At 68.1% G+C, this 54879-nt stretch carries 58 protein-coding genes and 3 pseudogenes (2 of these 61 cut by a window edge); 25 read left to right on the top strand and 36 right to left on the bottom strand.

Annotation, left to right across the window (positions count from 1 at the left end; translation table 11 throughout):
* Positions 1-140: the 5' end (the start) of a phosphoenolpyruvate carboxylase gene (gene ppc, locus DMO17_RS04835; RefSeq protein ID WP_110681214.1), read on the bottom strand. 2497 nt of this gene lie to the left of the window's left edge; 140 of the gene's 2637 nt are visible here — the first part of the coding sequence; the start codon lies at positions 138-140; its stop codon lies off the left edge, out of view.
* A 195-nt stretch (positions 141-335) separates the two neighbouring features.
* Here ppc and DMO17_RS04830 point away from each other — a divergent pair, with 195 nt between their 5' ends.
* Positions 336-680, top strand: a complete 345-nt coding sequence (locus DMO17_RS04830; RefSeq protein WP_110681212.1) for a pilin assembly protein — start codon at positions 336-338, stop codon at positions 678-680.
* On the opposite strand, the gene DMO17_RS04825 is transcribed toward DMO17_RS04830, so the two are convergent.
* The 9 genes from DMO17_RS04825 to DMO17_RS04785 all read right to left on the bottom strand — a co-directional run bounded on the left by DMO17_RS04825 (position 677) and on the right by DMO17_RS04785 (position 8996).
* On the bottom strand, positions 677-1180 hold the full coding sequence (locus tag DMO17_RS04825) for an O-acetyl-ADP-ribose deacetylase (protein ID WP_110681210.1): 504 nt from the start codon (positions 1178-1180) through the stop codon (positions 677-679). The genes DMO17_RS04830 and DMO17_RS04825 overlap by 4 nt on opposite strands.
* Positions 1181-1195: 15 nt before the next feature.
* On the bottom strand, positions 1196-1525 hold the full coding sequence (locus DMO17_RS04820; protein WP_110681208.1) for a hypothetical protein: 330 nt from the start codon (positions 1523-1525) through the stop codon (positions 1196-1198).
* A 75-nt stretch (positions 1526-1600) separates the two neighbouring features.
* On the bottom strand, positions 1601-2347 hold the full coding sequence (locus DMO17_RS04815; RefSeq protein WP_110681206.1) for a TIGR00266 family protein: 747 nt from the start codon (positions 2345-2347) through the stop codon (positions 1601-1603).
* Between the two features lie 108 nt (positions 2348-2455).
* On the bottom strand, positions 2456-3745 hold the full coding sequence (locus DMO17_RS04810) for a flavohemoglobin expression-modulating QEGLA motif protein (protein WP_110681204.1): 1290 nt from the start codon (positions 3743-3745) through the stop codon (positions 2456-2458).
* An 8-nt stretch (positions 3746-3753) separates the two neighbouring features.
* Positions 3754-4305, bottom strand: coding sequence for an aldo-keto reductase family protein (locus DMO17_RS04805; protein WP_110681202.1), 552 nt, complete (start codon positions 4303-4305; stop codon positions 3754-3756).
* A gap of 67 nt (positions 4306-4372) precedes the next feature.
* On the bottom strand, positions 4373-5086 hold the full coding sequence (locus DMO17_RS04800; protein WP_110681201.1) for a TetR/AcrR family transcriptional regulator: 714 nt from the start codon (positions 5084-5086) through the stop codon (positions 4373-4375).
* A gap of 131 nt (positions 5087-5217) precedes the next feature.
* Positions 5218-6735 carry a lysine--tRNA ligase gene (gene lysS / locus DMO17_RS04795; protein WP_110681198.1) on the bottom strand — a complete coding sequence of 506 codons (1518 nt, stop codon included), beginning with the start codon at positions 6733-6735 and terminating at the stop codon, positions 5218-5220.
* A 52-nt stretch (positions 6736-6787) separates the two neighbouring features.
* A protein-coding gene (gene prfB, locus DMO17_RS04790) for a peptide chain release factor 2 (protein WP_110681196.1) occupies positions 6788-7883 on the bottom strand; the annotation gives its coding sequence in 2 pieces (ribosomal slippage) (positions 6788-7810 and positions 7812-7883; 1095 coding nt in all).
* 177 nt (positions 7884-8060) lie between these two features.
* Complete coding sequence (locus DMO17_RS04785) at positions 8061-8996, bottom strand: autotransporter outer membrane beta-barrel domain-containing protein (RefSeq protein ID WP_110681195.1); 936 nt, start codon at positions 8994-8996, stop codon at positions 8061-8063.
* 200 nt (positions 8997-9196) lie between these two features.
* Here DMO17_RS04785 and DMO17_RS04780 point away from each other — a divergent pair, with 200 nt between their 5' ends.
* On the top strand, positions 9197-10840 hold the full coding sequence (locus DMO17_RS04780) for a diguanylate cyclase domain-containing protein (protein ID WP_110681193.1): 1644 nt from the start codon (positions 9197-9199) through the stop codon (positions 10838-10840).
* Position 10841: 1 nt separating this feature from the next.
* Here DMO17_RS04780 and DMO17_RS04775 read toward each other — a convergent pair whose 3' ends face one another.
* Positions 10842-11582: a tellurite resistance TerB family protein gene (locus DMO17_RS04775; protein WP_110681192.1), complete on the bottom strand. Its 741-nt coding sequence runs from the start codon at positions 11580-11582 to the stop codon at positions 10842-10844.
* 198 nt (positions 11583-11780) lie between these two features.
* Here DMO17_RS04775 and DMO17_RS04770 point away from each other — a divergent pair, with 198 nt between their 5' ends.
* From DMO17_RS04770 to DMO17_RS04735, 8 genes are all read left to right on the top strand, one after another.
* Positions 11781-12692, top strand: a complete 912-nt coding sequence (locus DMO17_RS04770; protein ID WP_110681190.1) for a LysR family transcriptional regulator — start codon at positions 11781-11783, stop codon at positions 12690-12692.
* Positions 12693-12828: 136 nt separating this feature from the next.
* Positions 12829-14283 (top strand): gamma-aminobutyraldehyde dehydrogenase, encoded by a 1455-nt coding sequence (locus tag DMO17_RS04765; protein ID WP_110681189.1) that lies wholly within the window; start codon positions 12829-12831, stop codon positions 14281-14283.
* A gap of 81 nt (positions 14284-14364) precedes the next feature.
* Entirely contained in the window at positions 14365-15516 is a 1152-nt protein-coding gene (gene ydcS / locus DMO17_RS04760) for a putative ABC transporter substrate-binding protein YdcS (protein WP_110681187.1), read from the top strand.
* A gap of 311 nt (positions 15517-15827) precedes the next feature.
* Complete coding sequence (locus tag DMO17_RS04755) at positions 15828-16862, top strand: ABC transporter ATP-binding protein (protein WP_110681184.1); 1035 nt, start codon at positions 15828-15830, stop codon at positions 16860-16862.
* 1 nt (position 16863) lies between these two features.
* Entirely contained in the window at positions 16864-17808 is a 945-nt protein-coding gene (locus tag DMO17_RS04750) for an ABC transporter permease (RefSeq protein ID WP_110681182.1), read from the top strand.
* On the top strand, positions 17798-18604 hold the full coding sequence (locus DMO17_RS04745) for an ABC transporter permease (protein WP_021443129.1): 807 nt from the start codon (positions 17798-17800) through the stop codon (positions 18602-18604). The genes DMO17_RS04750 and DMO17_RS04745 overlap by 11 nt, the downstream gene beginning before the upstream one ends.
* A gap of 99 nt (positions 18605-18703) precedes the next feature.
* Complete coding sequence (locus DMO17_RS04740; protein ID WP_110681180.1) at positions 18704-20128, top strand: gamma-aminobutyraldehyde dehydrogenase; 1425 nt, start codon at positions 18704-18706, stop codon at positions 20126-20128.
* A 178-nt stretch (positions 20129-20306) separates the two neighbouring features.
* On the top strand, positions 20307-20783 hold the full coding sequence (locus tag DMO17_RS04735; protein ID WP_110681178.1) for an ester cyclase: 477 nt from the start codon (positions 20307-20309) through the stop codon (positions 20781-20783).
* 40 nt (positions 20784-20823) lie between these two features.
* Here DMO17_RS04735 and DMO17_RS04730 read toward each other — a convergent pair whose 3' ends face one another.
* The 4 genes from DMO17_RS04730 to DMO17_RS04715 form a co-directional block, all read right to left on the bottom strand.
* Positions 20824-21261, bottom strand: coding sequence for a nucleoside deaminase (locus DMO17_RS04730; RefSeq protein WP_110681176.1), 438 nt, complete (start codon positions 21259-21261; stop codon positions 20824-20826).
* A gap of 46 nt (positions 21262-21307) precedes the next feature.
* Positions 21308-23023 (bottom strand): single-stranded-DNA-specific exonuclease RecJ, encoded by a 1716-nt coding sequence (recJ, locus tag DMO17_RS04725; RefSeq protein WP_110681174.1) that lies wholly within the window; start codon positions 23021-23023, stop codon positions 21308-21310.
* 100 nt (positions 23024-23123) lie between these two features.
* Positions 23124-23663: a YaeQ family protein gene (locus DMO17_RS04720; protein WP_110681172.1), complete on the bottom strand. Its 540-nt coding sequence runs from the start codon at positions 23661-23663 to the stop codon at positions 23124-23126.
* A gap of 35 nt (positions 23664-23698) precedes the next feature.
* On the bottom strand, positions 23699-24856 hold the full coding sequence (locus tag DMO17_RS04715) for a GGDEF domain-containing protein (RefSeq protein ID WP_110681170.1): 1158 nt from the start codon (positions 24854-24856) through the stop codon (positions 23699-23701).
* A 152-nt stretch (positions 24857-25008) separates the two neighbouring features.
* On the opposite strand from DMO17_RS04715, the gene DMO17_RS04710 reads away from it, so the two are divergent.
* The 4 genes from DMO17_RS04710 (at position 25009) to DMO17_RS04695 (ending at position 29088) form a co-directional block, all read left to right on the top strand.
* The gene (locus DMO17_RS04710; RefSeq protein ID WP_110681168.1) at positions 25009-26205 is read left to right on the top strand and encodes a CaiB/BaiF CoA transferase family protein; all 1197 of its coding nucleotides are present in this window, start codon (positions 25009-25011) and stop codon (positions 26203-26205) included.
* 104 nt (positions 26206-26309) lie between these two features.
* On the top strand, positions 26310-27251 hold the full coding sequence (locus tag DMO17_RS04705; RefSeq protein ID WP_258371310.1) for an ornithine cyclodeaminase family protein: 942 nt from the start codon (positions 26310-26312) through the stop codon (positions 27249-27251).
* Positions 27248-28384: an NAD(P)/FAD-dependent oxidoreductase gene (locus DMO17_RS04700; protein WP_375538002.1), complete on the top strand. Its 1137-nt coding sequence runs from the start codon at positions 27248-27250 to the stop codon at positions 28382-28384. Before DMO17_RS04705 ends, DMO17_RS04700 begins: the two co-directional genes overlap by 4 nt.
* Before the next feature lie 74 nt (positions 28385-28458).
* Positions 28459-29088 carry a helix-turn-helix transcriptional regulator gene (locus DMO17_RS04695; RefSeq protein ID WP_110681164.1) on the top strand — a complete coding sequence of 210 codons (630 nt, stop codon included), beginning with the start codon at positions 28459-28461 and terminating at the stop codon, positions 29086-29088.
* A 1-nt stretch (position 29089) separates the two neighbouring features.
* Here DMO17_RS04695 and DMO17_RS04690 read toward each other — a convergent pair whose 3' ends face one another.
* Positions 29090-29596 carry a winged helix-turn-helix transcriptional regulator gene (locus DMO17_RS04690; RefSeq protein WP_110681162.1) on the bottom strand — a complete coding sequence of 169 codons (507 nt, stop codon included), beginning with the start codon at positions 29594-29596 and terminating at the stop codon, positions 29090-29092.
* Between the two features lie 137 nt (positions 29597-29733).
* Between DMO17_RS04690 and DMO17_RS04685 the strand changes: the two genes are divergently transcribed.
* From DMO17_RS04685 to DMO17_RS04675, 3 genes are read left to right on the top strand one after another with little or no spacing between them, the layout of a single operon-like run.
* The gene (locus DMO17_RS04685; protein ID WP_110681161.1) at positions 29734-30027 is read left to right on the top strand and encodes a hypothetical protein; all 294 of its coding nucleotides are present in this window, start codon (positions 29734-29736) and stop codon (positions 30025-30027) included.
* Between the two features lie 2 nt (positions 30028-30029).
* Positions 30030-31352 (top strand): DUF1329 domain-containing protein, encoded by a 1323-nt coding sequence (locus DMO17_RS04680; protein ID WP_110681159.1) that lies wholly within the window; start codon positions 30030-30032, stop codon positions 31350-31352.
* A 13-nt stretch (positions 31353-31365) separates the two neighbouring features.
* Positions 31366-31701, top strand: a complete 336-nt coding sequence (locus tag DMO17_RS04675) for a cupin domain-containing protein (protein ID WP_110681157.1) — start codon at positions 31366-31368, stop codon at positions 31699-31701.
* A 35-nt stretch (positions 31702-31736) separates the two neighbouring features.
* Here DMO17_RS04675 and DMO17_RS04670 read toward each other — a convergent pair whose 3' ends face one another.
* From DMO17_RS04670 to DMO17_RS19820, 5 genes and pseudogenes are all read right to left on the bottom strand, one after another.
* Positions 31737-32627, bottom strand: a complete 891-nt coding sequence (locus DMO17_RS04670) for an amino acid ABC transporter substrate-binding protein (protein ID WP_110681155.1) — start codon at positions 32625-32627, stop codon at positions 31737-31739.
* The gene (potE, locus tag DMO17_RS04665) at positions 32627-33967 is read right to left on the bottom strand and encodes a putrescine-ornithine antiporter (RefSeq protein ID WP_110681153.1); all 1341 of its coding nucleotides are present in this window, start codon (positions 33965-33967) and stop codon (positions 32627-32629) included. The genes DMO17_RS04670 and potE overlap by 1 nt, the downstream gene beginning before the upstream one ends.
* An 80-nt stretch (positions 33968-34047) precedes the next feature.
* A complete protein-coding gene (locus DMO17_RS20010) occupies positions 34048-34212 on the bottom strand; it encodes an antibiotic biosynthesis monooxygenase (protein ID WP_110681151.1) in 165 nt (54 codons plus the stop codon).
* A gap of 15 nt (positions 34213-34227) precedes the next feature.
* A pseudogene (locus tag DMO17_RS20005) lies at positions 34228-34343 on the bottom strand (hypothetical protein); the annotation flags it as partial.
* 195 nt (positions 34344-34538) lie between these two features.
* A pseudogene (locus DMO17_RS19820) lies at positions 34539-34718 on the bottom strand (NIPSNAP family protein); the annotation flags it as partial.
* A 75-nt stretch (positions 34719-34793) separates the two neighbouring features.
* On the opposite strand from DMO17_RS19820, the gene DMO17_RS04650 reads away from it, so the two are divergent.
* A complete protein-coding gene (locus tag DMO17_RS04650) occupies positions 34794-35471 on the top strand; it encodes an ArsR/SmtB family transcription factor (RefSeq protein WP_110681149.1) in 678 nt (225 codons plus the stop codon).
* Position 35472: 1 nt separating this feature from the next.
* Here the strand turns inward: DMO17_RS04650 and DMO17_RS04645 are convergent, their stop codons facing one another.
* The 8 genes from DMO17_RS04645 to DMO17_RS04610 form a co-directional block, all read right to left on the bottom strand.
* Positions 35473-36249 carry an ABC transporter substrate-binding protein gene (locus DMO17_RS04645; protein WP_110681147.1) on the bottom strand — a complete coding sequence of 259 codons (777 nt, stop codon included), beginning with the start codon at positions 36247-36249 and terminating at the stop codon, positions 35473-35475.
* A 242-nt stretch (positions 36250-36491) separates the two neighbouring features.
* Positions 36492-36947 carry a molybdopterin synthase catalytic subunit MoaE gene (moaE, locus tag DMO17_RS04640; RefSeq protein WP_110681144.1) on the bottom strand — a complete coding sequence of 152 codons (456 nt, stop codon included), beginning with the start codon at positions 36945-36947 and terminating at the stop codon, positions 36492-36494.
* A 1-nt stretch (position 36948) separates the two neighbouring features.
* A complete protein-coding gene (locus DMO17_RS04635; protein WP_110681143.1) occupies positions 36949-37194 on the bottom strand; it encodes a MoaD/ThiS family protein in 246 nt (81 codons plus the stop codon).
* The gene (gene moaC, locus DMO17_RS04630) at positions 37191-37682 is read right to left on the bottom strand and encodes a cyclic pyranopterin monophosphate synthase MoaC (protein ID WP_110681142.1); all 492 of its coding nucleotides are present in this window, start codon (positions 37680-37682) and stop codon (positions 37191-37193) included. Before moaC ends, DMO17_RS04635 begins: the two co-directional genes overlap by 4 nt.
* A 99-nt stretch (positions 37683-37781) precedes the next feature.
* Positions 37782-39173, bottom strand: a complete 1392-nt coding sequence (locus DMO17_RS04625; RefSeq protein WP_110681139.1) for a PhoH family protein — start codon at positions 39171-39173, stop codon at positions 37782-37784.
* A 280-nt stretch (positions 39174-39453) separates the two neighbouring features.
* Positions 39454-40431, bottom strand: a complete 978-nt coding sequence (dmeF, locus tag DMO17_RS04620; RefSeq protein ID WP_110681137.1) for a CDF family Co(II)/Ni(II) efflux transporter DmeF — start codon at positions 40429-40431, stop codon at positions 39454-39456.
* Between the two features lie 66 nt (positions 40432-40497).
* A complete protein-coding gene (locus tag DMO17_RS04615) occupies positions 40498-41625 on the bottom strand; it encodes a polysaccharide deacetylase family protein (protein ID WP_110681136.1) in 1128 nt (375 codons plus the stop codon).
* Positions 41626-41686: 61 nt separating this feature from the next.
* The gene (locus DMO17_RS04610; protein WP_110681378.1) at positions 41687-42817 is read right to left on the bottom strand and encodes a tetratricopeptide repeat protein; all 1131 of its coding nucleotides are present in this window, start codon (positions 42815-42817) and stop codon (positions 41687-41689) included.
* A gap of 210 nt (positions 42818-43027) precedes the next feature.
* Here DMO17_RS04610 and yaaA point away from each other — a divergent pair, with 210 nt between their 5' ends.
* The 4 genes from yaaA to DMO17_RS04590 all read left to right on the top strand — a co-directional run bounded on the left by yaaA (position 43028) and on the right by DMO17_RS04590 (position 45725).
* Positions 43028-43807 (top strand): peroxide stress protein YaaA, encoded by a 780-nt coding sequence (gene yaaA / locus DMO17_RS04605; protein WP_110681134.1) that lies wholly within the window; start codon positions 43028-43030, stop codon positions 43805-43807.
* A gap of 71 nt (positions 43808-43878) precedes the next feature.
* Entirely contained in the window at positions 43879-44712 is an 834-nt protein-coding gene (locus tag DMO17_RS04600; protein ID WP_110681132.1) for an SDR family oxidoreductase, read from the top strand.
* A 6-nt stretch (positions 44713-44718) separates the two neighbouring features.
* Positions 44719-45087, top strand: a complete 369-nt coding sequence (locus DMO17_RS04595; RefSeq protein ID WP_110681130.1) for a hypothetical protein — start codon at positions 44719-44721, stop codon at positions 45085-45087.
* A gap of 2 nt (positions 45088-45089) precedes the next feature.
* Positions 45090-45725 (top strand): 2'-5' RNA ligase family protein, encoded by a 636-nt coding sequence (locus tag DMO17_RS04590; RefSeq protein WP_110681128.1) that lies wholly within the window; start codon positions 45090-45092, stop codon positions 45723-45725.
* On the opposite strand, the gene DMO17_RS04585 is transcribed toward DMO17_RS04590, so the two are convergent.
* Complete coding sequence (locus DMO17_RS04585) at positions 45722-46621, bottom strand: DMT family transporter (protein ID WP_110681126.1); 900 nt, start codon at positions 46619-46621, stop codon at positions 45722-45724. The two genes, DMO17_RS04590 and DMO17_RS04585, sit on opposite strands and share 4 nt — an antisense overlap.
* 144 nt (positions 46622-46765) lie before the next feature.
* Between DMO17_RS04585 and DMO17_RS04580 the strand changes: the two genes are divergently transcribed.
* From DMO17_RS04580 to DMO17_RS04570, 3 genes are all read left to right on the top strand, one after another.
* Complete coding sequence (locus tag DMO17_RS04580; RefSeq protein WP_110681125.1) at positions 46766-47635, top strand: helix-turn-helix domain-containing protein; 870 nt, start codon at positions 46766-46768, stop codon at positions 47633-47635.
* 158 nt (positions 47636-47793) lie between these two features.
* Positions 47794-48054: a YebG family protein gene (locus DMO17_RS04575; RefSeq protein ID WP_110681124.1), complete on the top strand. Its 261-nt coding sequence runs from the start codon at positions 47794-47796 to the stop codon at positions 48052-48054.
* A gap of 297 nt (positions 48055-48351) precedes the next feature.
* Entirely contained in the window at positions 48352-49254 is a 903-nt protein-coding gene (locus tag DMO17_RS04570; protein WP_110681123.1) for a DMT family transporter, read from the top strand.
* Here the strand turns inward: DMO17_RS04570 and DMO17_RS04565 are convergent.
* From DMO17_RS04565 to DMO17_RS04540, 6 genes and pseudogenes are all read right to left on the bottom strand, one after another.
* Positions 49251-49643, bottom strand: a complete 393-nt coding sequence (locus DMO17_RS04565) for a GFA family protein (protein ID WP_110681376.1) — start codon at positions 49641-49643, stop codon at positions 49251-49253. The two genes, DMO17_RS04570 and DMO17_RS04565, sit on opposite strands and share 4 nt — an antisense overlap.
* A gap of 11 nt (positions 49644-49654) precedes the next feature.
* The gene (locus tag DMO17_RS04560; RefSeq protein WP_110681122.1) at positions 49655-50761 is read right to left on the bottom strand and encodes a dihydrolipoamide acetyltransferase family protein; all 1107 of its coding nucleotides are present in this window, start codon (positions 50759-50761) and stop codon (positions 49655-49657) included.
* A 15-nt stretch (positions 50762-50776) separates the two neighbouring features.
* Complete coding sequence (locus DMO17_RS04555; RefSeq protein WP_110681121.1) at positions 50777-51766, bottom strand: alpha-ketoacid dehydrogenase subunit beta; 990 nt, start codon at positions 51764-51766, stop codon at positions 50777-50779.
* A 148-nt stretch (positions 51767-51914) separates the two neighbouring features.
* Positions 51915-52994 (bottom strand): annotated as a pseudogene (gene pdhA / locus DMO17_RS04550) (pyruvate dehydrogenase (acetyl-transferring) E1 component subunit alpha); the annotation flags it as partial.
* Between the two features lie 66 nt (positions 52995-53060).
* Positions 53061-54083 (bottom strand): Leu/Phe/Val dehydrogenase, encoded by a 1023-nt coding sequence (locus DMO17_RS04545; RefSeq protein ID WP_110681119.1) that lies wholly within the window; start codon positions 54081-54083, stop codon positions 53061-53063.
* Between the two features lie 85 nt (positions 54084-54168).
* On the bottom strand, positions 54169-54879 hold the 3' portion of the coding sequence (locus DMO17_RS04540; RefSeq protein ID WP_110681118.1) for an NAD-dependent epimerase/dehydratase family protein. It continues 279 nt past the right edge of the window; the window shows 711 of its 990 coding nt (coding positions 280-990); the start codon falls outside the window, past its right edge; the stop codon is at positions 54169-54171.

Here is a 54879-nt window from a genome sequence, read left to right as displayed (position 1 = left end):
TGGCGACCGGCCTTGGAACCCTGGCGGATCAGCTCGATCTTGGCCAGGAAGGCCTCGCCGCGCTGGTTGCGGATGCAGTCGCCGAGCAACTCGCCGAACAGGTGAACCTCTTCGCGCAGGCGCGCATCGATTTCCGCCATGGCCGTCCTCTCCGCCTCGGGATAGAGCCTTCAGCTTGCACAGGGCGACCGCTTCTTACAAGCACGCGACGAATGGCCATGGGCCCGGCGCAGGCGAGCTAGGCTGAACAGAGCGGGGGCAAAAGCCCCGCGGGTTGGGCCCGGCAGTCCCCGACCAGACCACCGCCCACCACGAATGGGCATACCGAGGTGTGTATGAAGATCCGTGAACTCACCCGCCATTGGGAGCAGAACGCCAAGGGTCGCCTGACCCGCAGTCAGTACCACATCCATCTCGACCTGGAAGCCGCTGCGCGCCTGGCGGCGCTGTGCGAGATGTATCCCAAGCGCAGCGCCGAGGAACTGCTCGGCGAACTGATCGGCGCGGCCCTGGAGGAACTGGAGGCCAGCCTGCCCTACGTCAAGGGCAGCAAGGTGGTGGCCACCGACGAGCAGGGCGACCCGCTGTACGAGGACATCGGCCCCACGCCGCGCTTCCTCGCCCTGTCGCGCCGCTACCTGCGGGAAATGACCGCGCAGCAGGATGGCGCCAAGCACTAGGGCGCCAGCAGACGCCGGTAGAGCTCGGCCATCTCGGCGGAGAAGGCCACCAGCAGCGCGCGGCGCAGGCTGCTATCGACCTGGCGCCCACGCCTCAGCTCGGCGATGGCGATCCGCGCCGCCGCTTCCAGCGGATAGCCGTAGACCCCGCAACTGATGGCGGGAAAGGCAATCTCGGCCAACCCGTATGCCTCGGCCAGAGCCAGGCTGTTGCGGTAGCAGGCGGCCAGCAGATCGGCCTCGCCCTGCCCGCCACCGCGCCAGAACGGGCCTACCGTGTGGATCACGTGCCGGGCCGGCAGAGCAAAGCCCGGTGTGATGCGCGCTTCGCCGGTGGGGCAGCCGCCCAGCGCGCGACAGCAGGCCAGCAGCTCGGGGCCGGCGGCGCGGTGGATGGCGCCATCGACCCCGCCACCGCCGAGCAGCGAGCTGTTGGCGGCGTTGACTATGGCGTCCAGCGCCAGGGCGGTGATGTCGCCGTGCAGGACCTCGATCCGCATCGCCCGGCGCTCGGGTTAAGGCTGCGGCGCCTGCGGGGTTTCCTGGCCCATGCAGCGCACCGCCTGCTTCTTGCTGTCCACCAGCACGCCGGTCAGGCCCTTCTGCTGGGTATCGAACAGCACCAGCACGCCATCGAAGCACTGCGCCACCTGGCTGGCCGGCTTGAGCGAGACCTTGTAGTCCTCGCCGGGCACCGTCTTGAGCATCGTGAAGTCGGCCAGCAGCAGGGCGTCCTCCTCCTTGGCGAAATGCAGATAGCCGTAGTACCAGAGCACGCCGACGGTGGCGATGACGCTGGCGATGCCGGTGAGAATCAGGGGAATGGCGTTGCGTTCTTCACTCATGGGACAAGCTCGCGATTCGAAAGGCCGCTAGTTTACCCGCAGCCCGGCCGCACGGCATGGCCGGGATGTCGCAGGTCATTTGCCGCCGGCGCGCACTTCCTCGCGGGCCCTGAAGGTGGCGTCGTAGATGCGCTCGGCCAGGCGCGAGAACGGCAGGCTCTGCACCCACACGGTACCTGTGCCCTTGAGGGTGGCCAAAAGGATGCCCTCGCCACCGAACAGCATGCTCTTGAGGCCGCCGGCCAGGCCGATGTCGTAGTCGATGCCGCTGGTGAAGGCCACCAGGCAGCCGGTGTCCAGGCGCAGGGTCTCGTTGTTCAGCTCCTTGCGGATCACCGTGCCGCCGGCATGCACGAAAGCCAGGCCGTCGCCTTCCAGCTTCTGCAGGATGAAGCCCTCGCCGCCGAAGAAGCCGGCGCCGATGCGCTTGTTGAAGCTGATGCCGATCTCGGTACCGTAGGCGGCGCAGAGGAAGGCGTCCTTCTGGCAGATCAGCCGGCCGCCGACCTGGCCCAGGTCGATGGGCACCACGGTGCCCGGGTAGGGAGCGGCGAAGCCGACCCGCTGCTGGCCTTGGCCCTGGTTGCTGAAGTGGGTCATGAACAGCGACTCGCCGGTGAGCAGGCGCTTGCCGGCGCCCCACAGTTTGCCCAGCACGCCGCTGGCCGAGCCGTCGCCCATGCGCGTCTCGAAGCGGATGCCTTCGGTCATGTAGTTCATCACCCCGGCTTCGGCGATTACCGTCTCGCCCGGGTCGAGGATGATTTCCACGGTCTGCGCCGAGGCGCCGAGGATTTCGTAGTCGAGTTTGTGGCTGGGCATAGGAAGGATTCCTTGATCGGTAGCCCGGATGCAATCCGGGATGGGCGCTCCCCGGATTGCATCCGGGCTACGAAGCCATGGCCCTGCGATAGCAGCGATACGTCGGGCCTAGAGAATATTGGCGTAGTCCGCTTCGATGCGATCCAGGCTCAGATGGTTGAGGAAGTTGGAGAAACACATCCAGGCCGCCAGTGCATTGAGGTCGCGGAACTGCGGCGGCAGGTACTTGGGTGGCGCCACCAGCCCCTCATCGACCAACTGGCGCAGGGTGCGCATGTCTTCCAGGGTGGTCTTGCCGCAGAACAGCAGCGGGATCTGCTCCAGCTTGCCCTTGCGCACGGCCAGCTGGATGTAGTTGTAGATCAGGATGAAGCCCTTGAGGTAGGACAGGTCCTTGGTGAACGGCAGGCCGTCCGGGGTGGAGCCGCGGAACACCCGGCTGGCGTTGCCGTAGCTCTCTTCCAGGCCGTAGCCCTGCTCCTGGTAGAACTCGAACACCTGCAGGAAGTCGGCACCCTCCTCCGCCATGTGGATGGCGCGGGTACGGTTGGTCAGCTTGCGCAGGCGGTACGGGTAAGAGGCGAAGGCGATCACCTCCATGAGGATGGCCAGGCCCTCCTGGGTCACGGTCGACGAGGGCGGCCCCTTGGCCAGGAAGGTGCAGACCGGCTGGTTGAGGCCGTTGAGGGTGGTGCCGACATGCACCATGCCCTCGTGCACTTCCAGCGCGCGCACGTCGCGCTCGTTGAACAGAGCATCGCTGCGGATCTTGATGTAGTCGGCGCCGGCGGCGGCGTCGGCGACTATGCCGTCGGACTCCAGCACGCGGATGGTGTCGTCGCCGAACACCTTGGCCAGGCGCTCCTGGAGGATGGCCACGGCGTCCTTGGCGGTGAGGTTCTTCGGCTCGTCCTGCAGGTCGCCACGGGCGGCGATATTGTTCAGGTAGTCGGAGAGCATCAGGCCGAGGTCGGCCAGGGTCGGGTCGCCGGCGTGGAAGGCGTCCGAGGCGGCGCCGTAGAGCTCCTGGGAGATCAGACCGAAATCGGCGGTGCCGCGCGCCTCGAGCATGCGGATGACCATGCGGTATTCCTTGCACATGCGTCGCATGATCTGCCCGACCGGGTTGAACTGGCCGAGCTGGCGGGTGATGTCGCGCTCGATGTTCTGGAATTCCAGCTTCTTCGCCACCGGGTCGAAGGCCAGCGGGCGATTGTCGTAGTAGGTGCGATCGACCCCCGGCAGCGCGCGCCCCTTGGCCTTGAGGAAGCCCTGGCGCACGCCATCGTCCCACTTGATGGCATCGAGCACGCGGATCGGCGTCTGCGCCTCGACCAGGCGCCCGGACAGGGCACGGATCGTGTCGTGGTAGTCGTCCTGGGACTTGCGCCGGCTCATGTGCACCCTTACTCGACGCTGCGCTGGTAGCGCGCCACTTCGACGAAGACGTCGGCGTTGGCCTGATCGTCGAGGTAGCCGAACACCTGCTCCAGCGGGCTGGTCACCAGCACCGCCTCGCCTTCCGGGGTTTCCACCGGCTGGCCCTGCAGCACGCCGCCTTCCATCTCCTGGAGGATGCGCTCGACATCCAGGTTGTAGATCACCAGTTCGTTGCCGGCGGTCAGCTCGAAGCCGGCGATGGCGAAGTTGGCGCCCAGGCGCTTGGGCAGGCCGGCGGAGATATACCAGCGGCGGCCGTGGTGGGCCACGGTGAAGCCGTATTCCTCGGCCACGCCATCCTCGGCATTATCGCTCCAGGCCTTGGCGCGATAGAGGTTGGAGCCGGCGCGGGCGATGGACAGGTACTGCCGCTCGCCCCACTCGTCCTTGCGCTCCCAGTCGCCGAGCAGCGGCATGGGCGCCGCCTCGTTGGCCGGGATGGGGTCCTTGAAGGTCACCAGGCAACCGCTCAACAGCAGGCAACTCAGGGCGGCTAGGGCCACGCGCCAGGCTTTCATCATGCACTCCTTGTGAGGTTCGGTCGGCTGCCAGAAACGAAAAGCCCCGCCGGGGCGGGGCTGGGACTCAAAGCCCGATCAGCAGGTCCAGGAAGCGCTGCAATACGGCGCGCTGAGCCTCTAGATCGAAGTCTTCCACCCCATCGACGATGGCATGATATTCCATCCGCAAAATAAGCGTAGTCAACACCTGTGCATCCTCGAAGGGTGCGGTGGAGCCCATGGCCCTCACCGCGCGCTCGGCGAAACGCATGCGCAGGCTCTGGTGGGCGAGGAACAGCGGGCGCAGTTCGGCATTGGTCAGCGCCTCCTGGCGAAAGGCCAGCTCCACCAGCAGCTCGTCGTCGTGGGCACGCATCTTGGCCTGCACATGGGCGACGGCCAGGTCGATGACATGGGCGACCATCTCGCGGCGGGCATTGGGATCATCCGCAATGGCCGCGGCGATGCGCCGGAAGTCCTCGTCCACCCCGGCCCAGAGCGCCGCCAGGCTGGCCGAGCTGCGCTGCACGAACAGCGCGAAGCTGTCGGCGATCAGGTCCTGGATGTCCTTGAAATAGTAGGTGGTGGCCGACAGCGGCACCCCGGCCTCGGCGGCCACCGCGCGGTGGCGCACCCCGCGCAGGCCCTCGCGCACGATGATGCGCAATGCCGCCTCGAGGATGCTCAGGCGGCGCTGTTCGCTGCCCTGGCGACTGGCCTTGCGGCCACGATACTGCACGGAATCGGCTAACTCGCCGGCCAAGCGGACCGGACACTTCGCGGCGGAGCTGGAGTTCACTGCTGGACCTTCCTCGCACTGGCTGAAGACAAAAAACAGGGGCCTGCCATGACGGCAGACCCCTGACTTTCAAACAGCGGGATGGCCAATTGCCACCCTGAACCCAACGGTGCCCTTTCCGAGCCCCGCGATCAAGCCTGCGGGCGCATATGCGGGAACAGGATCACATCGCGGATGGATGGCGAATTGGTCAGAAGCATTACCAGGCGGTCAATCCCGATACCCTCGCCGGCGGTCGGCGGCATGCCGTACTCCAGGGCGCGGACGAAATCGGCGTCGAAGTGCATGGCCTCGTCGTCGCCGGCGTCCTTGTCGGCCACCTGCTGCATAAAGCGCGCGGCCTGGTCTTCGGCGTCGTTGAGCTCGGAGTAGGCGTTGGCGATCTCGCGGCCACCGATGAACAGCTCGAAGCGGTCGGTGACGCTCGGATCGTCGTCGCTACGCCGGGCCAGCGGCGAGACCTCGAAGGGGTAGCGGGTGATGAAGTGCGGCTGCTCCAGCTTGTGCTCGACCAGCTCCTCGAAAATCATCACCTGCAGCTTGCCCAGGCCCTCGTGGCCGAGCAGCTTGGCGCCGGCCTTCTTGGCGATCTCGCGGGCACGGTCGATGTCGTTGAGGTCGGCCGCGCTGATCTCCGGGTTGTACTTGAGGATGGCGTCGAACACCGACAGGCGGGCGAACGGCTCGCCGAAGTGGAACACCTTGTCGCCGTAGGGCACGTCGGTGGTACCCAGCACCGCCATGGCCAGCTCGCGGAACAGCTCCTCGGTCAGGTCCATGTTGTCTTCATAGTCGGCGTAGGCCTGGTAGAACTCGAGCATGGTGAACTCGGGGTTGTGCCGGGTGGAGACGCCTTCGTTACGGAAGTTGCGGTTGATCTCGAAGACCTTCTCGAAGCCGCCGACCACCAGGCGCTTGAGGTACAGCTCCGGCGCGATGCGCAGGAACATCTGCATGTCCAGGGCATTGTGGTGGGTCTCGAAGGGCTTGGCCGCGGCGCCGCCGGGGATGGTCTGCAGCATCGGGGTTTCCACTTCGAGGAAACCACGCTCGTTGAGGAAGCGGCGGATGTGCGCGATCACCTGGGAACGCACGCGGAAGGTGTCGCGCACCTCCTCGTTGACGATCAGGTCGACGTAGCGCTGGCGGTAGCGCTGCTCGGTGTCGGTCAGGCCGTGGTGCTTGTCCGGCAGCGGGCGCAGCGACTTGGTCAGCAGGCGCACATTGAGCATGTCGACGTACAGGTCGCCCTTGCCGGAGCGGGCCAGGGTGCCCTCGGCGGCGATGATGTCGCCCAGGTCGAAGTGCTTGACCGCTTCCAGCTGCTCGGCCGGCAGGGTCTTGCGGTTGACGTAGACCTGCAGGCGCCCGGAGGTGTCCTGGATGACCATGAAGGCGCCACGGTTGAGCATGATGCGCCCGGCGACCTTGACCGGGATGGCGGCCGCTTCCAGCTCTTCCTTGGTCTTCTCCGCGTACTGTTTCTGCAGGTCGGCGCACAGGCTGTCGCGGCGGAAGTCGTTGGGGAAGGCATTGCCCTGCTCACGGACGGCGGCAAGCTTTTCCTTGCGCTGGGCAATCAGCTTGTTTTCTTCGTGCTGCCGCTCTTCGTGGGAGAGGGTTTGCGGGTCGAGTTGTTGGTCGCTCATGGTCGTTCTATCTGCCTGGCGTCTATGTCGATTGGGTTCGTGGGCGTGAGGATCAGAGACCCTGTTTGAGGCTGGCCTCGAGGTACTGGTCGAGGTCGCCATCGAGGACCTTCTGGCAGTCGCTACGCTCGACGCCGGTCCGCAGATCCTTGATGCGCGAGTCATCGAGCACGTAGGAGCGGATCTGGTGGCCCCAGCCGATGTCGGACTTGGAGTCTTCCAGGGCCTGGGACGCGGCGTTGCGCTTCATCATTTCCAGCTCGTACAACTTGGCCCGCAGCATCTTCATCGCGGTGTCCTTGTTGGCGTGCTGGGAACGTTCGTTCTGGCAGGCCACCACGGTGTTGGTCGGCACGTGGGTGATACGCACCGCCGAGTCGGTGGTGTTGACGTGCTGACCACCGGCGCCGGAGGAGCGGTAGGTGTCGATACGCAGGTCGGCCGGGTTGATCTCGATCTCGACCTTGTCGTCGATCTCGGGGGACACGAACACCGCCGAGAACGAGGTGTGGCGACGGGCGCCGGAGTCGAACGGGCTCTTGCGCACCAGGCGGTGCACGCCGATCTCGGTGCGCAGCCAGCCGAAGGCGTACTCGCCCTTGATGTGCACGGTGGCGCCCTTGATGCCGGCGACTTCGCCTTCGGACAGTTCGATGATGGTGGCGTCGAAACCGCGCTTGTCGGCCCAGCGCAGGTACATGCGCAGCAGGATGTTGGCCCAGTCCTGCGCTTCGGTACCGCCGGAGCCGGCCTGGATGTCCAGGTAGCAGTTGTTCGGGTCCATCTCGCCGCTGAACATGCGGCGGAACTCCAGCTTCTCGAGGATTGCGCGCAGGCGCTCGACTTCGGCGACGATGTCGTTGACCGCGCCCTCGTCGTTCTCTTCGGCGGCCATTTCCAGCAAGTCTTTGGAGTCGGCCAGGCTGCCGGTGAGGTCGTCGATGGTTTCGACGATCTGCGCCAGCATGGCGCGCTCGCGACCCAGGCCCTGGGCGTACTCGGGCTTGTTCCAGACGCTGGCGTCTTCCAGCTCGCGGTTTACTTCGATCAGGCGGTCATGCTTCTGATCGTAGTCAAAGATACCCCCGAATCGACAGGGTCCGCTCGGACAGGTCCTTGATGCTGTTGAGGATCGGATTGATTTCCATGATGGGCAGCACTCTCGGGCAAAGGCGCAGGGCAACCGGCCAGGCCCCGTCGCAGCGGCATGACGCCAGGCTGGACCGGACAGGCAACGGATCGCGACCGCAAAGTTTCGGAAAAGCCGACGAGTATACCCGACTCGATGCGCCCTGGCAGCCCGCAGCCTGACCGGCGGAGCGCCCTCAGAACTTGGCGCTCAGGCGCAGCGCCAGGGCATTGTCGCGGGCGTCCTCGGCATAGTGGCCGGAGTAGGTCAGGCCGAGATAGAGGCTGCGGCTGAGCTCGTGGTCCAGGCCCAGGTCGAGGCGCAGGCTGCTGCGCTCGAACTCGCGGCTCTGCAGGCGCAGGCTCTGCCCATCTGCGGTCATCGCCTCGGCATTCAGACGATCGCTGCCCAGATCCTGGCGCAGGGCCAGGCTGGCGCGCCCCACCCATTTGCGCTGCTGCCAGTACCAGGGCGCGGCCAGGCGCCAGCCGAGGGTCAGGTAGCCGCCCTCCTCGTCCGCCCCGCGCAGGCGCAGATCGCCCCGGCGCTGAGCCTCGGCATCGAGATGGACCAGGGCCAGGCCGGCGAAGGGCTCCAGGGTGAAGTCACGAAAATCCAGGGCCAAGCTGCTCTCGCCGAACAGCTGCGCGCTGCGCGCCCGGCCGCCGTGCTGCAGGTCGTGCCACCCGTGCAGGGCGCCCAGGCGAAAGCCCAGCTGGTTGTACACGCGGGTGGCGGCATACAGGCCTATATGGCTGCTGTCGCTGCTGGCATGGCCCTGCTGGTGATCGAGCCGGCTGCGCGCCACGCCGGCCAGCACGCCGCCGACCCACTGCCCTCCGAGCGGCCGATCCAGGCCCAGCAGCAGGCCTTCGCCGTGGCGCTCCAGGCCGTCGCCGTCCCAGCTGCCCTGGATGCCATAGCCACGCGCCCACAGCGGCCATTCACCGGCCTCGGGCGCCGCCTCGCGGAAGGCGAAGCGCACCCGCTGCAGGCGATCCAGCGCCGCCTCGCGCGGCAGGCGGCTGTCCTCCAGCAACAGCGCACGCTGATCCAGCAACAGTGCGCCGGCCTGCGCCGCGCCGCAGCACCAGGCCAACACCAGTCCGATGGTCGTCAGACGCCAGTTCATACCCACCTCCCGAGCCTGCCGAGCAGTCTAACCGACTCTCGCCAGCGGCGAGCTATGCAGCCCGGGTTTGCAGATTGCCCGGAGTTTGTGTGCAATGCCGGCACGGACAGCGCTGGGCTAGACTCAAACCGTGCCCCACCACCGCAGCCCACGGCAACCCGGGCGAACTCTTACCGTCACGCATTCGGAGTCGCCGCACCATGCGCACACCCCAGAGCCTGCGCAGCCGTTTCGCCCTTCTCATCGCTCTGCTGGTCGGCGCCCTCAGCTGGCTGCTCGGCAGCCTGATCGGCCATGACGCCAGCATGCGCATCCGCGAGGAGGTCGGCCGCGACCTCACCGAGGTCTCGGCACAGATGATCGACCGCTTGGACCGCGACATGGCCAGCCGCGCCGCCTACCTGCAGGTGCTCGGCGGGCTGCGGGCGCTGCGCGAACCGGATGACATCGGCGAGATCCGCCTGCTGCTCGACCGCCTGCAGCAGCAGATTCCCAGCATCGCCTGGATCGGCTTCACCGATGCCGCAGGCCAGGTGCAGGCCTCCAGCGATGGCGTGCTGGAAGGCACCAGCATCGCCCAGCGCCCGGTCTACCTCGAGGGCCGCCAGGGCCTGTTCATCGGCGACGTGCACGAAGCGGTGCTGCTGGCCAAACTGCTGCCCAACCCCAGCGGCGAGGCGATGAAGTTCGTCGATATCAGCCTGCCGGTACGCAACGACCTGGGCCAGCTCAGCGGCGTGCTGGCCTCGCACCTGTCCTGGGGCTGGGCCGAAGAGGTGCGCCTGGCCCTGCTCGAACCGATCCAGGAACGGCGCCAGGTGGAGTTTCTCGTGCTGGGCAAGGACCACAGCGTGCTGCTGGGCCCCAAGGCCATGATCGGCCAGGTGCTCGCCCTGCCGGCCCTGCGCGAGCAGCAGGGCCGGGACAGCTACTGGGCGGTGCAGGACTGGCCGGACGGCCAGGCCTACCTCACCGGCTTCGCCCACAGCCAGGGCTACCAGGACTACGCCGGCCTGGGCTGGGTAGTGGTGGCGCGCCAGGCCCTCGACCAGGCCTACGCTCCGGCCCGCGAGACCAGGCGCAACATCCTGCTCTGGGGCAGCGGCCTGGCCCTGCTGTTCGCCATCCTGGGCTGGGCGCTGACCGGTTACTTCACCCGCCCGCTGCGGCAGATCGCCCGTGCCGCCGACCGCCTCAGCGCCGGCGAGATCACCGCCATCCCCGAGCTGCGCAGCCCCAGCGAGATCGCCGTGCTGAGCCAGTCGATCCGCCACCTGGTGGAGAGCCTCACCCACCAGCAGACGGCCCTCAACCTGATGGAGGATCGCGCCCACAGCGACCCGCTGACCGGCCTGCCCAACCGCGCGGCCCTGGAGCGCTTCCTGCCCATGGCACAGCAGCGCAGCCAGGCCGGGCAAGGCTGCCTGGCCCTGCTCTACCTCGACCTGGACGGTTTCAAACCGGTCAACGACCGCTTCGGCCATGCCGCCGGCGACCTGCTGCTCAAGGAAGTGGCCGCCCGCCTGCGCGCCTGCCTGCGCGACGGCGACCTGGTGGCGCGTCTGGGTGGAGACGAATTCCTCATGGTGCTGCAGGTGCCTGCGGCCCAGGCCCTGACTCAGGCCCGGCAGATCGCCGAGCGGGCGCTGCAGTCGCTGGCCCAGCCGGTGCGCCTGGGCGAGCAGGAAACCACCATCGGCTGCAGCATCGGCGGCGCACTGTGGCCGCTGGACCATGCCGACCTCGGCGAGGCGCTGGAGCTGGCCGACCAGGCGCTGTACCGCGCCAAGCACGGCGGCAAGAACCGCGCGGAATTCCAGGCCGGCCGGGCGCCGGCAGCCTGACTCAGCCGGCCGCCAGCTCCTGACGCACCTGGGCCTCCAGCTCGGCCTTGAGCGAGGGCTCCAGCTTGAGCTGGCGCGCCAGCTCCTCGAGGTAGGCGCGCTCCATGAAGTGCTCCTCGTCGACCATCAGCACGCTGGCGATGTACATCTCCGCGGCCATCTCCGGGGTGCTGGCGGCGCGCGCCACCTCGGCCGGGTCGAGCGGCTTGTTCAGCTCGGCGTCGAGCCAGCGCACCAGTTCGGGATCATTGGCCAGCGCGCCGATCTGCTCCTCGATCAGTTGGCGTTCCCTGGCGTCCACATGGCCGTCGGCCTTGGCCGCCGCCACCAGCGCCTTGAGGATCGCCTGGCTGTGCAGCTCGGCCTGCGGCGCCGGCAGGCGATCCACCGTCTGCGGCTCGGTCACCGGTCGCGCATTGGCCACGCGCTGCTGCTCCTGCCAGTTGCCGTAGGCCTTGTAGGCGATCACCCCGAGGGCGGCCAGGCCGCCGTAGGTGATGACCTTGCTGCCGACCTTGCGCGCGCTCTTGTTACCCAGCAGCAGGCCCAGCGCGCCGGCCGCCAGGGCACCACCGCCGGCGCCCTTGAGCAGGGTGCCGAGGTCGCCGCCAGCGCCCTTGCCGCCACCGGCCACGCTGCCGAGCAGGCCACCCAGGCCGCCGGACGATGAGCCACCGGACTTCTGCTGCAGCAGGTCCTGGCCGGATTTGAGCAACTGGTCGAGCAGTCCACGAGTGTTCATCTGAGCCCTCCTTCAGGGTAAACCGATCCATGGAAGTGACCCGATTCTAGCCCCGCCGTTTGCCGGGCGAGGCGCGGGCTGTGCTTCCGGATATTGCAGGCGCCGGGAAAAAGCCCTTTTCTTTCGATTAAAAAGAACGGCTTTATCTTTATTCGATAAACCATAATCCCGACAGCCCGCCACCCCGGATTGCCCGTCATGATGACCCTGCGCCAGATCCGCCACTTCATCGCCGTCGCCGAGACCGGCTCGATCTCCGCCGCCGCCCAGGCGGTGTTCATCTCCCAGTCGACCCTGACCCTGGCCATCCAGCAGCTGGAGGAGGAGATCGGCGTCAGCCTGTTCAACCGCCACGCCAAGGGCATGAGCCTGACCCACCAGGGCCACCAGTTCCTGCGTCAGGCACACCTGATACTGGCCACCGTGGACAACGCCAAGCGCAGCCTGCAGCAGAGCACCGATCAGGTCGCCGGCAGCCTGACCATCGGCGTGACCAGCCTGGTCGCCGGCTACTACCTGGCCGACCTGATCACCCGCTTCCAGCGCGCCTACCCCAACGTACAGACCCGCGTGGTGGAGGACGAACGCCCCTACATCGAACACCTGCTGGTGAGCGGCGAGATCGACGTCGGCGTGCTGATCCTCTCCAACCTGGAAGACCGCCACGCCCTGCAGACCGAGGTGCTGACCCACTCGCCGCACCGCCTGTGGTTGCCGGCCCGGCATCCGCTGCTGGAGCGCGACAGCATTGGCCTGGCCGACGTGGCCAAGGAGCCGCTGATCCAGCTCAATGCCGACGAAATGGGCCTGCACACCCAGCGCATCTGGAGCCGCGCCGGCCTGACCCCACACGTGACCCTGCGCACCGCCTCGGTGGAGGCCGTGCGCAGCCTGGTGGCAGCCGGCCTCGGCCTGTCGATCCAGCCGGACATGACCTACCGGCCCTGGTCGCTGGAGGGCGACATCATCGAGGCGCGCCCGCTGGTCGACCTCGGCGAGCCGCTCGACGTCGGCCTGGCCTGGCGCCGCGGTACGGCGCGACCGGCGCTGGTCGACCCGTTCCTGACCCTGGCCCGCGAGCAGCCGCACGGGCGCAAGGTTTCGATTTAATCGAACGCCACTTTCAATATTTAGAATTTGTCGACCTCAAGCCCGGACTCTAGTCTCGCTTCCTCATGGACGCGGGCGTTCCGGGCCAACCGGAGCCGCCATGCCAGCCGCAACCAATAACAGAAGAAATGCGAAGATGAACACGCCCACCCTGCACAGCGCATTGCTGATCGACGGCCAGCTGGTCGGCGGGGAAGGTGTCGCCGAAGCCATCCTCAACCCGGCCAGCGGCGAGGTGCTGTGCAGCATCGCCGAGGCCTCGCTGGAGCAGCTGGAGGCCGCCGTGCAGGCCGCCCACCGCGCCTTCCCCGCCTGGTCGCGGACCACCCCGGCGCAACGCGCCGGCGCCCTGCTCGCCATCGCCGATGCCGTCGACGCCCAGGCCGAGCAGCTGGCGGCGCTGGAGGCGCTGAACTGCGGCAAGCCGCTGCACCTGGCGCGCCAGGACGACCTGCCGGCCACGGCCGATGTGTTCCGCTTCTTCGCCGGTGCCGTGCGCTGCCAGCAGGGCCAGCTGGCCGGCGAATACGTGGCCGGCCACACCAGCCTGGTGCGCCGCGACCCGGTCGGCGTGGTCGCCTCCATCGCGCCGTGGAACTACCCGCTGATGATGGCCGCGTGGAAGATCGCCCCGGCCCTGGCTGCCGGCAACTGCCTGGTGTTCAAGCCCTCGGAGCACACGCCGCTGTCGATCCTGGCGCTGGCCCCGGCACTGCGCGAGATCCTCCCGGCCGGCGTGCTGAACATCGTCTGCGGCGGTGGCGAAGGCATCGGCAGCAGCCTGGTCGGCCACCCGAAAGTGCGCATGGTGTCGCTGACCGGCGACATCGTCACCGGGCAGAAGATCCTGCAGAGCGCCGCGCGCACCCTCAAGCGCACGCACCTGGAGCTGGGCGGCAAGGCGCCGGTGATCGTCTGCGACGACGCCGACCTCGAGGCGGTGGTCCAGGGCATCCGCACCCATGGCTACTACAACGCCGGCCAGGACTGCACCGCCGCCTGCCGCATCTACGCCCAGGCCGGCATCCACGACCGCCTGGTGGCCGAGCTGGGCGATGCCGTGGCGAGCATCCGCTTCGCCCGCAAGAAGGACGCCGACAACGAGATCGGCCCGCTGATCAGCGCACGCCAGCGCGACCGCGTGGCCAGCTTCGTCGAACGCGCCCTGGGCCAGCCGCACATCGAGCGGGTCACCGGCGCCGCCGTGCACTCCGGCCCCGGCTTCCACTACCAGCCGACCCTGCTGGCCGGCTGCCGGCAGAACGACGAGATCGTCCAGCGCGAGGTGTTCGGCCCGGTGGTCACCGTCACCCGCTTCGACCAGCTGAGCCAGGCGCTGGACTGGGCCAACGACTCCGAGTACGGCCTGGCCAGCTCGGTGTGGACGCAGAACCTGGACAAGGCCCTGCAGCTGGCCAACCGCCTGCAGTACGGCTGCACCTGGATCAACACCCACTTCATGCTGGCCAGCGAGATGCCCCACGGCGGGCTCAAGCGTTCCGGCTACGGCAAGGACCTGTCCAGCGACTCGTTGCAGGACTACAGCGTGGTGCGCCACATCATGGCGCGCCACGGACAACAACTAGACTGAAACCAACCGCCGGCTCGGCAGCGGTCTTGCCGAACGACATTCAACTGCCCCGACAACAGGTCACAACAAGAGGGAATCACGATGTCCGCGCCAAGAACCGCTCTGCTCAGCGCTCTCGCCACCGCCCTGCTCGCCGCAGGCGCCGTGCAGGCCGCCGAACCGCTCAAGACCCTGGGCCAGGCCGAAGGCCAGCTCAACATCATCGCCTGGCCCGGCTACATCGAGCGCGGCGAGACCGACAAGAACTACGACTGGGTGACCCAGTTCGAGAAGGCCAGTGGCTGCAAGGTCAACGTCAAGACCGCCGCCACCTCCGACGAGATGGTCAGCCTGATGGCCAAGGGCGGCTACGACCTGGTCACCGCCTCGGGCGACGCCTCCCTGCGCCTGATCGCCGGCAAGCGCGTGCAGCCGGTGAACATCGACCTGATCCCCAACTGGAAGAATGTCGACGAGCGCCTGAAGAACGCCCCCTGGCACGTGGTGGACGGGCAGCACTACGGCACCCCCTACCAGTGGGGCCCGAACGTGCTGATGTACAGCACCCAGGCGTTCAAGGAGGCGCCGACCAGCTGGAAGGTGGTGTTCGAGGAAATGACCCTGGCCGACGGCAAATCCAACAAGGGCCGCGTGCAGGCCTACGACGGCCCCATCTACATCGCCGACGCCGCCCTCTACCTGAAGGCGCACAAGCCGGAGCTGGGCATCAGCGACCCCTACCTGCTCAACGAGGAGCAGTACGCCGCCGCGCTGCAGCTGCTGCGCCAGCAGCACGCCCTGACGCACCGCTACTGGCACGACGTCACCGTGCAGATGAACGACTTCAAGAACGAGGGCGTGGTCGCCTCCAGCGCCTGGGGCTATCAGGTCAACGCCCTGCAGATGGAAAAGCAGCCGATTGCCTCGACCGTGCCGGCCGAGGGTGCCACCGGCTGGGCCGACACCACCATGCTGCATGCCGAGGCCAAGAACCCCAACTGCGCCTATGCCTGGATGAACTGGTCACTGGAACCCAAGCTGCAGGGCGACCTGGCCGCCTGGTTCGGCTCCAACCCGGCAGTGCCGGCAGCCTGCAAGGGCAACGCCCTGCTGACCGACGAAGGCTGCAAGACCAACGGCTTCGACAACTTCGACAAGATCGCCTTCTGGAAGACCCCGCAGGCCGAGGGCGGCAAGTACGTGCCCTACAGCCGCTGGACCCAGGACTACATCGCCATCATGGGCGGTAGATAAGGGTTCCGCGCTGGCTGCGCGATCCGTGGGCGGCGTTGTGTCCTCGCACGAAGCTCGCCTACCCGGCGGTATGTCTCGCTTCGTGCTGCGGGACGCCTTGCCCACGAACCGCTCGCTCAGCGCTGCCTCGACGTTGCCCAGGAAGAAGCCTCTCCCTGGGCCGATCTGAACGGCGGCTGGATAACAGCTTCTCCAGCCATCCATTCCAAGCCATTGGTTTCACCGCTGTACACCCACCACCGACTCTCCCGTCTCGTGTCGGCAAACCGAACGGGGCGGAGGTGGGTGGCTTTCCTCCTGGAGTGTTCGAGATGACCCTTGCAGTGCAATTCACCGATGTGTCCCGCGTGTTCGGCGAGGTCAAGGCCGTCGACCGGGTGTCCATCGACATCCGGGACGGCGAATTCTTTTCCATGCTCGGCCCCTCCGGCTCGGGCAAGACCACCTGCCTGCGCCTGATCGCCGGCTTCGAGCAGCCCAGCGCCGGCTCCATCCGCATCCACGGCGCCGAGGCCGCCGGGCTGCCGCCCTACCAGCGCGACGTCAACACGGTGTTCCAGGACTACGCCCTGTTCCCGCACATGAACGTGCTGGAGAACGTCGCCTACGGCCTCAAGGTCAAGGGCGTGGCCAAGGCCGAACGCCTGGCGCGCGCCGAGGAGGCCCTGGCACTGGTCGCCCTCGGTGGCTACGGTGGGCGCAAGCCGGCGCAGCTGTCCGGCGGCCAGCGCCAGCGCGTGGCCCTGGCCCGCGCGCTGGTCAATCGCCCGCGCGTGCTGCTGCTCGACGAGCCGCTGGGCGCGCTGGACCTCAAGCTGCGCGAGCAGATGCAGAGCGAGCTGAAGAAGCTGCAGCGCCAGCTCGGCATCACCTTCATCTTCGTCACCCACGACCAGGGCGAGGCGCTGTCCATGTCCGACCGCGTGGCAGTGTTCAACAGGGGCCGCATCGAGCAGGTCGACACCCCGCGCAACCTGTACATGAACCCGGCCAGCGCCTTTGTCGCCGAGTTCGTCGGCACCAGCAACGTGCTCAAGGGCGAGCTGGCCGCGCGCATCGGCGGCTCGGCGCGCCCCCTGTCGATCCGCCCGGAGCATGTGCGCCTGGTGGCCACTGGCAGCAGCCTGCCGGCCAGCGACGAGGTGGAGATCAGCGGCCTGCTGCACGACATCCAGTACCTGGGCGCCGCCACCCGCTACGAGCTGCAACTGGACAACGGCCAGAACTTCGCCGTCAGCCAGGCCAACAACCAGTGGGGCGTCGGTGACGCGCCCTGCCAGCCGGGCCAGCGCGTCACCGCGCGCTGGGCCCGCGCGGCCATGGTCGCCCTGCGTGAGGAGGCCTGAGATGAACCAGGCCCTCGCCCTGCAGGCGGACGGCGGCGGACCGCTGCGCCGCCTGTCCAGCCTGCTCTACCGCAAGCCGACGCTGTACCTGGCGCTACTGCTGATCCCGCCACTGCTGTGGTTCGGCGCGATCTACCTGGGCTCGCTGCTGACCCTGCTGTGGCAGGGTTTCTACACCTTCGACGACTTCAGCATGACGGTCACCCCCGACCTCACGCTGGCCAACTTCAAGGCGCTGTTCCAGGCCGCCAACTTCGACATCATCCTGCGCACCCTGACCATGGCCGTGGCGGTGTCGCTGGCCGCCGGCCTGCTGGCCTTCCCCATCGCCTACTACATGGCGCGCTACACCGACGGCAAGACCAAGGCCTTCTTCTACATCGCGGTGATGCTGCCGATGTGGGCCAGCTACATCGTCAAGGCCTACGCCTGGACCCTGCTGCTGGCCAAGGGCGGCGTGGCCATGTGGTTCGTCCAGGCGCTGCACCTGCAGCCCGTGCTGGAGTTCATCCTCGGCATCCCCGGTGTCGGCGGTAACACCCTGTCCACCTCGCACCTGGGGCGCTTCCTGGTGTTCGTCTACATCTGGCTGCCGTTCATGATCCTGCCCATTCAAGCGTCACTGGAGCGCCTGCCGCCGTCGCTGCTGCAGGCCTCGGCAGACCTCGGCGCCAGGCCGCGGCAGACCTTCCTGCAGGTGATCCTGCCGCTGTCGATCCCGGGCATCGCCGCCGGCTCGATCTTCACCTTCAGCCTGACCCTCGGCGACTACATAGTGCCGCAACTGGTGGGGCCACCCGGCTACTTCATCGGCAGCATGGTCTACGCCCAGCAGGGCGCGATCGGCAACATGCCGATGGCCGCCGCCTTCACCCTGGTGCCGATCGTGCTGATCGCCGTCTACCTGTCCATCGTCAAGCGTCTGGGGGCCTTCGATGCACTCTGAGCAAGCTTCCCTCGGCCTGAAGCTGGCCGCCTGGGGCGGGCTGGTGTTCCTGCACTTCCCGATCCTGATCATCTTCCTCTACGCCTTCAACACCGAGAGCGCCGGCTTCAGCTTCCCGCCCAAGGGCCTGACCCTGGACTGGTTCAGCGTGGCCTTCGCCCGCGCCGACGTGCTCGAAGCCATAGTGCTGTCGCTCAAGGTGGCGGCCATCGCCACGCTGATCGCCATGCTCCTCGGCACCCTGGCCGCGGCGGCGCTGTGGCGGCGCGACTTCTTCGGCAAGGAGAGCGTATCGCTGCTGCTGATCCTGCCGATCGCCCTGCCCGGCATCGTCACCGGCATCGCCCTGCTCTCGGCGTTCAAGACCTTCGGCATCGAGCCGGGCCTGCTGACCATCGTCATCGGCCACGCCACCTTCTGCGTGGTGATCGTCTACAACAACGTCATCGCCCGCTTCCGCCGCACCAGCTACAGCCTGATCGAGGCCAGCATGGACCTCGGCGCCGACGGCTGGCAGACCTTCCGCTACATCGTCCTGCCCAACCTCGGCTCGGCCCTGCTGGCCGGCGGCATGCTGGCCTTCGCCCTGTCCTTCGACGAGATCATCGTCACCACCTTCACCGCCGGCCACGAGAAGACCCTGCCGATCTGGCTGCTCAACCAGCTGTCGCGCCCGCGCGACGTACCGGTGACCAACGTGGTCGCCATGCTGGTGATGCTGGTGACCATGCTGCCGATCCTTGCCGCCTACTACCTGACCAAGGGTGGCGAGGGCGTGGCCGGCAGCGGCAAGTAAGACGTTCCTCCCCTCGCCCGCTTGCGGGAGAGGGGCCGGGGGAGAGGGCCAGACGCCCTCCCCGCTCATTCATGCAAACCCGATAGCGAGGTTCTAGCGATGCAAACCAAACTGCTGATCAACGGCGAACTGGTCGCCGGCATGGGCGCCGCCCAACCCGTGCTCAACCCCTCGCTGGGCAGCACCCTGGTGGACATCCCCGAGGCCACCGCCGAACAGATCGACGCCGCCGTGCGCGCCGCCGACGCCGCCTTCGACGCCTGGTCGCAGACCACCCCCGGCCAGCGCTCCGCCCTGCTCCTGGCCCTGGCCGATGCCATCGACGCCAACGCCGACGAACTGGCCCGCCTGGAGTCGCAGAACTGCGGCAAGCCCTACGCCGCCGCGCGCAACGACGAGCTGCCGGCCATCGCCGACGTGTTCCGCTTCTTCGCCGGGGCCGCGCGCTGCCTGCAGGGTTCCGCCGCCGGCGAATACCTACCCGGCCACACCTCGATGATCCGCCGCGACCCGATCGGCGTGGTCGCCTCCATCGCGCCGTGGAACTACCCGCTGATGATGGCCGCCTGGAAGCTGGCCCCGGCCTTGGCCGCCGGCAACTGTGTGGTGCTCAAGCCTTCCGAGCAGACGCCGCTGACCGCCCTGCGCCTGGGCCAGCTGATCGCCGCCATCTTCCCCGCCGGGGTGGTCAACATCGTGTTCGGCCGCGGCGCCGCCGTCGGCGAGCCACTGGTCAACCACGAGAAGGTGCGCATGGTGTCGCTGACCGGCTCGATCCCCACCGGTTCGAAGATCATCGCCGGCACCGCAGCTTCGGTTAAGCGCATGCACATGGAGCTGGGCGGCAAGGCACCGGTGATCATCTTCGACGACGCCGACATCGACGCCGCCGTCGAGGGCATCCGCACCTTCGGCTTCTACAACGCCGGGCAGGACTGCACCGCCGCCTGCCGCATCTACGCGCAGAAGGGCATCTACGAGAAGTTCGTGGCCAAGCTCGGCGAAGCGGTCGGCTCGATCAAGCATGGCCTGCAGGACGACGCCGGCACCGAGCTCGGTCCGCTGATCACCGAGGTGCACCGCCAGCGCGTGGCCGGCTTCGTCGAGCGCGCCACGGCGCAGTCACACATCGAGGTGGTCACCGGCGGCAAGGCTCCGGCCGGCAACGGCTTCTTCTTCCTGCCCACGGTGCTGGCCGGCGCCCGGCAGAGCGACGAAATCGTCTGCCGCGAGGTGTTCGGCCCGGTGGTCTCGGTCACCCCGTTCGACGACGAGGCGCAGGCCCTGGCCTGGGCCAACGCCTCCGACTACGGCCTGGCCAGTTCGGTGTGGACCCGCGACGTCGGCCGCGCCCATCGCCTGTCGGCGCGCCTGCAGTACGGCTGCACCTGGGTCAACACCCACTTCATGCTGGTCAGCGAGATGCCCCACGGCGGCCTCAAGCTCTCCGGCTACGGCAAGGACATGTCCATGTACGGGCTGGAGGACTACACCGCCATCCGCCACGTGATGATCAAGCACTGAGCTGAGCGCCGCGCGCTGGTCCGGGCGTTGTTGGCCAGAACCTCGAAATGCTCATGTACTCCAGTACATTGCGCTTTCTCGGCTCTGGCCGCCTAGCCCGCCCGGCGCGCGCGACGCCCAGATCGCTCCGATGTTTCTCAACCGGTTTCGTTACAACAACACAGCTGGAGCGACAACAATGAAAACCGCACTGCGCAGCATCGCTTTCCTCGCCCTCGGCACCCTCGCCGGCCTGGCCCAGGCGGCCGACGACGCCAAGGCCCTGGTCGACGGCTACATGGCCGCCTGGAACGCCCACGACGCCGATAAGGCCGCAACCTTCCTGGCCGAAGACGCGGTGTACTTCGACGCCACCGTCGGCACCCCGCAGAACGGCAAGACCGCTGCTCGCGACAACGTGATCAAGGTGTTCATCGGCGCCGTGCCGGACCTCAAATGGGAAATGACCAGCGCGCCCATCGTCAGCGCCGACGGCATCGCCTTCCAGTGGAAGTTCAGCGGCACCAACAGCGGCGCCTGGAGCGCCGAGACCCCGGCCACCGGCAAGCCGCTGTCGTTCGAGGGCGTCAGTTTCATCCGCATCAAGGACGGCAAGATTGTCTATCAGGGCGACTACTACGATGCCCTGGGTTTCAACAAGCAATTGGGTTGGTAACACCGCTGCGGCGCCCGGCCGGCGGGCGCCGTCTCACCCACTACTCGCCGATATCCTCGTGCCACAGCTCGGGACGGGTGGCGATGAAGTCCTCCATCAGCCGGATGCACTCGGCATCCTGCAGCACGTCCAGCTGCACGCCGCGCTCGCGCAGCAGCGCCTCTTCGCCAAGGAAGGTGCGGTTCTCGCCGATCACCACCCGCGGTATGCCGTACAGCAGGATGGCGCCGCTGCACATCGCGCAGGGCGACAGGGTGGTGTAGAGCACCGCCTCGCGGTAGACGCGGGCCGGCTGCCGGCCGGCATTCTCGAAGGCATCCATCTCGCCGTGGCGGATGGCGCTGCCCTGCTGCACCCGGCGATTGTGGCCACGGCCGATGATGCGGCCGTCATGCACTATCACCGAGCCGATGGGAATGCCGCCCTCGGCGAGGCCCAGGCGGGCCTCGCCGAGGGCAGCTTGCATGAAGGGGTCCATTGGGGTTCCTCGTGGCGTCGAAGTCCCCCTAACCCTAGGCGGCGCCTCAGCGTGGCGCCAGGTGCGCGACCAGCAGCTGCACGCTCTCGCGGCCCTGATACTCGTTGACGTCCAGCTTGTAGGCCAGCTCCACCCAGCGCACGTTGGGGTTGGGCCAGGTGTCGCGGTCGACGTTGAAGGCGATGCCATCCAGGGTCTGGCTGCCGCACTCGGTCTTGACCACCAGCTTGAGGTGCTTCTCGCCCACCACCCGCTGGGTGACGATCTGGAACAGGCCGTGGAACAATGGCTCGGGGAAGTGCTGGCCCCAGGGCCCGGCATGACGCAGGGCCTTGGCCAGCTCCAGATGGAACTCCTCGGCTCCCAGCTGGCCGTCGGACAGCAGGCGGCCGGTGAGATCGTCCGCGCTCAGCTGGCGACGCACCTCGGCATCGAAGGCGGCGGCGAAGGCCGCATAGTTCTCCTGCGGCAGGGACAGGCCGGCGGCCATGGCATGCCCGCCGAACTTGCTGATCAGCCCCGGGTGACGCGCCGCCACGGCATCCAGCGCATCGCGGATATGCAGGCCCGGCACCGAGCGCGCCGAGCCCTTGAGCAGGCCGTCGCCGGCATCGGCGAAGGCGATGGCCGGGCGGTGGTAGCGCTCCTTGAGGCGCGAGGCGAGGATGCCGATCACCCCCTGGTGCCAGTCCGGCTCGAACAGGCACAGGCCGAAAGGCAGGTCCTCGACGTTCAGCTCGCGCAGCTGGGCCAGGGCCTCGCGCTGCATGCCCTGCTCGATGGCCTTGCGGTCCTTGTTCAGCTCGTCGAGCTGCTGGGCCATGTCGCGGACCAGCGCCTCGTCGTCGCACAGCAGGCACTCGATGCCCAGGCTCATGTCGTCCAGCCTGCCGGCGGCGTTCAGGCGCGGGCCGAGGATGAAGCCGAGGTCGGTGGAGCTGATGCGCGCCGCCTGCCGCCCGGCCACCTCGAGGATCGCCTTGAGCCCCGGTCGCGCGCGGCCGGCGCGGATGCGCGCCAGGCCCTGGTGGACCAGGATGCGGTTGTTGGCATCCAGCGGCACGACGTCGGCGACGCTGCCGAGGGCCACCAGGTCGAGCAGCTCGCCCAGGTTCGGTTCCGGCTGCCCGGCCCGGGCGAACCAGTCCAGCTCGCGCAGCCTGGCGCGCAGCGCCAGCAGCACATAGAAGATCACCCCGACCCCGGCCAGCGCCTTGCTGGGGAAGTCGCAACCCGGCTGGTTGGGATTGACGATGGCGTCCGCCGCCGGCAGCTCCGGGCCCGGCAGGTGATGGTCGGTGACCAGCACCCTGAGGCCGGCGGCCTTCGCCGCCGCCACGCCCTCGACGCTGGAGATGCCGTTGTCCACCGTCACCAGCAGATCGGGCCGGCGCTGCAGGGCCACGGCAACGATCTCCGGCGTCAGGCCGTAGCCGTACTCGAAGCGGTTGGGCACCAGGTAGTCGACGTGGGCGGCGCCAAGCATGCGCAGGCCGAGCACGCCGACCGCGCTGGCGGTGGCGCCATCGGCGTCGAAGTCGCCGACGAAGAGGATGCGCTGGCGCTGCTCCAGGGCCTCGACCAGCAGCTGCACCGCACCGTCGATGCCCTTCAGCCGCTGGTAAGGCAGCAGGCGCGCCAGGCCCTTGTCCAGCTCGGCGGCGGACTGCACGCCACGGGCGGCGTACAGGCGGGTCAGCAGCGGCGGCAGCTGGCCCAGATCGGGCAGGGTTGCGGGCAGGGGGCGAAGATCGATGCGCATGGGGTATTCCGAAGCAGGCATGGGTAACCCGGATGCAATCCGGGAACATCGCGGCGCAGCGGCCCCGGATGACCTCCGGAGCCGCGCGCCAGGATTGCGGTCAGCGTTCGCCGGCCAGCCACTCCAGGGGAATCTCGTGCTGGCCGCGCTCGTCGGTGACGTACAGGTGGCCGTCGCTGATCATCACGCTCCAGCTCACCGAGCGCGGCAGGTCGCGAGCCAGCTCTTCCAGGGCGGCCTGATCGACACCGACCACGTTGAGGTTCTTCAGCCCGCGCACGCCGTCGAGCACCTTGCTCTGCCACACCCGCAGGTTGCCGTAGGCCAGCACGCTGAAGCGCTCGGTGCGCCGCGAGCACCAGGTCATGCGTTCAGCGTCCGGCTGGCCGACCTCGATCCAGTGCAGCACACGGTCGTCCAGGCTCTTCTCCCACAAGGCGGGTTCGTCGACATCGGACAGGCCGCGGCCGAAGGCCAGCTGCTCGCCGTACCACAGGGCATAGGCGATCAGCCGTACGCACAGGCGCTCCTCGGTCTCCGAGGGGTGCCTGGCCACGGTGAAGCGCAGGTTTTCGTAGACGTTGCGGTCGATATCGGTGAGGTTCAGTTCGACTTTGTAGGGCGTGGCTTGCAGGGCCATGGGCGGGCTTCTTGGCTGGCGGAAAGGCGGCAAGTCTACCGCGAATAGGCCGCCAGGGGTTCGCCGTCCGCCCCGAACGCCAGCACCTGGTTGCGCCCGGAACGCTTGGCCGCATAGAGCGCCTGGTCGGCGAGGGACAACAGACGCGGCAGGTCATAGCCACCCACGGTGCTGCTGGCAACGCCGATGCTGACACTCTGCGCGCAACTGCCGGAGGCCTCGGCAAACTCCCTGCGAATGCGCTCGGCCAGCGCCAACGCCTCGGCCTGCGACCCCGCTACCAGGCAGGCGAACTCCTCGCCACCGATGCGCCCGAACACGTCGGTCTTGCGCAGGCGATCGACCACCCCGGCACTGAAGGCCTGCAGCACGCGGTCCCCCTCGGCATGGCCGAGTCGGTCGTTGATTGCCTTGAAATGATCGAGGTCGCAAAGCAGCAGCGCCACCGGCTGGCGCTGCTCGGCGCACAGCCGCAACAGGTGCTCGCCGGCACTGAGGAAGGCGCGGCGGTTACCGATGCCGGTCAGCGGGTCGGAGTATGCCGCCACTCGATACTGCTGCTCGGCCCGTTCCTTGACCATGGACAGCACCAGAAAGGCCATGCCCACGGCGTAGAGCACACTCTCGATCAGCAGCGCGACGAACATCGGACTGTAAGGTGCGCTGCCATTGTTGCCCCACGTGCCAAACAGCATACGCAGGATATGGAACAGCACGTGCCCGCCCATCAGCAGCTGGGCGGCAAGGATGGATACCTGCTGTCCGCGCGCGCGCCAGAGCTCATGCATGGCGGCCAGCATGTAGGCGACCAGCAGCAGGGTGAAGGCCGTGACCCGCCAGCGGATATCACCATAAAAGGCCGGCCACAGGCACAGCAACAGCCAGCCCCAGGCCCCCAGGGTGACCAGCCACCAGCGCGGCTCGCGCCCGCAGAAGGTCCGCATGGCAGCCCAGGTCATGCCGATGCAGAGCAGCAGGACCACATTGCCGACGACTATCGGCACCCAGTCGAAGCCCAGGCCGCGCAGGGCGTTGAGTATCAGCCCCGCCCCTTCGAGGAACAGCATCACGCTGGCCCACAACAGAGTGCGTTCGTGGCGACCGCGCCACCAACTGTAGAGCATCAGTGCGGCGCAGAAAAACACGACGCTGACATTGGCCAGCAGCAGAGACGGGATATGCAGTTGCGACATCGGGTAGGGCTCGGTTCCCTGAGCACGAACGGACGGCTCTTTGCCCGCACTCTAGCAAAAGGCCACTGCCGGCGGGTGAAGTGCCTGTGGCTGGCATCGCCCGCCGGCCGAGGATAGGCTGGCCGGCATTCGTGAACTCGCAGGGACAACCCATGATCGCCAACAAACCCCTCGCCGGCCTGAAAGTGGTCGAACTCGGCACCCTGATCGCCGGGCCCTTCGCCTCGCGCATCTGCGCCGAGTTCGGCGCCGAGGTGATCAAGGTGGAGTCGCCCGACGGCGGCGACCCGCTGCGCAAGTGGCGCAAGCTGTACCAGGGCACCTCGCTGTGGTGGTTCGTGCAGGCGCGCAACAAGCGCTGCATCACCCTCAACCTGAAGCACGAGGACGGTCGCGAGGTCCTCAGGAAGCTCCTGGCCGAGGCGGACATCCTGATCGAGAACTTCCGCCCCGGCGTGCTGGAGAAGCTCGGCCTGGGCTGGGACGTGCTGCACGCGCTGAACCCCAGGCTGGTGATGGTGCGCCTGTCCGGCTTCGGCCAGAGCGGCCCCATGAAGGACCAGCCGGGCTTCGGCGCGGTGGGCGAGTCGATGGGCGGGCTGCGCTACATCACCGGCTTCGAGGACCGCCCGCCGGTGCGCACCGGCATCAGCATCGGCGATTCCATCGCCGCCCTCTGGGGCGTGATCGGCGCCTTGATGGCGCTGCGCCAGCGCGAAGTCAACGGCGGCAGCGGCCAGGTGGTGGACGTGGCGCTCTACGAGGCGGTATTCGCCATGATGGAGTCGATGGTGCCGGAGTTCGACGTGTTCGGATTCGTGCGGGAGAGGACCGGCAACATCATGCCCGGCATCACCCCCTCCTCCATCCATACCTGCGCCGACGGCAAGCACATCCAGATCGGCGCCAACGGCGACGCCATCTTCCAGCGCTTCATGCGCGCCATCGGCCGCGAGGATCTGGCCGATGCGCCGGACCTGGCCGACAACGCCGGCCGCGATGCGCGGCGCGACGAGCTGTACGGGGTGATCGACCGCTGGGCCGCCAGCCTGCCGCTCGCCGAAGTCGAGGCCGTGCTGGTGCGCGCGGAAGTGCCGGCCAGCCGCATCTATTCCGCCGAGGACATGTTCGCCGACACGCAATTCCTCGCCCGCGAGATGTTCCTCTCGGCCAGGCTGCCCGACGGCAAGCCGTTCAGGATGCCGGGCATAGTGCCCAAGCTGTCCGCCACCCCCGGCGACGTGCAGTGGACCGGGCCCGCGCTGGGCGAGCACAACGCCCAGGTACTCGGTGAGCTGGGCTATGGCGCCGAGCAGATCGCCGCGCTGAAGGCGGCGGGAACCATCTGAAGCGACAGCAAGATTCATCCAGGCGCCAGAGCGCGGCGTCATGGTTGCCGGAATAAACTTTAAAATCCATTATGGACAAATTAGTTTACTTCCCGGAGCCAACCATGACCCGCGTGATCGACCAGACCGAAGCCGAACGCCTGCTCGCCCGTATCGACGTGCACCAGGCCATGCGCACCATGTTCGCCAGCCTAGCCAGGGGCCGCGCGCTGCAACCGGCGCAGCAACTGGTGGAGTTCCCCGACGGCGGCGACTTCATCAACTACCTGGGCGTGCTGGCCGATGAAGGGGTCTACGGGATCAAGACCTCGCCCTACATCCCCGGTCCGCAGGGCGCCACCGTCACCGCCTGGACCCTGCTGATGTCCATGCGCAGCGGCCAGCCGCTGCTGCTGTGCGATGCCAAGAGCCTGACCACCGCGCGCACCGCCGCCACCACCGCGGTGGCCGTGGAGGAGCTGGCGCCGGCCGGTGCCACGCGCCTGGCCATCATCGGCAGCGGTCCGGTGGCCCGCGCCCACCTGCGCTATGTGCAGAACCTGCGCGACTGGCAGAGCATCCGCCTGCACTCCCCCGGTCTGGCCGCCGAGGGCGCCGCGAAACACGCCGAGCTGCGCGCCCTGGACCCGCGCCTGCAGCTGTGCGCCAGCCAGGAGGAGGCCGTGGCCGACGCCGAGGTCATCCTGCTGTGCACCTCCGCCGCCGGGCCGGTGCTCGATCCGCTGAGCCTCGGCCGCAACGTGCTGGTCACCTCGATCAGCACCAATGCGCCGCGCGCCCACGAGGTGCCGCCACAGAGCCTGGCCGGCATGGACGTGTATTGCGACTACCGCGCCACCACTCCCGGCGCCGCCGGCGAGATGGTGCTGGCGGCGGAAGGCGGCTGGAGCAGCAACCTGATCCGCGGCGACCTGGCCGAACTGGTCGTCGGCCTGGCCCCCAGGCCGGACTATGCCCGTCCGGTGCTCTTCCGTTCCATCGGCCTGGGCCTCGAAGACATGGCCCTGGCCCATGCCCTGCATCAGCTGCTGGAGCAAGGCCAATGAGCGACGTGATCGACAGCGAATTCCTCATCGTCGGTGCCGGCATCGCCGGCGCCAGCACCGGCTACTTCCTCGCCGCGCACGGCAGGACCCTGCTGCTGGAGCGCGAAAGCCAACCCGGCTACCACAGCACCGGGCGCTCCGCCGCGCTCTATACCCTGGCCTATGGCACGCCGCAGGTGCGCGCCCTGACCGCCGCCAGCCGCGCCTTCTTCGACGCGCCGCCGGCCGGTTTCAGCGAGCACCCGCTGCTCAGCCCGCGCGGCGAGATGGTGGTGGACTTCTCCGGCGACGCCGAGGAACTGCAGCGCCAGTACGCAAGCGGCAAGGCCAGCGTGCCGCAGATGCGCCTGCTCAGCGCCGACGAGGCCTGCGCCCTGGTGCCGGTGCTGCGCCGCGACAAGGTGCATGGCGCCATGCTCGACCCCAGCGCCGCCGACATCGACACCGATGCCCTGCACCAGGGCTTCCTGCGCGGCATCCGCCAGCAGGGCGGGGAAATCCACTGCAACCGCGAGGTCAGCGCGATCGAGCGGCTCGCGGACGGCTGGCAGGTGCGCTGCGGCGAGCAGCTGTACCGCTGCCGGGTGCTGGTCAACGCCGCCGGGGGCTGGTGCGACGAGATCGCCAAGCTGGCCGGGGTCGCCCCCATCGGTCTCACGCCCAAGCGCCGCGCCGCCTTCACCTTCCTGCCCCCGGAAGGACTGGACTGCCATGCCTGGCCCTGCCTGGTGGACCTGCACGAAGCCTTCTACTTCAAGCCGGATGCCGGCCAGCTGCTCGGCTCGCCAGCCAACGCCGACCCGGTGGCGCCGCACGACGTGCAGCCGGAAGAGCTGGATATCGCCATGGGCCTGTACCAGATCGAGGAGCACACCAGCCTGACGATCCGCCGCCCGCAGCACACCTGGGCCGGCCTGCGCAGCTTCGTCGCCGACGGCGACCTGGTCGGCGGCTATGCCGAGGATGCCGAAGGCTTCTTCTGGGTGGCCGCCCAGGGCGGCTACGGCATCCAGACCAGCGCGGCGATGGGCGAGGCCTGCGCCGCGCTGATCCGCCAGCAGCCGCTGCCGGCGCATATCGCCGCCTTCGGCCTCAGCGCGGCGATGCTCTCGCCGGCCCGCCTGGGTCGATAAGCGCAGCGGGGGCGCCTGATGACGCCCCCGACGCTTTGCGGCACACTCGCCGTGCCGCCCCAGGAGCCCACTGCATGACGCCCCGCCCCGCCGCCGACCTCGATAATTTCCGCGCCATCGCCGACGCCATCGCCACCCTGTTCTTCCCCCATGTCGAGGTGGTGTTGCACGACCTGCGCACGCAGAAGATCGACCACATCGCCAACAACCTGTCCAAACGCGCGGTGGGCGACGATGCGGCGCTGGAGGACCTGCTGGAGCACACCCCGGACGAGCGCAACATCGGCCCCTACGAGAAGCTCAACTGGGACGGCCGGAAGATCCGCTCGGTCAGCACCGTGCTGCGCGATGCCCGGGGCACGCCGGTGGCCGTCCTGTGCCTGAACTTCAACATCTCCATGCTGGAGAGCGCCAAGCAGGCGCTGGACCTGTTCCTCTCCGCCAGCCGGGTGATACCGCAGCCCGATGCGCTGTTCCGCGACGACTGGCAGGAGCGCATCAACAGTTTCCTGCACGCCTGGCTGCAGCAGCGCCAGCTCGGCCTCAACCTGCTCACCCGCGAGCACAAGCGCGAGCTGGTCGAGGCCCTGCATGCCGAAGGTGCATTCAAGGGCAAGAGTGCCGCCAACTACATCGCCAACGTGCTCAACATGGGCCGCGCCACGGTGTACAAGCACCTCAAGGAGATCAAGGGCGAGGCCTGACTCAGCCCACCTGCTCGCTGGCTTGCCGCCGCAGCGCCAGCTCTTCCAGGCGCCGGCGGGTATTGGCGTTGGCGCCGGGACCAGGCAGCAATCCCAGGTTGCGCATGCCCACCGGCTGCCCCTCGGCATCGAGCAGCTCCAAGGGCGCCACCGGAGCGCCGCTGTTGCGGTTGACCGGCACCACGGGTGCCCCCTCCGGCAGGGGATTCCAGCGGTCGCCCCACTGCAGGATGGCTACCACTATTACATGCAGTGAGCGCCCCTTCTCGGTCAGCTTGTACTCGGTGCCGCCCTGTACCGCGCGCTTGCTGAGGATGCCGTGCTCCTGCAGCAGCTTCAGGCGCTTGGACAGGATGCCCTTGGAAATCCCCTGGTTGCGCTGAAATTCGTCGAACTTGCTGGAGCCCCACATGCACTCCAGCACGATCAGCACGTTCCACCAGTCCCCCAGCACATCCAGCGAGCGCGCGATGGAGCAATTCCGATCCTCGAACGTGAGCCTTTCCACTCTGTAGACCTCCAGATCGCCACGAAAGAAACCCGGCGCGAAAGCGCTTGACAGGTTTCATTATAGAACCTAATTTCAACTCCGCACGGTTCTATTATAGAACCAAGCCTCAACCCCCTGATCCGAGGTCTCCCATCATGCTCAAGCAGCTCCTCACAGCCGGCCTGCTCCTCGCCAGCGGCGCGGTCCTGGCCCAGCCGGAAAGCCCGTGCATCACCAACGAACTGGAGCGGGACAGCGTCACCGCGCCCCTGGCGCTGGAGATCGGCAAGTGCCATCTCGCCGCGGCCACCAGCGGCCCCGACGGCCTGCCTGCCCTCGAGTACGCCCACAGCTGGTTCCTCCAGGCCAAGGTGCTGGGCGCCGAAGACGCGCAACGCCAGCTGGAAACCACCCATGCCCGCCTGCAACTGGCCGCCGAGGCGCAATGACCATGACCAGACTGCCTCTGTTCCTCGTCCTCGGCCTCGCCCTGCAAGCCACCGCCCAGGCGACGCCCACCACACCGCTGGGCGCCGAACTGGCCGGCAACGCCGACGGTTCCATCCCCGCCTGGCAGGGCGGCTACCGCAAGCCCCTGGCGGCGGCCGACATCACCAGCGGCTTCGTCGACCCCTTTGCCGATGATCCCATCGAATTCACCATCGATCACAGCAACTACACGCAGTATCAGCAGTACCTCAGCCCCGGGCAGATCGAGCAGCTACGCCGCAACCAGGACGGCTACGGCCTCAACGTCTATCCGACGCGCCGTACCGCCGCCGTACCCGAGGCCGTATACCAGGCCGCCGGCCGCAACCGCGAAAGCGCGCGCCTGACGCCCGATGGCAACGGCGTGACCAACTACCAGGGCTACTACCCCTTCCCGGCACCGAAGAACGGTCTCGAGGCGCTGTGGAACCACTTCATGCGCTACCGCGGTGGCAGCCTGTTCCGCTCGCAGACCCAAGTCATCACCCAGGCCAGCGGCTCGTTCAACGAAGTGCAGATCGAAGAGCGCGCAGTATGGCCGGAAAACCTCAACGGTTTCGACCCGGCAACCGACGCCAACGTGATGATCTACGCCAAGCAGGAAGTCGTGGCCCCGGCGCGCCTGGCCGGCAACATGCTGCTGGTCCACGAGACCGTCGACCAGTACCAGCAGCCGCGCCTGGCCTGGCTCTACAACGCCGGCCAGCGCCGCGTGCGCCGCGCCCCCCAGGTCGCCTACGACGGCCCCGGCACGGCGGCGGACGGGCTGCGCACCTCGGACAACGTCGACATGTACTCGGGCTCGCCCGACCGCTACGAGTGGAAGCTGGAGGGCAAGCAGGAACTCTACATCCCCTACAACAACCATCGCCTGACCGACCAGAATCTCGACTCCGAGCGCCTGATCCAGAAGGGCCATCTCAACCCGGAGCTGCTGCGCTACGAGAAACACAGGGTGTGGAAGGTGGTCGGCACCCTGCGCGAGGGCCAGCGCCATGTCTATGCCAAGCGGGTCTTCTACATCGACGAGGACACCTGGCAGATCGCCCTGGCCGAGCACTACGACAGCCGCGGCTCGCTGTGGCGCTTCGCCGAGGGCTTCCACGTGCAGTACTACTATGCCGACACGCCCTGGTACGCCGCCGAGGCCATCTATGATTTCAACAGCTCCCGCTACCTGGTGATGGGCCTGCTGTACAACTCCGGCAACCCCGTGTCCTTCGGCTTCAAGGCGGCCAAGGCCGAGTTCCTGCCGGCGGCCCTGAGAAGCGCCGGCATCAAGTGAGGGGATACCCGCCATGCACAAGGTCAACCTGCTGGACGAACTGGCACGCATCGACGAGCACTGGTCGCAGCGCATCGTCGGCGAGGCCAACGGGCAACTGCTCAAGCTGGCCAAGGGGGTCGGCGAGACCCGCTGGCACAAGCACGACGACCAGGACGAGCTGTTCATCGTCTGCTACGGCCGCCTGACCATCCAGCTGCGCGACAGGACGGTCGAGCTGCTGCCCGGCGAGCTGTTCGTGGTCCCCAAGGGGGTCGAGCACTGCCCGCGGGCCGACGAGGAGACCGGCTTTCTCATCGCCGGCCTGAACGTCACCTCGACCGCCGCCGGCGGTAAACCCAACCTGTGACGCCAGGTGCCATGCCCTCCCCGGGCATGGCGCCTTCAGGGCAGCGCGTAGGCCTTGAACAGCAGGCGCACCTGCTCGCCGGGCTCGCCGAAGTACTGGCGATACAGGGGCTCGATCTCGCCGCTGCGGTAGATCAGGCTCAGCTCGCTGTCGACCAGCAGGCGCAGGTCCTCGTCGCCACGCGGCAGGGCCAGGGCCACCGGCTCCAGCTCGAAGATCCGCTCCAGCACCCGCGGCGGCTGTGCCGCAGCACTGGCCGCGATCTGGCGCTGCAGCACCACGCGGTCGCCGAAGAATGCGTCGGCCTTGCCGGCCTCCAGCAGGGCGATGCCCTCGGCGAAACCCTGCACCGCAACCACATCCGAGACCACGCCGAACAGGCGCAGCTGCTGGCGTACCCACTGCTCGGTGGTACTGCCGGCGATCACCGCGAAGGTACCGCGCGCCAGGCCACGGTTGATGGTGGCGCGCCATTGCGGCGCGGTGCGTTCCACCTTGCCCTCCAGCGCCCGCAACAGGGCCGGCGGTGCATCGGCGCGCACCGCGGCGCTGCGCCCGGAGGGATAGATCGGCAGCGAGAAGCTGACCCTGCGCCGGCGCTCCAGGCTCGCCACCAGTGGGCTGCACAGCAGGTCCACGCGGCCGTCCTGCAGTGCCGCCAGGGCCTCCTCGCGGGCGAGCTGGCGGTAGACCAGGCGCAGCTGCGGCAGGTCCTGCTCGCGGCGGATGCGTTCGGCGATGCGCTGGCACAGCTCGATGACATAACCGGACGGCTGCGTGGCCGGGCCGGACGAGAAGGGCTGCAACTGGTCGATGTAGCCCAGGGTCAGGAGATTGGCGGAGCGAACCCGTTCCAGGGTCTGCGCCGCCAGTGGCAATGCCAGGCCGCAGGCCAGGCCCAGCAGCGCGATTGTGCGTAAGATCATCAGCGCCCCCTCCCTGCGGCAGCCTGGCCGGCTCGCTCATCGAGGAAACGGTCGGCGATGTAGCCGAACAGCAGGTAGCCCACCGCCGTGACCAGCATGCCGCCGAACACCGCCTCGGTGCCCGAGGCATACAACGCATAGAAGCTGTAGGCCATGGCCACCGCCAGCGCCGCGCCGTTGCGGTACTGCACGCCGCGCGCCACCCCGGCCTTCTGCATGATGATCAGCAACGCCGACAGCGCGGTGATGTAGGGAATGATGTTGGTCACCGCCGCCAGGTTGACCAGCTTGCCGAACTGCTCGGAGGCGTTGGGTGAGATGGTCGACACCGCCATGCCGGTCTGCAGCGCGGCGTTGGCGAGCAGCCCGGCGATCGGCGCGCCGAGCAGGGTCACCCTGGCGAACAGGCGCGGGAACATCTGCTGCTCGGCGGTGACCTTGGCCGTCTGCGCCAGGGTGAACTGCCAGCCCAGCAGGGACCCTACGCAGGCCATCACCGCCAGGGCCATGATGATGTCGCCGACCCAGCCATTGAACATCTGCGCATAGACGAAGGCGAAGGGCGCGCTGGAGCTGGCCAGTTCGGCGTTCGGCACTATGCCCATGATCACCGTGGTGGAGGCCACATAGATCACCGCCGCACCCAGGGTGCCGAGCAGGCAGGCCAGCGGCACGTTGCGCTGCGGGTTCTCCACCGCGTCGGAATTCTGCGCCGCCGACTCCATGCCGAGGAAGGCCCAGAGGGTCAGCGGGATGCTCTGCGCGATGGCCTCACTGGTGGCGATGCCGTTGGGATTCCAGGCCTGGCGCAGCACCTCGGCATCGAACCAGAACCAGCCGATCAGCGACAGTCCAGCCACCGGGATGATCACCCCCCAGACGGTGATGGAACCAATCTGGCCGGTGACTTTCGGCCCACCGAAGTTAGCCAGGGTAGTCAGCCAGATCAGCCCGACCGTACCGACGAACAACGGGATAGCGCCACTACCCAGCCAGGGCAGGAAGGGCGTCATGTAGCCCACCGCGGAGATGGCGATGGCCACGTTGCCGATGGCCAGCGAAAGGAAGTACAGGTAGGAACAGAGGAAGAACGCCGACTTGCCGTGCGCCTCCTCGGTGTAGGCCGACATGCCGCCCGGCCGCGTGCAGTAGATGCCACACTGGGCGAAGCAGTAGGCGATGGCCATCGAACCGATGGCCGTGATTACCCAGGACAGCAGCGACACCGCCCCCAGCTGGGCCATGCTCGACGGCAGCATGATGATGCCCGAGCCCATCATGTTCACCGCCACCAGGGTGGTCAGCCCGGTGAGCCCCATTTTCTTGCCGGCCGTGGCCATGGCTGCCCCCTCCCCTTGTCAGCCTCCACTCATACTAGGCAGAGCACAGCGAAGGCGCTCGGGCAGCCGAGATATATTTTTCAGCCCCCATGAGCCGTCTGCGAGTCCGCCGGTGCCTGCTCGCGTGCCTGCAGGCCGTAGTCGCGCAACACCTCGGCCACGCGCAGGCGGTAGTCGGCGAACACCCCGTCACGCCCGGCCTGTTGCGCCTGGCGATGCTCCTCGGTGTTGCGCCACTGGCGCACCGCCGCCTCGTCGCGCCAGAACGACAGCGACAGCAGCTTGCCTGGCTGGCTGGCTGGCTGAGGCTCTCGAAGCGCTCGATGGAGAGGAAGCCGTCGATGCCCTGCAGCTGCTCGCGCAGCTCGGCGGCCAGGCCCAGGTAGGTGTCGCGCCGGCCCGCTGCCGGTTGCACTTCGAAGATCACCGCGAGCATGGCTGCGTGCCCTCCACCAGTTCGAGGAAGCTGCGCTCCTCGCGCAGGATGAAGCGTTTCTCCTGGGCCAGGGCGAAGTTGGCGCGCCCCCCCGGCATCGCCCTTCAGGCGGGTGCGGTAGGCCTCGTAGGCGGCCAGGCTGGGAAAGGCGATCAGCCCCCAGGCGATATCGTTGCTGCCCTCGTGGGGCAGGAAGTAGCCGAGCAGCTGGCCGCCGCAGCGCGGGATGATGCGCCCCCAGTTCTCCGCGTACTCACGGAAGGCCTCGCGCTGGAACGGGTCGATCTGGTAACGGATGAAGCAGGTGATGGTCATGCCGGTGTTCTCCCTGGATGCACGGCTTCACCCTAGCGCTTTGTCGCCGGTCGATGGTTCGACTAGGATCGAACTATAAAAGACGGACCCAACATCGCCCGCATCGCCTCACTGATCGGCGACCACGCCCGCGCCGAAGTGCTCACTGCGCTGATGGCCGACCGCGCGCTGACCGCCACCGAGCTGGCGCAGATCGCCGGGGTGAGCAAGCCGACCATGAGCGCGCACCTGGCCAAGCTACTCGAGGCCGGCCTAGTCAGCGCCGTGGCTCAGGGCCGCCATCGCTATTTCCGCCTGGCCGACGCCGACGTGGCCCGCCTGCTTGAGGCGCTGATGGGCGTGGCCTTCCGCGCCGGCGCCGTGCGCGTGCGCTCCAGCCCGCGCGAGCCGGCGCTGCGCAGGGCGCGGGTGTGCTACGACCACCTGGCCGGAGAGCTGGGCGTGAAGGCCTATGAGAGTCTGCTGCAGCGCGGCTGCATCGAGGAAAACGGCGAACAGCTGCGCCTGACCGAGACCGGTAAGAGCTGGTTCGCCGCGCTGCAGATCGACGTGGAGGCCGCCGCCGGGCGACGTCAGCTGTGCCGTCCCTGCCTGGACTGGAGCGAGCGGCGCCACCACCTGGGCGGCGCGCTCGGCGCGCAATTGCTGCAGCGCCTACTGGAACTGGGCTGGGCCAGGCGCGATCCGGCCTCGCGGGTGATCGCCTTCAGCCCGCGGGGTGAGCGCGAGCTGGAGCGCCTGTTGCAGGGCTGAATCAGTCGCCGTAGATATCGAAGCTGAAGTACTTGCTCTGGATCTTCTGGTACTCGCCGCTGGCGCGAATGCCGGCGATGGCGGCGTTGAGCTTGTCCAGCAGGGCCTTGTCGCCCTTGCGCACGGCGATGCCGGCACCCTCGCCGAAGTAGGCCGGATCGGTGAAGGCCGGGCCGACGAAGGCGAAGCCCTTGCCCTGCTCGGTCTTGAGGAAGCCCTCGTCCACCGGGATGGCGTCGGCCAGGGTGCCGTCGACGCGACCGGAGACCATGTCCAGGTAGATCTCGTTCTGCGAGCTGTAGCGCACCACTTCCACGCCCTTGGGCGCCAGCACCTCGGTGGCGAAGCGGTCGGTGGTGGTGGCGCGCTGCACGGCGATGCGCTTGCCGGACAGGCTGGAGAAATCGTCGCTGACCACGGTGCCTTCCTTCATGGTCAGGCGTGCCGGGCTGTAGTAGTACTTGCCGGTGAAATCCACCGACTTGCGGCGCTCGTCGGTGATGGTCATGGACGACAGCACGGCGTCGACCTTCTTCACCTTGAGCGAGGGGATCAAGCCGTCGAATTCCTGCTCCACCCACTGGCACTCGACCTTCATCTCGGCGCACAGGGCCACGCCGATGTCGACGTCGAAACCGGCGATGGAGCCGTCGGCCTGCTTGAAGGCGAAGGGCGGATAGGCGGCTTCGATGCCCAGGCGCAGGGGCTTGTCGGCGGCGAACAGGCTGGAGGCCAGCAGGCCCAGGGCGAGGCCGCCCAGCAATGCGAGTTTCTTCATGGTGTGACTCCCGGATGCGCCCACCGTGAGGCGGGCAGGTTGGCAAGCTGAGGCTGGGCAGGAGAAGGCGCGACCGACGGATGTCGGCGCACAGGCTGGAGCGGATATAGCTGGCACTGGAGCATGATCGACGAGCCGCTAATTTGTACTTATGAGTCCATACTGGACTTTAATGTACAAATCGTCAACAACCTGTCACAACGCCGCAGACAGGCATCCGCGCCGCTCATGCAAAAGGGCTTTCAGGGCTTGGACCAGCGCGCCGCGGCAGCCTGATCGCTGTCACGGCCCTCGACCCAGCGTGCGCCTTCCGGGGTGTCTTCCTTTTTCCAGAAGGGTGCGCGGGTCTTCAGGTAGTCCATGATGAAGTTGCAGGCGTCGAACGCCGCCTGGCGGTGGGCGCTGGCGGTACCGACGAAGACGATGGGCTCGCCCGGCTGCAGGCGGCCGACCCGATGCAGCACCTCGACCCGCAGCAGCGGCCAGCGCTGTTCGGCCTGACTGACGATGCCGGCGAGGGCCTTCTCGGTCATGCCCGGATAGTGTTCGAGGAACAGGCCGCGCACGTCCTGGCCGTCGTTGTAGTCGCGCACGTAGCCGACGAAGGTGGCCACCGCGCCTATGCCCAGGTTGGCGGCGTGCAGCGCATTGAGTTCGTGGCCCGGATCGAAGGCCTCGACCTGTACCCGGACGCTCATCTCAGCCGCCTGTAACTGTGGGGAAGAAGGCGATCTCGTCGCCGTCGGCGATCTCGGTGTCCAGGCTGCACAGCTCCTGGTTGCGCGCGCACATCAGGTTCTGCTCGGCCAGCACCTGCCACACGCCACCGCGGCTCAGCAGGTGCTCGCGCAGCTGCTCCAGGTTGCCCAGCGCAGCGCGCTGCAGCTGCTCGCCGTCGATGCCCAGCACCTCTCGGTAGCGGGCGAAGTACTGTACGCGGATCATGTCAGGCTCCCTGCCTCGTGATAGTCCAAGTGGTAGTCACCGCTCTTGCCGCCAGACTTCTCCAGCAGGCGCACGGTCTCGATGCAGATGCCGCGATCCACGGCCTTGCACATGTCGTAGAGGGTCAGTGCGGCGACGCTGGCGGCGGTCAGCGCCTCCATCTCCACGCCGGTCTGCCCGGCCAGCTTGCAGCGCGCGACGATGCGCACGCAGTCGAGGCCCTCCGCTGCCAGCTCGACCTTGACGCTGGTGAGCATGAGCGGGTGGCACAGCGGGATGAGGTCGGAGGTCTTCTTCGCCGCCTGGATGCCGGCGATGCGCGCCACGGCGAACACGTCGCCCTTGGGATGACTACCATCGGCGATCATCGCCAGGGTGGCGGGCAGCATGCGTACGCGGGCTTCGGCCACGGCCTCGCGGGACGTCACCGCCTTGTCGGTGACGTCCACCATGTTGGCGCGGCCTTGGGAATCGAGATGGGTCAGCACGATATTGCTCCGGTGTGGATGCGGCCATTGTAACGCCGCCGCCACGCGAAGCGTGCGCCCACGTGCTCCTCCGGTCGGAGGAGCACGCACCCGGGGCGATTACATGTGCGCCTCGGCGTACTCGGCCAGCACCGAGCGCGGCACCCCTTGCAGGGTGATGTGCACGCCGTGTTCGAAGTCCTTGAAGCGCTCGGTGAGGTAGGTCAGGCCCGAACTGGTGGCAGACAGGTAGGGGGTGTCGATCTGCGCCAGGTTGCCCAGGCAGACCACCTTGGAACCGTTGCCGGCACGGGTGATGATGGTTTTCATCTGGTGCGGGGTGAGGTTCTGGCACTCGTCGATCAGGATCAGACTGTGCTGGAAGCTGCGCCCGCGAATGTAGTTGAGCGATTTGAACTGCAGCGGCACCTTCTGCAGGATGTAGTCGACGCTGCCATGGGTGCTCTCGTCGTCCGAGTGCAGCGCCTCCAGGTTGTCGGTGATGGCGCCCAGCCAGGGCTCCATCTTCTCCGCCTCGGTGCCGGGCAGGAAGCCGATGTCCTCGTCCAGGCCCTGCACGCTGCGGGTGGCGATGATGCGCCGGTAGCGCTTGCTGACCATGGTCTGCTCGATGGCCGCGGCCAGCGCCAGGATGGTCTTGCCCGAACCGGCGGCGCCGGACAGGTTGACCAGATGGATGTCCGGGTCCAGCAGCGCATACAGCGCCAGTGCCTGATACACGTCGCGCGGGCGCAGGCCCCAGGCCTCCTGGTGCAGCAGCGGCTCCTGGTGCAGGTCGAGGATGGTCAGGCTGCTGCCCTGGATGCCCTTGACCCAGCCGACGAAGCCCTGCTCGTCGACGATGAACTCGTTGATGTGCACGGCCGGCAGATTGTCGGTGAGCTGCACCTGGTGCCAGGTACGGCCATGGCCCTGACGGGTCTCGACCTTGCTCACGCGGTCCCAGAAGGAGCCGGCCAGGTTGTGGTAACCGCGCGACAGCAGGGACACGTCGTCGACCAGCTGGTCGGTGTGGTAGTCCTCCGCGGAGATGCCACAGGCACGCGCCTTCAGGCGCATGTTGATGTCCTTGGTCACCAGCACCACGGGCGAGCCACTGCGCCGGCTCTGCAGCTCCACCAGCTGGTTGATGATCTTGTTGTCGTTGAGGTGCTCGGGCAGCCAGGTGATCGGCTCCGCGCGCTTGCTCATGAGGATCGACAGGGTGCCCTTGGGCTCGTTCTTGCCGCGGCGGATCGGCACCCCCTGCTCCACCTCCTCGGGGCTGGCCTCGCCCAGCGTCTGGTCGATCAGGCGGATGGCCTGGCGGCATTCGGCGGCGACCGTGTGCTTGCCGGTCTTGAGCTTGTCCAGCTCCTCCAGCACGGTCATGGGGATGGCGACGTGGTGTTCCTGGAAATTCAGCAGCGCGTTGGGATCGTGGATCAGGACGTTGGTGTCGAGGACATAGAGGGTGGGCTGGGTGGAGCGGGTGCGTCCGTGATCATCCATACTCGGTCACCTTATCGAGGGGCCTGGACGACGGAGCCGCAGGGACTCCGCCGGGAGGACCGCCCACCTCCCGAACGGAGCGGGATCGCGCGAGCAAAGGTGATGGCCGAGGGCCGCCACCTGTGCTGCAGGGTTCGGCGGTCTGCTTTCTAAATACCCCAATCCGGATGACAGGAAAAAGAACTTTTTCTGTGCCGCCAGGCTTTTTTATCGGTGCGACGAATAACGCTTGGCGAGGCCGGGCAGCACCGTTAAAGTCGGAAGTCCTGCCCCCGGCGCCCTATCCCCCGGCGCCACAGCGATTGACCTCCACCGTCACGTGAACCAGCTGCGGAAAGCCCGCCAGCTGCGCCTTGTAGTGATCCGCGCTGGCCCCGCCATGGGTCACCAGGTGGATGATGCAGGCGTACTGCGCGCTGCCCACGCGCCACAGGTGCAGGTCGAGCACCTCGGTATCGTCGAGGCCCTCCAGGTGACCACGTACCCGTTGCACCAGCGGGCTGTCCATTTCCCGGTCGAGCAGCACCTTTCCGGTCTGCAGCAGCAGGCCCTTGACCCACAGGCCGATCACCAGCGCGCCGAGTACGCCCATCAGCGGGTCCAGCCAGTGCCAGCCCAGCCACTTGCCGCCGAGCAACGCGAGGATGGCCGCCACCGAGGTCAGCGCATCGGTCAGCACGTGCAGGAAGGCCGCCTTGCGGTTGAGATCCTCGCCATGGCCATGGCCATGGCCATGATCGTGATCGTGATCGTGATCGTGATCGTGATCATGATCATGATCATGATCATGATGAGCATGCCCCTGGCCATCGTGCAGCAGCCAGGCCGACAGCAGGTTCACCAGCAACCCCAGCACGGCCACCGCCAGCGCCTGGTCGAAGGCGATGGCCTGCGGCGACCACAGCCGCCACAGCGACTCGAACAGCATGCTTGCCACCACCGCGACCAGCAGCACCGCGCTGGCGAAGCCGGCCAGCACCTCGATCTTCCAGGTGCCGAAGGCGAAGCGCGGATCGTCGGCATAGCGCCGCGCCAGCAGGTAGGCCAGCGCGCTGAGGCCGATGGCCAGGGTATGCGAGGCCATGTGCCAGCCATCGGCGAGCAGCGCCATGGAGTTGAACCAGTAGCCGGCGACCACCTCCACCAGCATGGTCGCGCCGGTCAGCGCGGTGACCAGCCAGGCCTGGCGCTCGGCGCCGCTGGCCAGCGGCCGGTAACGATGCTCGCTGCGCCAGCGCTGGTGATTGCATTCGCTCATGGCAGTTTCTCCCGGAAGCAGGCCTGACAGCTTGCACCTTGCCACGAGGAGAAGGTCAAGCCCGGCTCAGCGATAGCTCCGGCAATCCTGCCATTGCAGTGGTACGCCGGCGGTAGCGCGCAGCAGCCAGGGCAGACCGCCCTCGGCCTTGCGCTGGATGTCGTGGAACAGCAGCACGCCGCGTCGCCACAGCAGCATCAGGGTCAGCACCCGTTGCCCGGCGGCCTCGGCGCCGACCTGGCCGCTCCAGTCCTGCGAGTCGATCTGCCACAGCGCTACCTGCAGCCCCTGGCCGGCGAAGAAGGCCTGGCTGTCCGCGCGACGCTGGCCGTAGGGCGGGCGGAACAGCGGCACATAAAGCTCCGGTACGCTCTGTTGCAGCAGTTCACGGGTGCGGATCACCGAGTCCTGCCAGTCGCTCCAGCTGGCGTGGGAATTGTGCGCCCAGCCATGCGAGGCCACGCACTGCCCGGCATAGAGCTGGCGCACAGCCTCGGCGGAAGTCTTCTGCAGGCGCTGCTGCAGGTTGCCGCCGAGCACGTAGAAGGTGGCACTGAGTCCCTGCTGGCGCAGCCAGTCCGCCAGCCTGTCACTGCTGCCGCCCTGCACACTGGGACCGTCGTCGAAGGTCAGCAGGAACTGCATGTCGGCCAGCTCGTCGCCGTTGCGCTCCTGGGCGGAAAACAGCTCGATCTCGCTGCTGATGCGCGGGAACAGCGCGGCCAGGCGCATCTGCTCGTTCAGGTAGTTGCGGTGGAAATGGCGGCTGGCCTCGGCCCAGGCGAAGTAGCGCGACTCGCGCGCCACCACCAGCTGCCGAGACTGTTCCTGCAGCCCGGCTAGGTCGACCACCGGCGGGCAGAAGTCGACGGCCGGCGCGCAGGCGCGACTGGCCAGCCGATAGTTCTCCAGCAGGCGCTGCCAGAAGCGCTCGCGTACCCGAACCACGGACTGCAGGTTGACCGACTTGAGCCCAAGGCGCCGAGACCAGCCGCCCTCGTCCAGTCCCTCGCTGGCTTGCAGGACTTGGGCGAAAGTCAGTATCTCCGCGCGCGAGGCGGTGTCGAAGGCGGCCTGGCTGTGCAATGGCTCCGGCCAGGTAGCGCGGTCCAGGGTGGCAAAACGGGCGGGACCGGCCGCCTGCACGGCACCCGCGAACAGGGCCAGAACCAGCGGCAGATAACGGATCAGCATCTTTTCCTTCCTTGAATGAAAACGCGCCCCCGAAGGAGCGCGTCGACCACGGCAGATGCGTTTACAGCGCCTGCACGCGCTGGATGGCCTTGTCGTATACCGGGTTGGCCTTCTGTTCCCTGGCCAGTTGGTAGTGACGCAGGGCGTCGTCGTACTGGCGGGCGCTCTCGTAGATGCGCGCGATGTTGTAGTAGGAGCTGGCGCGCACGGTGGCGGCACTGCCGCCGTGGGCCAGGGCGATGGCCTTGCGGTTGGCCCAGATGGCCTCCGCGGTGCGCCCGGCCTTCTGGTAGGCCAGGCCCAGGTTGCTGTAGGCCTGGCCGTAGTTGCCATCGATCTCGATGGCCTGGCGGTAGAGGTCGATGGCCTGGTCCAGCTGGCCGGCGTGGTAGGCCGCCTCGCCCTGCTGGTTGAGCGCCTTGGCATCGCCCTGGGCCTGGGGCACGACCGGCAGGCTGGCAACGCTCTGCGCATCGTCCTGCAGGGGACGCAGCAGGCCGCCGATGGTGCCACTTTCCGCCACGGTGCTTTCCAGGCGATTGATGTCCTGGATCTCGCCACTGCCGGTGATGCGGAACACCGTCCACAGGTTGCCCACCTGATCCCTCGGCACGTAGTAGGTACGCACCAGCGACTGGCCGATGTAGACGAACACCTTGGCCTGGCTATGGCTCAGGGCCGAGGATGCCGGGGCGGAATTGTTGCTGAAGTCGCGTACGGCATAGACGTAGGTCTCGCCGAAGCGCTTCTTGCGCAGGGTGATGGTCTCCGGGCCGTAGCTGTCGGTGTCGTCGACGTCGAGATGGGCCTCGTCACCCTGCTTGGCGTCGAAGTAGATGTGGTTGTCGGGATAGGCGATATGGGAATCCAGGTCGCTCGGCGTGGCGCTCCAGCTCAGCACCACGCGCAGGCCGTCGAGACTCTCCATGACCGGGCTGATGGCATAGGTCATGCCCTGGCACGGGCACTTGGCTACCAGGTTGGAGTAACCGGGCTTCTTGATGATCAGCAGGCTGGCGCCGTCGTCGGCGAAGCCGGTGCCGAGATTGACCCGGCCATTGCCGTCGGTGCGGCCCACGGCGGTCTGGGCGCCATTCTTCTGCACCAGCACTTCGGCGTCGGCGATGCGCTGGTCCTTGACCACGGCACTCAGCACATCGATGGAGAGTTGTTCGGCCTGGGCCGAGAGCATGGTGCAAGCGAACAGCAGAGGGGCAACGGCGCGCGCGAGGATTCTCACTGCGACCTCCTTGTCAGAGTGATGTTTGGGTGACGCGCCGGTGGCGCGCGCGGCGAACTATAGCCGCACCGATCGTCGCCGTCTGTGATCAATCGCTCCGATAGCTGGAGCCGGGTTCGCCATCCGGCCTAGAATCGCGCCACGCTTTCTGGAGACCATTCGATGCTGTTGGTGATTTCCCCCGCCAAGACCCTGGACTACGACACCCCGCCGGCCACCGCGCGCTTTACCCAACCGCAGCACCTGGATCACGCCCAGGAGCTGATCGGCCAGCTGCGCCAGATGAGCCCGCAGCAGGTCGGCGAACTGATGCACCTGTCGGACAAGCTCGCTGCCCTCAACGTGGCGCGCTACGGCAGCTGGCACCCGGACTTCACCCCGGCCAACGCCAAGCAGGCACTGCTGGCATTCAAGGGTGACGTCTACACCGGCCTGGCCGCCGAGGATTTTTCCGAGGACGACTTCGACTTCGCCCAGGCACACCTGCGCATGCTCTCCGGCCTGTATGGCGTGCTGCGCCCGCTGGACCTGATGCAGCCCTATCGCCTGGAGATGGGCACCAAGCTGGCCAACGCCCGCGGCAACAACCTCTACGAGTTCTGGGGCGAACGCATCAGCGCCTGGCTGAACGAGGCGCTGGCCGCCCAGGGCGACGACATCCTGCTCAACCTGGCCTCCAACGAATACTTCGGCGCGGTCAAGCGCAAGGCCCTGAACGCCCGGGTCATCGACACCGAGTTCAAGGACCTGAAGAACGGCCAGTACAAGATCATCAGCTTCTACGCCAAGAAGGCCCGCGGCCTGATGGCGCGCTACGTGATCAAGCAGCGCATCCGCGACCCGGAGCAGCTCAAGGCCTTCGACTACCAGGGCTACCGCTACAGTGCCGAACAGTCGAAGCCGGACAGCCTGGTGTTCCTGCGCGATCATTCAGAAGACTGATCAGCCGGCACGCCGGCGCCGCGACTGGTTATGATCGGCACTCTCCTTCACGCGCCAGACAAGGAACGCCCATGACCCAACCCGTCGTCCTGATCACCGGTTGCTCCAGCGGCATCGGCCGCGCCCTGGCCGATGCCTTCAAGGGCGCCGGCTACCGGGTGTTCGCCGCCGCGCGCAAGGGCGCCGACCTCGAGGCGCTGAATGCCGCCGGCTTCACCGCGGTTAAGCTCGACGTCAACGACGCCGAAGACATCGCCCGCGCCCAGGCCCGGATCAAGGCCGAGGCCGGGCGCCTCGACGTACTGGTCAACAACGCCGGCTACGGTGCCATGGGCCCGCTGCTGGACGGCGGCGCCGCAGCCATGCGCCAGCAATTCGAGACCAACGTGTTCAGCCTGGTCGAGCTGACCCGCGCCTGCTTCCCGCTGCTGCGCGCCAGCCGCGGCCTGGTGGTCAATATCGGCAGCGTCTCCGGCGTGCTGGTCACCCCCTTCGCCGGCGCCTATTGCGCCTCCAAGGCGGCGGTACATGCCCTGTCCGACGCCCTGCGCCTGGAACTGGCGCCCTTCGCCGTGCAGGTGATGGAAGTACAGCCGGGGGCGATCGCCTCCAGCTTCGGCGCCAATGCCAGCGCCCAGGCCGAACAACTGATCCGCGAGGACTCGCCCTGGTGGCCGCTGCGCGAGGGCATCCGCGACCGCGCCCGCGCCTCGCAGGACCATCCCACCTCGGCACAGGCATTCGCCGCCACCCTCCTGGCCGCAGTCGCCAGGCCGCGGCGCCCGGCCCTGCTGCGCATCGGCAACGGCTGCCGCAGCATGCCGCTGCTGGCCCGCTGGATTCCCACTCGGCTGCTGGATCTGGTGCTGATGAAGCGTTTCGGCCTCGACCGCCAGCTGGACTGAGCGGCCATGACTGCACGCTTCGCGCTCCATTACTACGTGCTCGGCGCGGTGGCCGCGGTCTTCGTCTGCAACCTGCTGCTGCGCGTGCCGCTGAAGATCGGTGGCCTGCCCGCCACCCTGATCGCCGCCAGCCTGGTCGCCTTCAGCCTGCGCTGGTGCTTCACCCGCCTGGAAGGTCACCCACCCGCCACGGGCCAGCGCTGGGCACTGGTCGCCCTGTACGGCCTGGCGCTCGGCCTGCTGTACCTGCTGATCTGGGGCCTGATGTGGCTGAAGGACGAGCCGGGCCACATGGGCCAGCTGCTGTTCGTCCTGCACTACCTGAGCTACCCGCTGATCCTGGCGCTGGTGCTGCATCTCGGTCGACACGACTAAGCATGCGCCTGCTGGACCGACAAGACGCCCCGGCGGCCACCCTGCCCTGCGTCCTGCGTGACCACCCCGAATGGCACCTGGGGCGCGAGCGCTACTGGCTATGGTCGATTGCGGTGGACTGCCCGGCCGTGCTGCAGCGCCTGCAGGCGGTGCGAGCACTGCTGGGCGATTGGCTGCATCCACCGGGCGCACGCCAGGCGCATGTCACGCTGTTCGTCTGTGGTTTCGCCACCGCCACAGCGCAGCTGGACGACGACATCACCCCGGCCGTGCTGGAGACCCAACGCCGCGCCCTCGAAAAGCTGAGCATGGCGCCATTCGCACTGCACATCGGCGGACTCGACAGCTTCGCCAGTGCGGCCTTCCTGGCGGTACACGACAGCGGCCGGCTCGAGCATCTGCGCGGCGAGCTGGCCAAGCACTCGAAAGAGGTCCGTCAGGCGCCCTATGTGCCGCACCTGACTGCCGGCCTTTACCGCCAGGCTATCGCACGCCAGACCTGGCTCGAGCACACCCGCCCGCTGCATGACTGCCCGCCGCTGGCGCTGCCGGTGCGCGAGCTGCAGCTGCTCAGCTACGCCGCCGCCGAGACGCAGGGGGCACTGCGCCTGGAAGCGCGGGTACGCCTGGCGGGCTAGGCCCGCTGCGCCTGCACCGGTGCGGTCGGGCGGGGCTGGCGGAACACCAGCACGTTGCCGAGCATCACCAGGCCCAGGCCGAGCAGCGCCGGCAGCGTCCACTGGTAGCCCTCGACGAACACCGAGATGTTCAGCGCCACCACCGGGAACAGCACGGTACAGTAGGCCGCGCGCTCCGGCCCCATACGCCCGACCAGGGTCAAGTAGGCGGTGAAGCCGATCACCGAGCCGGGAATCGCCAGGTACAGCAGCGAGCCGATGTAGCGCGTATTGGCCTCGAACGTGAACGGCACACCGCTGACCAGGCAGTACGCCAGCAGCAGCAAGGCGCCGTAGAACATGCCCCAGGCGTTGGTGGTCAGTGGCTTGAGCCCGGCCTGCTGCTGCAGGCTGGAGAGCAGGTTGCCGGCGGAGAAGCACAGGGTGCCCAGTACCGCCAGGCCGATGCCCAGCAAGGTCTCGCGACTGGCCTCGTGGTGCGAAAGCTCAGGCCAGAACAGCAGTCCAAGGCCCATCAGTCCCAGCGCGCCGCCGGCCAGCACGTTGGCGGCGATCCGCCGCCCCATGAAGACGCGGGCATTGAGCGCGTTCCACAGCGTGGCGGTGGAGAAGATCACCGCCACCAGGCCGCTGGGGATCCACTGGCTGGCCGTGTAGAAGCACATGAAGTTGAGGCAGAACAGGCACAGGCCCTGCGCCAGGCACAGCAGCTGGCCGCGCCGGTCGAGCGGCTGCAGACGGCGGCTGAGCAGGAGGATGGCGAACAGCACGGCGGCGGCCAGGCTGAAGCGGTAGGCGATCGACAACGGGATGGCCACCTCGCCCAGTTGCAGCTTGAGGGCGATCCAGGTGGTGCCCCAGATCAGGACAGTGAGCAGGTAAAGCGACAGGTTCATGGCAGGGCTCCTTGACCCGCCCAGTCTCCGCCCCGGCCACGCCCGCGCGCTTGCACAAACTTGCGCTTATCTGCGGCCACCCCCTGGCAGGCCACTACCGCAGGAGTAGGATGGCAGCCATCCCCTTCAGTCGATGTCCGCTCCATGGCCGCACTCGAACACAACCTGGTATTCCAGTCGCTCAGCAGCTCGCCCAATGCGCGCCTGCTGCGCGGTGCCGAGCTGGGCGACGAGCTGGCCGCGGCACTGTGGAGCAACCACCACGACGCCCGCGACTACCAGGGCCCCAGCCACCACACCCTGTCCTGCTACCTGGCCGGCGGCACCGGCACCTTCCGCCGCGAGCGCCCCGGCGCCAAGGGCGCACCGGACAAGCTGTGCGTGCTGCCGGCCGGACACGAGTCATCCTGGGTGATCAACGGCGACATCCGCCTGGCGCACCTGTATGTCAGCCCCGAGCGCTTCGCCGCCAGCGCCGTCGCCCTGCTCGACCGCGAGCCGCGCGAGCTGCAGCTGCGCGAAAGCACCTTCCTCGAAGACCCGCAGCTGGCCGCGCAGTTTCGCCAGCTGGTGACGCTGGACTGGAACGAGCCGGGCGAGCGCCTGCTGACCAGCAGCCTGGCCCACGCGATGATCGACCATGTGCTGCTGACCCAGGTCGGCCAGCGCCAGGGCCTGAAACTCAAGGGTGGCCTGGCGCCACACTTGCGCCGGCGCCTGGTGGACTACATCGAGCAACACCTGGACCAGCCGCTGGCACTCGGCGAGCTGGCACAGCTGGCGGCGCTGTCGGAGTACCACTTCGCGCGCATGTTCAGCACCAGCTTCGGCCTGCCGCCGCATCGCTACGTGCTGCAGCGGCGCCTGCTGCGGGCGCGTGAGCTGCTGCTGCACAGTGCCCTGCCGCTCGGTGAGATCGCCCTGGCCTGCGGCTTCGCCAGCGCCAGCCACTTCAGCAACCGCTTCCGCCAGGCCTTCGGCGCGGCGCCCGGGCTGCTGCGCGCGGCCCGTTAGCACGCCGCACACCGGTAACAGCACTGGACTGGCGCAACTCCACCGACTATTCAGGTTGAGGTCCTGCCTCATGGCGAGCTTCGCGGACTTGCCAGGCCGGGGACAGATCATTACTGTATATACATACAGATCAACCAGATATGGGAATGAGGTGATGAATGGCCGTCGAAGTGGTGTACCGCAGCAGTCGCGATCCGGAGCGCCTGTTCATGGATAAGGCCGAAGCCGATCGTTACGACAAGATGCTGGAGCTGGCCGAAGCGCTGTCCGCCGCCCTGCACAAGGCGGTGCCCTCGCTCAGCGAGGAGCAGGTGGAAGAGCTGGGCATCTTCATGGCCAGGAACCGCGACACCTTCGCCCGCGCCTTCAAGAACCAGCCCGAGGCCCTGGCCGAGCTGGGCCAGGGCGAGGCGGACTGACGGAGTTGACCGAATGGCCAGCCGGGTTTAGTGTCGGCAGGCCATTGAGGAAATCCCCCATGCACCACCACGCGCACCTCGACCTCCCCGCCCTCGCCGCCGCCCGCGGCGAGCGCCCGTGCGCGCCACCACCTGTCGCCCTGCGCGCCGGCACGCCACCGCCGCCGCCGCGCGCCTGATCGTCTGCCGCCGCGCGGTTCACCGCCCACGGCCGATCACTCCAGCCTTCACGGTTCCGTCCTCTCTGCGCCTGCTCGGGCGACGGAGCCTGTTGCCATCTTCGACAGGTGATTCTTCATGCGTTTCGACAAGACCTTCTGGGGCGCCTGCGCCTCCACCACGCTGTTCGTCCTGCTCTGGAGCAGCGGCGCGATCTTCTCCCGCCTGGGCCTGGACCACGCCTCGGCCTTCGCCTTCCTGACCCTGCGCTTCATCCTCGCCCTCGGCGTCCTGCTGCTGGTCGGCGCCCTCGCCCGCAGCTGGCTGCCGGCACGCGGCCAGCGCCTGCGCACGGCCGGCACCGGCCTGCTGATGGTCGGCGGCTACTCGATCTGCTACCTGCTGGCGCTGGACCAGGGCATTACCCCCGGGGTGCTGGCGACCCTGCTCGGCGTGCAGCCGATTCTCACCCTGATGCTGCTGGAACGGCGCTTCGCCGCCCTGCGCCTGGCCGGCCTGGCGCTGGCCCTGCTCGGCCTGGTGCTGGTGGTGTGGCAGAGCATCGGCCTGGCGCGCTTCTCCGTGGCCGGCACCGGCTACGCCCTCGGCGCGCTGCTGTGCATGACCCTCGGCGCCATCGCCCAGAAGGGCCTGAGCCAGTCGCCGCTGCAGGCACTGCCGCTGCAGTACGGGGTCAGCCTGCTGCTGTGCGGGCTGTTCCTGCCGTTCCAACGCTTCACGGTGGACTGGTCGCTGGACTTCCTGGTGCCGCTGCTGTGGCTGGGCCTCGTCATCTCGGTGGTGGCGCAGCTGCTGCTGTACCGGCTGATCCGCGCCGGCAACCTGGTCAACGTCACCAGCCTGTTCTACCTGGTGCCAGGGGTGACGGCGGCGATGGACTACCTGTTCCTCGGCAACGCCATGAGCGGCCTGAGCCTGGTGGGCATGGCGGCCATTGTGCTGGGCCTGCTGCTGGTGTTTCGCCCGCAGCGCAGCGCGCTGGCCAGCACGCAGCCCGCAGGCCAGGCGCGCCCGTCCTAGGCCTCGAAGCGGCTGCCGCCGTCGCGGTCTCGCTCGTAGTGCCGCGCCAGCGCGAAGGCCGGCAGCCAGGCCTCGCGGCGCAGGGTCCACAGCTCGTAGGTCGGGCGCAGCTGGTCGATTTCGTCCAGTGCGCCCAGGCCGACTTCCACCTCATCCGCGCTGCGGGCGAACACCGATGAACCGCAGCGCGGGCAGAAATGCCGGCCGGCGTAGTCGCGGGTTTCGCCGGTGATGGCCAGTGCGCTTTGCGGAAAGATCGCGCTGGCATGGAACAGCGTGCCGTGATGCTTGCGACAGTCGAGGCAGTGGCACAGGCCGACCCGATAGGGCCGGCCCTGCGCCACGAACCGCACGCTGCCGCACAGGCAGCCACCCTTGAATCGCTCCATCTGCATCTCTCCTATGGGGTCTCCAGGGCCTGCACCAGCGCCTTGAGGAAGCGTGCGGCCTCGCCGCCGGTCACCGCGCGATGATCGAAGGTCAGCGACAGCGGCAGGATCGGGTGTACCGCCGGCTGGCCCTGCCAGGCCACCACCTCGTCGCGGATGCCACCGGCGCCGATGATCGCCACCTGCGGCGGCACCACCACCGGGTTGGCGTAGCGGCCGAACAGGGTGCCGAAGTTGGACAGGGTGAGGGTCGCGCCCATCATCTCCTGCGGCGGGATGGAGCGCGCCTGCACGTCCGCGCGCAGGCGCGCCATGCCCTGCTTGAGGTCCTCGGCCGAGCGCTCGCCGACATTGCGCAGTACCGGCACGAACAGGCCGTCCGGGGTGTCCACGGCTATCCCTAAGTCGAGCCGGTCATGCCGGCGGATGGAGGGGCCGCGGCCGTCGAACCAACTGTTGAGCACCGGCTCCACCGTGCAGGCGTGGGCGATGGCCTTGGCCAGGCGGATCAGCGGGTCGCGCGCGGCCTTCCAGCGGTGCAGGTCGGCATCGCCGTAGAGGGTCACCGGCACCACCTCGGCATGCGCCCTGGCCATGTTGATCGCCATGCTGCGCCGCACCCCGCGCAGGCGCTCGCCGCCGAAACGCTCGCGCTCGCCCTGCGCCGCCGCTTCCACGTCGGCGGCGCTGATCAGGCCGTCGGCGCCGCTGCCGGCGAGGCCGGCCAGGTCGACGCCGAGCCGGCGCGCCAGCTGGCGCACCGCCGGGGTGGCGCGCGGCGCCAGGTGCTCGCGGGTGGAGGGCGCGGCGCCGATGAAGAAGCTGTCCTCCTGGGCGCCACCCTGGCCGCCCTCCAGGCGGCCGACCACGGTGCCGGCGTCCTCCTCGCCCTCGTAGGCCAGCAGCGGCTCGCCGACATGCAGGATGTCGCCGGCGCCGCCGAAGGTCTTGCACACCACGCCGTCGTAGGGCGCGGGGATGTCGACTATGGCCTTAGCGGTTTCCACCGAGACCAGCAGCTGGTCGGCCTTCACCGCATCGCCCGCCTTGACGTGCCACTCGACGATCTCGGCCTCCTGCAGGCCCTCGCCCAGGTCGGGCAGCTTGAAGTATTTCATAGCGCGCTCCTCGTCTCAGGCGTAGTTCAGGGTGGCCTCGCAGGCGCCGAGGATGTCCTCGACGCCGGGCAGGTAGAGCTGCTCCAGGCGGTACAGCGGCGGCGGAATGTCCGGCGCGGTGACCCGCTGGATCGGCGCCTGCAGGTCGAGCAGGGCCCGCTCGTACAGGCTGGCGGCGATCTCCGCGCCGACCCCGCAGGAGCGCGGCGCCTCGTGGACGATCACGCAGCGCCCGGTCTTGCGCACCGAGGCCTCCAGGGTGTCGAGGTCGAGCGGCTTGAGGCAGGCGACGTCGATCACCTCGGCCGACACGCCCTGCCCGGCCAGGCGCTCGGCGGCCTGCAGCGTCTCGTGCACGCTGGCGCCCCAGCTGACCAGGGTGATGTCGCCGCCCTCGCGCAGGGTGAAGCAGCTGTCCAGCGGCAGGCGCCGACCATCGTCGACCAGCGGCTGCGGATTCATGCGGTACAGCCGGGTCGGTTCGAGGAACACCACCGGGTCGGGGTCGTCGATGGCCGCCAGCAGTAGGCCGTAGGCCCGCGCCGGCGACGAGGGGATCAGCACGCGCAGGCCGGGGATATGGGCGAATAGCGCCTCGGTGCTCTCGCTGTGATGCTCCGGCGCGCGGATGCCGGCACCCATAGGGCTGCGCAGCACCAGCGGGCAGCTGAGCCGGCCGCGGGTGCGGCAGCGCAGGCGCGCGGCGTGGGCCAGCAGCTGCTCCAGGGCGGCGAAGACGAAGCCGAGGAACTGGATCTCCAGCACCGGTTTCAGGCCCTGGGCGGCCATGCCGACTGACAGGCCGGCGATCATGGTCTCGGCCAGCGGCGTGTCGATCACCCGCTTGAAGCCGAACGCCTCGCGCAGGCCGAGGGTGGCGCGGAACACCCCGCCGTTGACGCCGACGTCCTCGCCCAGCACCAGCACATCCTCGCTCTCGCGCATGGCCCGGTGCAGGGCCAGGTTGACCGCTTCGAGCAGCGTGTACTTCTTCACCTCAGTCATGCTCCGGCCCTCCCTCGGCAACGGCCGCAGGCCGCATCTGCTGCCCCTCTCCCGCTTGGGAGAGGCAGCTTCCGCTCCCGGCGGAAGTCCCGCATTCACCACATCCCTGTGGCTCAGGGTGGCGCCCCGCGCCGGGAGAGGGGGAAGCGCTGGCCGCTTCCCGGCGTGCCGCGCGCTCCAGCAGCGCCTCGCGCTGATCCATCAGGGCCGCCGGCCAGCGCGCGTAGACATAGTCCAGGGCGGCCTCGGGCGGCTGGTTGCCGGCCGCCTCGAAGTTGTCCACGGCGCGCTGCACCCGCGCCTGGCAGTCGGCCACCAGGGCCTGCTCGCGGCCCTCGTCCCACTGGCCCCGGGCGGCCAGGAAGGCCTGCAGGCGCTTGATCGGCTCCTCCTCCCAGGCCCGCTTCACCTCCTCCGCGCTGCGGTAGCGGGTGGCGTCGTCGGCCGTGGTGTGGTCGCCCAGGCGGTAGCTGAGGCACTCCAGCAGTACCGGCCCCTTGCCCTGGCGCGCGCGCTCCAGTGCCGCCTGCATGCGCTCGTAGACCGCCAGCACGTCGTTGCCGTCCACCTGCTCGCCGGCGAAACCGGCGCCGATGGCCTTCTGCGCCAGGCTCGGCGCGCCGCTCTGGATGCGCCTGGGGGTGGAGATGGCCCACTGGTTGTTGTTGATCACGAAGACCACCGGCAGCTGCCAGGCGCCGGCGACGTTGAGCGCCTCGAGGAAGTCGCCCTTGCTGGTGGCGCCGTCGCCGCAGGTGGTGACGGCGACGCGGTGCTGGCCGCGGATCTTGAACGCCGTGGCCACGCCGCAGGCGTGCAGGGCCTGGGTGGCGATCGGCACGCAGAGCGGAAAGTCCTGGGCCACCGCCGGGTCCTGGAAGTCGCTGCCGCGCTCGTCGCCGCCCCAGTACAGCAGGATCTCCTCCATGCGCACGCCGCGCATCAGCTGCACGGCGGTGTCACGGTAGTAGGGCACCAGCACGTCCTCGGGGCGCATCAGGCTGCCGATGGCCACGCCTATGGCCTCCTGGCCGAGGGTCGGGGCGTAGGTGCCGATGCGCCCGGTGCGCTGCAGGGCCACGGCCTTGAGGTCGAACAGGCGGGTCAGCACCATCTGCCGGTACAGGCGGGTGAGCAGGTCGACGTCGGCGGCCCAGGGCGGCAGCGTGGCGCAGGGGCGGCCGTCGGGCGCCAGGTAGCGGGTCAGGGGGATCTCGGGCTGGTTCATCGCATGCCTCCGGGTAGGTGCAGGCGTCATTCCGCCGCTTGTGGCAGCGGGTCTTGCGGCGCCGGGTCAGGCGCCGTAGAGAATGCGTTCGGCCAGCGCGTCGGCGACCCGCGCCGGCGAGCGCTTGTCGGCCTGGGCGTGGGCGAAGATCTCGGTCAGGCGCTGGCCGATGCGGGTCAGGTGGGCGGTGATCGCCGGCAGTTCCTCGCCGCGGTGCTGCAGCGCGACGTAGATCAGGCCGCCGGAATTGATCACGTAGTCCGGCGCGTAGAGGATGCCGCGCGCCTCCATCTCGTCGGCGATCTCGGCGCTGGCCAGCTGGTTGTTGGCCGCCCCGGCCACCGCCGCGCAGTGCAGCTCGCCCACCGTCTGCGCGTTGAGCACGCCGCCCAGGCCGCAGGGGGCAAGGATGTCGCAGGGGGTGCAGAGCAGTTCCTCGCTGCTCACCGCCCGTGCGCCGAGCTGCTCCACCGCCAGCTGCACGCGGCCGGGGTCGAGGTCGCTGACGTACAGCACAGCGCCGGCGGCGGCCAGCTGTTCGGCCAGGGCGTAGCCGACGTTGCCCAGACCCTGCACGGCCACGCGCAGGCCGTCCAGGTCGTCGCTGCCGAGGCGCGCCAGGGCGGTGGCGCGGATGCCGGCGTAGACACCCATGGCGGTGTGCGGCGAGGGGTCGCCGGCGGCCGTGGTGCTGGTCACATGCTGGGTGTGCTGGGCGATGCAGTCCATGTCGGCACTGGAGGTGCCGCTGTCGACGGCGGTGATGTAGCGCCCGTTCAGCGACTCGATCATGCGGCCGAAGGCCTCGAACAGCGCGCCGCGGTTGTCCAAGTGCGGCGGGCGGATGATCACCGCCTTGCCGCCGCCCTGCGCCAGGCCGGCCAAGGCGGCCTTGTAGCTCATGCCCTGGGCCAGGCGGATGGCATCGCGGATGGCGCTGTCGTCGTCGGGGTAGGCCAGGTAGCGGCAGCCGCCCAGGGCCGGGCCGAGCCGGGTGCTGTGGATGGCGATGATGGCCTTGAGGCCGCTGGCAGGATCCTGGGCAAGATGCAGCGCTTCGAGCCTGGCGCTTTCCATCATGGTGAACATGGCGGACTTCCTCGCTGGCTTTACAGGCCAGTATAGGTCGGCCGCCGGGGTCGGACCGGGCAGGCGGGAATAAGCCCGGAGTGGCTTATCGCCCCTGCACCTTCCACCAGGTGCAGAACTCCTCCAGCGCCGTCCAGATCGGCACCTGCGGGTCGTAGTCCAGGTACTGGCGGGCACGCGAGATGTCCAGGCTGAAGTCGCGCGCCATCACCGCCACGCCGAGGCGGAACAGCGCCGGCTCGGGCCGCCCCGGCAGCAGCTTGCAGAGGCTCTCGTTGAGGGTCGCGGCGGCATAGGCCAGGCCGAACGGCAGGTGTTTGCTCACCGGCGGCAGGCCGAACTGGCGCAGCACGAAGTTGACCACGTCCCACAGCGGCACCGGCGCGCCATTGCTGATGTTGTACACCTTGCCGAGCGCCGAGCCGGCCGCCAGCAGGCTGCTGAACAGGGCGTCGTTGAGGTTCTGCATACTGGTGAAGTCGACCTTGTTGAGGCCGTCGCCGATGACGAACAGGCGGCCCTTGCGCTGCATCTCGATCAGCCGCGGGAAGATGCTGGTGTCGCCAGCGCCGGTGACGAAGCGCGGGCGCAGGGCGATCACCTCGAGGCCGAACTCCTGGGCCTCGAACACCTTCTGCTCGGCCAGGTACTTGGTGGCGCCATAGTGGTCGACGAACCTCTTCGGCACCTGCTCTTCCTTCAGGCCGACATGCGCCTTGCCGTCGAAGTACACCGAAGGCGAGGACAGGTGCACCAGGCGCCGCACCTTCTGCCCCAGGCAGGCCTCGATGACGTT

Origin of the sequence: Aquipseudomonas alcaligenes (genome assembly GCF_003205495.1) — a bacterium.
In the GTDB taxonomy this organism is placed as follows: domain Bacteria; phylum Pseudomonadota; class Gammaproteobacteria; order Pseudomonadales; family Pseudomonadaceae; genus Aquipseudomonas; species Aquipseudomonas alcaligenes_B.
This window is presented reverse-complemented; position numbering and strand designations above follow the sequence as displayed.

Coding starts and splice junctions, on each gene's coding strand:
- DMO17_RS04775 (WP_110681192.1), bottom strand. CDS start 11,582: ATGAACACTCGTGGACTGCTCGACCAGTTGCTCAAATCCGGCCAGGAC.
- ydcS (WP_110681187.1), top strand. CDS start 14,365: ATGTCCGCGCCAAGAACCGCTCTGCTCAGCGCTCTCGCCACCGCCCTG.
- DMO17_RS04675 (WP_110681157.1), top strand. CDS start 31,366: ATGCACAAGGTCAACCTGCTGGACGAACTGGCACGCATCGACGAGCAC.
- yaaA (WP_110681134.1), top strand. CDS start 43,028: ATGCTGTTGGTGATTTCCCCCGCCAAGACCCTGGACTACGACACCCCG.
- potE (WP_110681153.1), bottom strand. CDS start 33,967: ATGGCCACGGCCGGCAAGAAAATGGGGCTCACCGGGCTGACCACCCTG.
- DMO17_RS04680 (WP_110681159.1), top strand. CDS start 30,030: ATGACCAGACTGCCTCTGTTCCTCGTCCTCGGCCTCGCCCTGCAAGCC.
- DMO17_RS04670 (WP_110681155.1), bottom strand. CDS start 32,627: ATGATCTTACGCACAATCGCGCTGCTGGGCCTGGCCTGCGGCCTGGCA.
- DMO17_RS04820 (WP_110681208.1), bottom strand. CDS start 1,525: ATGAGTGAAGAACGCAACGCCATTCCCCTGATTCTCACCGGCATCGCC.
- DMO17_RS04580 (WP_110681125.1), top strand. CDS start 46,766: ATGGCCGCACTCGAACACAACCTGGTATTCCAGTCGCTCAGCAGCTCG.
- DMO17_RS04595 (WP_110681130.1), top strand. CDS start 44,719: ATGACTGCACGCTTCGCGCTCCATTACTACGTGCTCGGCGCGGTGGCC.
- DMO17_RS04765 (WP_110681189.1), top strand. CDS start 12,829: ATGAACACGCCCACCCTGCACAGCGCATTGCTGATCGACGGCCAGCTG.
- DMO17_RS04560 (WP_110681122.1), bottom strand. CDS start 50,761: ATGAAATACTTCAAGCTGCCCGACCTGGGCGAGGGCCTGCAGGAGGCC.
- lysS (WP_110681198.1), bottom strand. CDS start 6,735: ATGAGCGACCAACAACTCGACCCGCAAACCCTCTCCCACGAAGAGCGG.
- dmeF (WP_110681137.1), bottom strand. CDS start 40,431: ATGAGCGAATGCAATCACCAGCGCTGGCGCAGCGAGCATCGTTACCGG.
- DMO17_RS04635 (WP_110681143.1), bottom strand. CDS start 37,194: ATGATCCGCGTACAGTACTTCGCCCGCTACCGAGAGGTGCTGGGCATC.
- DMO17_RS04705 (WP_258371310.1), top strand. CDS start 26,310: ATGACCCGCGTGATCGACCAGACCGAAGCCGAACGCCTGCTCGCCCGT.
- DMO17_RS04600 (WP_110681132.1), top strand. CDS start 43,879: ATGACCCAACCCGTCGTCCTGATCACCGGTTGCTCCAGCGGCATCGGC.
- DMO17_RS04830 (WP_110681212.1), top strand. CDS start 336: ATGAAGATCCGTGAACTCACCCGCCATTGGGAGCAGAACGCCAAGGGT.
- DMO17_RS04545 (WP_110681119.1), bottom strand. CDS start 54,083: ATGTTCACCATGATGGAAAGCGCCAGGCTCGAAGCGCTGCATCTTGCC.
- DMO17_RS04810 (WP_110681204.1), bottom strand. CDS start 3,745: ATGAGCCGGCGCAAGTCCCAGGACGACTACCACGACACGATCCGTGCC.
- DMO17_RS04695 (WP_110681164.1), top strand. CDS start 28,459: ATGACGCCCCGCCCCGCCGCCGACCTCGATAATTTCCGCGCCATCGCC.
- DMO17_RS04685 (WP_110681161.1), top strand. CDS start 29,734: ATGCTCAAGCAGCTCCTCACAGCCGGCCTGCTCCTCGCCAGCGGCGCG.
- DMO17_RS04735 (WP_110681178.1), top strand. CDS start 20,307: ATGAAAACCGCACTGCGCAGCATCGCTTTCCTCGCCCTCGGCACCCTC.
- DMO17_RS04755 (WP_110681184.1), top strand. CDS start 15,828: ATGACCCTTGCAGTGCAATTCACCGATGTGTCCCGCGTGTTCGGCGAG.
- DMO17_RS04785 (WP_110681195.1), bottom strand. CDS start 8,996: ATGAACTGGCGTCTGACGACCATCGGACTGGTGTTGGCCTGGTGCTGC.
- DMO17_RS04715 (WP_110681170.1), bottom strand. CDS start 24,856: ATGTCGCAACTGCATATCCCGTCTCTGCTGCTGGCCAATGTCAGCGTC.
- DMO17_RS04770 (WP_110681190.1), top strand. CDS start 11,781: ATGATGACCCTGCGCCAGATCCGCCACTTCATCGCCGTCGCCGAGACC.
- DMO17_RS04700 (WP_375538002.1), top strand. CDS start 27,248: ATGAGCGACGTGATCGACAGCGAATTCCTCATCGTCGGTGCCGGCATC.
- DMO17_RS04745 (WP_021443129.1), top strand. CDS start 17,798: ATGCACTCTGAGCAAGCTTCCCTCGGCCTGAAGCTGGCCGCCTGGGGC.
- DMO17_RS04590 (WP_110681128.1), top strand. CDS start 45,090: ATGCGCCTGCTGGACCGACAAGACGCCCCGGCGGCCACCCTGCCCTGC.
- DMO17_RS04610 (WP_110681378.1), bottom strand. CDS start 42,817: ATGCTCTCGGCCCAGGCCGAACAACTCTCCATCGATGTGCTGAGTGCC.
- DMO17_RS04740 (WP_110681180.1), top strand. CDS start 18,704: ATGCAAACCAAACTGCTGATCAACGGCGAACTGGTCGCCGGCATGGGC.
- recJ (WP_110681174.1), bottom strand. CDS start 23,023: ATGCGCATCGATCTTCGCCCCCTGCCCGCAACCCTGCCCGATCTGGGC.
- DMO17_RS04645 (WP_110681147.1), bottom strand. CDS start 36,249: ATGAAGAAACTCGCATTGCTGGGCGGCCTCGCCCTGGGCCTGCTGGCC.
- DMO17_RS04730 (WP_110681176.1), bottom strand. CDS start 21,261: ATGGACCCCTTCATGCAAGCTGCCCTCGGCGAGGCCCGCCTGGGCCTC.
- DMO17_RS04575 (WP_110681124.1), top strand. CDS start 47,794: ATGGCCGTCGAAGTGGTGTACCGCAGCAGTCGCGATCCGGAGCGCCTG.
- DMO17_RS04555 (WP_110681121.1), bottom strand. CDS start 51,766: ATGACTGAGGTGAAGAAGTACACGCTGCTCGAAGCGGTCAACCTGGCC.
- DMO17_RS04625 (WP_110681139.1), bottom strand. CDS start 39,173: ATGGATGATCACGGACGCACCCGCTCCACCCAGCCCACCCTCTATGTC.
- DMO17_RS04825 (WP_110681210.1), bottom strand. CDS start 1,180: ATGCGGATCGAGGTCCTGCACGGCGACATCACCGCCCTGGCGCTGGAC.
- moaE (WP_110681144.1), bottom strand. CDS start 36,947: ATGAGCGTCCGGGTACAGGTCGAGGCCTTCGATCCGGGCCACGAACTC.
- DMO17_RS04615 (WP_110681136.1), bottom strand. CDS start 41,625: ATGCTGATCCGTTATCTGCCGCTGGTTCTGGCCCTGTTCGCGGGTGCC.
- DMO17_RS04750 (WP_110681182.1), top strand. CDS start 16,864: ATGAACCAGGCCCTCGCCCTGCAGGCGGACGGCGGCGGACCGCTGCGC.
- DMO17_RS04815 (WP_110681206.1), bottom strand. CDS start 2,347: ATGCCCAGCCACAAACTCGACTACGAAATCCTCGGCGCCTCGGCGCAG.
- DMO17_RS04710 (WP_110681168.1), top strand. CDS start 25,009: ATGATCGCCAACAAACCCCTCGCCGGCCTGAAAGTGGTCGAACTCGGC.
- DMO17_RS04585 (WP_110681126.1), bottom strand. CDS start 46,621: ATGAACCTGTCGCTTTACCTGCTCACTGTCCTGATCTGGGGCACCACC.
- DMO17_RS04780 (WP_110681193.1), top strand. CDS start 9,197: ATGCGCACACCCCAGAGCCTGCGCAGCCGTTTCGCCCTTCTCATCGCT.
- DMO17_RS04720 (WP_110681172.1), bottom strand. CDS start 23,663: ATGGCCCTGCAAGCCACGCCCTACAAAGTCGAACTGAACCTCACCGAT.
- DMO17_RS04565 (WP_110681376.1), bottom strand. CDS start 49,643: ATGGAGCGATTCAAGGGTGGCTGCCTGTGCGGCAGCGTGCGGTTCGTG.
- DMO17_RS04570 (WP_110681123.1), top strand. CDS start 48,352: ATGCGTTTCGACAAGACCTTCTGGGGCGCCTGCGCCTCCACCACGCTG.
- DMO17_RS04805 (WP_110681202.1), bottom strand. CDS start 4,305: ATGAAAGCCTGGCGCGTGGCCCTAGCCGCCCTGAGTTGCCTGCTGTTG.